Below are 57,671 nucleotides of genomic sequence, written 5' to 3' on the forward strand. Positions count from 1 at the left end.
GCTTTAATTCCTTCTTTAAAATTATTAATTTTAGCCATAATAAAATTCCTCCGTCAATACTTAATGATGCAATATTGATTATAAAGGAATTTTATTTAAAATCTTATTTTCTGAATATTTATTATTTAATTTTCCATTTTATTCAATCTTAAGTTTATGACATTGACCCCAGGGGTATAAAAAAATTACATTCCTGTAAAATTTTTATACCCCAGGGGTGCAAAAAAAGGAAATGATACCATGAGTATACAAAACATTAGGGATACCAAAAACACTATAAGTATATCTGTTAGAAATCTTGTTGAGTTTGTTCTACGAAGTGGAGATTTGGACATGAGATTTATGGGTACAAGTAGGGCTATAGAGGGAACAAGAGCACATCAGAAAGTTCAAAAATCAATGGGTGATGAGTATAATGCTGAGGTGTATCTTTCTCATGTATTTGAAAAAGATGACATAACTATTGAATTAGCAGGGAGAGCTGACGGCATTATTGAATATGATGGTGTTGTTATAGTTGATGAAATCAAGACGACAACAAAGACACTTGAATATATTGAGGAAGATTATAATATAGTACATTGGGCTCAAGCAAAATGCTATGCATATATGTATGCACTTCAGAATGAACTTAAAGAAATTTATGTGCAGCTTACATATTATCAGTTGGATACAAAAAATATAAAAAGGTTTAAAAGAATTTTCACAATAGAAGAGCTTGAAAAATTTTTTGATGACATAATTAATAGATATTTTATATGGGCAAAGTGGACATACAATTGGAGAAATATTAGAGATAAATCTATTGAGGAATTGGGATTCCCATTTAAAAATTATAGAAAAGGTCAAAGAGAATTTGCAGTTGCAGTGTATTCAACTATTAGAGAGGGCGGAAAGTTGTTTGCACAAGCTCCAACAGGTATAGGAAAAACAATAGGAACTGTTTTTCCATCAATCAAAGCGGTGGGAGAAGGATTGAGTTCAAAAATATTTTATTTAACAGCTAAAACAATAACTAGGACAGTTGCTGAAAATGCATTTAATAAATTGAGACAAAATGGATTGAGGTTTAAGACAATAACTCTTTCGGCAAAGGATAAAATATGTCCTAATCCTGGAGTGGGATGCAATCCAGAAAGTTGCGAGTATGCTAGAGGACATTTTGATAGGGTAAATGATGCTATATTTGATATATTAAATAAGGATGAGTTTACTAGAGAAACTATAGAGGAGTATGCGCAAAAATATAGGATTTGTCCATTTGAGTTTTCACTAGATGTAGCATTGTGGTCAGATGGTATTATTTGTGATTACAATTATGCATTTGATCCAAGGGTTTATTTGAGAAGATTTTTTCAAGATAATAGCGGCGATTATATTTTTTTAATTGATGAAGCACATAATTTAGTTGATAGGTCGCGAGAGATGTTTTCAGCGGAAATTTATAAAAAGCCAATTTTAGAGTTAAAAAAGAAAACAAAGGAATTAGCACCTAAGGTTTCAAAGTATTTGAATAAGCTTAATTCATTTATGGTTAAGGGAAGAAAGCTTTGCGAAAAAGAAAATTTTTATCTTCAGAAGGATGCTCCTCAGGATATTTATACTAGTATTAGAAAGTTCATAAGTGAAGCTGAAGAATGGCTTGTTGATAATCCAGAAGCTGATTTTAGAGAAGATCTGTTGCAGTTTTATTTTGATGCGCTTTCGTTCATACGAACTTCGGAAACTTACGATGACAGATATGTTACGTATTATGAAAAAATCAATGATGATGTAAAATTGAAATTGTTCTGTTTAGATCCATCATATCTTCTCAAAGAGGCAATGAAGAGAGGAAAGGCTTCAATTTTGTTTTCTGCTACTTTGACTCCATTGCCTTATTTTATAAAAATACTAGGTGGAGATGAAAATTCATATAGAATGAGATTAAAGTCTCCATTTCCACAGGAAAATTTACATCTCTTTATAAATGATAGAATATCAACAAAATACAGAAATAGAGAATTCACGTATGATAAGGTCACAAATGTTATTGAAAAAACTATACAAAACAATAAAGGAAATTATTTGATATTTTTTCCATCGTATAGGTATATGGAGGAAGTTTATTATAGATTTATTGCCAAAAATGAAGGCTTAGATATAAAAGTTATTATTCAAAAATCCAACATGCTAGAGAATGAAAGAGAAAATTTCTTAAAAGAATTCGAAATTGAAAGAGAAGATACTTTAGTTGCTTTTGCGGTTATGGGAGGTATTTTTGGAGAGGGAATAGATCTTGTTGGAGATAAATTAAGTGGTGCTATTATTGTTGGGGTTGGATTGCCACAAATATGTTTTGAAAGAAACATTATAAGAGATTATTTTGATGAAAAATTAAATTTAGGCTTTGAATATGCATATGTATATCCAGGTATGAACAAGGTAATGCAGGCAGTTGGCAGAGTTATTAGAACTGATGCCGACAAAGGAGTTGTTGTGCTTATTGATGAAAGGTTTGGACACGAAAATTACAGAAAATTATTTCCAGAGGAATGGAGTCATGCTGTGTATGTTAAAAATCTTAAAGATATAGAAAGAAGAGTTTCTAAATTCTGGAAGTAGTACCCCAGGGGTGCAAAAATTTCCATGGTAAATTTTATATATTCAATAGGTTGTGCGAAAATCCATGATACATGGTATAATGTAGTATACAAATATCAAATTTCCACAAAATTTCTACAAAAGAGGTTGCTATAATAAATTGCATTTGTAGTTATTATAAAAAACAAATTGATACAAGCAAAAGCTAATAAGATATGATTTTCAAGTAATATTTTTGCAAAATCTATTTGTGGACAACCTATTGAAATGAAAATTCTACTATGTGAACTACCACCCAGACAAGCAACGGAGGTTTTCTCAAGCCGAATATATAAAAATACAAAAGAAAGGTAGGTGTGATACCTGATTTGTGGTTAATTAACAGAAAAAATATTGATAATAGCAAATTAGAAATAACACTAAATAACCCTTAAGTAATCACATTTAGATACATTGCTATTCTAGTAGTTGAATTCTGATATACCACCATCTTATTAGTGCAGACTTTTTTAATTACGTAAATCAATAAAAAAGAAATATATTTTGTAAATAAGCTATTTCAGCTAGTTTATCAATTTTACAAGATTCCTACTTTTATAAGTGGCAGATTAGAGGCAGATTGAAGATTTTGGCTTCAGGTGGAGTAGAGTTTTCATCTAGTTTTCATCTGAAGTTTCGATGTTTTGCTTTAGCAAAACGAGTTCACTTAATTAGGGGAGTTTGCATTAGTCCAATAAGATGAAGAATTTGGGGAAAAAATTTTGTCCAAATCTTAGAAATCAGGAAGCTATATAACATGGAGATTGCCATTAAAACTAAAAGTAAATTTAATATTACAGTTATACTTATGTGTTTAGGTTTTGTTATATTTGCAGTTGCAGTATTGTTACTTAATAATATTGCACAAAAATTTCCAGGGAATAATCAAAGAAATAATTTTTATATTAATTCAAATTCAAATTTAAATTCAAAGTCAAAGTCAAAGTTTGTAGAGGTTAAGAATGTTATTGCTAAAGAAGAAGGAGTTTATGTCTTTTATAGCCAAAATATTAAAATAAACAGTTCGTATTTTTCACTTGAGTTGTATGACAGGGAAAATAATTTATTAAAAACTTCATTTGGTACATATAGCAATGTGTTATTTGTTAAACCTGACAAAAAATTGAATGTTAGGGAAAAATATAAGATTCATATTAAAGCATTAAGTATACAGGGAAAATATGGTGACTTAATCAGAAAAGATTTTGCTAGAGAATTTACAGTTACAAAAGATGATAATATGTTTACAAGAAAATATAGTCCTTTTGGAGAATTTTTATATTTTACAAAATTACCTCCTATTTGTAGCACTGGATTTAAAGAATTAGATGAAAATGGTGTAGTTAAGATAAAATTATCAAATAGTGATGAGTATATATATAATCCAGTAACTATTGCTCAGGTTGGATTACAAGAATATGGTTTCTATATTCAGGGAAAAGGGAAAGAGCATTATATATTGGCTAAAAATCAGGCAGATTGGCTAGTTAATAACATAGACAACAAAACTAATCAATGGCTTAATTATTATGACTTTACTGTTGGAGGAATGAATGTTACTCTTAAAAAGCCATGGGGTTCGGCTATGGCACAAGGACAAGCTATTTCTCTTTTGGTAAGGATGTATCATCTAACTGGGGATAGAAAATATTTGTATGTTTGTGAGAAGGCATTAAAGCCTCTTACGGTAGATGTTTCTGAAGGTGGGTTAGTACAAGATTTCTATGGTCATCCATATTATGAGGAATATCCTACAGAACCAGCTTCTTATACATTAAATGGATTTATGTTTACGTTGCTAGGCCTCTATGATTTGAGCTGTGTTTCTACAAATTCGCAAGCAAAAGAATTATATGTAGAAGGTATGAGAACATTAAACTACTGTTTACATTTTTATGATTATGATAATATCAGTGCTTACCATTTAGGATTTATGACTACTGATACTAATACTGATGTTAATGCTAATACTAATTTTAATAATGATAATAATAATGATAATACTGATGTTAATACTAATGTTGTTAATACTGTCCACACTTCAAAATTCTATCATGTAGTTCATATATGTGAATTAGAAGCATTATACAGTGTAACAAAGTATCCTTTATACAAAGCATATCATGATTTGTGGAAATCATATGACATAAATTATAAAATTTATTAGAAATATGAGACAAATAATACACAAATAAGCCATTTACTATAATAATATGGCTTATTTGTGTATATTGAATTATTATAGATGAGGGCGGTTTGCTTGGTGAAAATATTAAAACAGGGGGCAAATATATGGTTAAAAAACTAAGCACTATTATGTTGATTGTAAGTATTTTATTTTTAAATACTGCATGCTCAGTAGCAAAATCTCCAGAAGAATTGATTAAGAGACCTCATAAATATTTTAATGGTGAGGATATAAATAAAATAACATCAACATTTTTGACTAATGGTAGAGTTTTGACATTAGCACAGAGTCAAATGGGTGAAAATGCAGTTAGAATGCTAGATATTGATGCCGATGGAATGTACGAAATTATGTTGTTGTATAAGAAAGAAAATGAAGTAAATGAGTATGGTGTAATTATACTAAAAAAAAAGAAAGGTGTTTGGTATGAAATTAATAATATTGCAGTAAAATGTTTTGGATTGGATTTGGTTAAATATGAAGACATAACAGGTGATGGTAAGCTTGATATATTTATAGGTATGCAAAAAAGAGAAGACAAGTATAAAAAATTGAATGTATATTCTTATCATGGTGGATATTTTCATTTTATTGAAAATATTTCATATGAAAAGTTAAATATAAATGATATAGATAATGATGGAATTCCTGAACTAGGTATTTGTCGAAATTTGCAATATAATAATTTGTCAAATGAGTGTTCTAAAAAACAAGAATATTTTTGGTATAGATGGGATAGTGTCAATGAGTTGGAGCCTATTTTAGAAAGGAGATAAAGTATGGCAATTAAAATTCTTGTACTTGAAGATGAAATGTCTATAAGAAGTTTTGTCAAAATTAAGTTAAGAAAATTAGGATACGAAATAATAGAGGCGGAAAGAGGAGAAGAAGCATTTGAAAAAGCAGATGAGAGTATAAGTATAGCACTTCTTGATGTTATGCTTCCAGATATTGATGGGTTTGAGGTGTGTAGAAGACTTAGAATAGAGTATCCTAGAATGGGTATAATAATGCTTACTGCTAAGGGACAAGAAGATGATAAAATAATAGGATTGAGTAGTGGTGCCGATGATTATATAGTAAAGCCGTTCAGTCCAAGAGAGCTTGTTGCTAGGATTGAATCGCTACTTAGAAGGATAGAAATAAGTGCCGTTGATAAAACTAGAAGAGTTATTGATATTGGAATATACGAATTGGACATGGACAGGAGAGTGCTTAAAAAAAATGGTGAAATAATTTCTTTAACACCAACAGAGTACGCTATTGTAGAATTTTTGATAAATAATAGTGAAAAGACATTTAGCAGAAATGAAATATTAGATGAAGTGTGGGGAAAAAGTTTTATAGGGGATATGAAAATTGTAGATGTTAATATTAGAAGAATAAGACAAAAAATAGAAGATGATCCTGCTAACCCTAGATATTTAAAAACAGTTTGGGGACATGGATACATATGGAGTATTGAAAAATGAAAAGTATAAAGTCTAGAATATATATTCAAAACGGAATAATTATAATAATGATTGTTTTGATTTTTGAATGTGTTTTTATATTAGGATTGAGAAATTATTACTATGGAAGTGTGAAGCAAAAGTTGCTGAATAAAGCATATGTTTGTGGTTCATTGTATAATAGTTATCTTTCTGATGTAGGTATATATGAAAAAGCTACATATATACTTGAAAATGAATCTAAGGACAGGTATGTGTACATGCAGGTTTTCGACAAGAATAAGAATTTAGTTATTGATTCAAATGGATTAAAATATCATGAATATTCTGAAAGTAGTAACGATAGGTACAAGAATAATGAATACAAATATAATAAATATATGGATAAATATGATGAATATAAAGATAATGAGTATAAAGATAATGGGTATAAGGGTAATGAGTACCAAGATATTGAATATGCAATAACTGGGAAAAGAAGGGTTGTAAAGGGATATTTCAATGATGAGAGTATAATGAGCATATCAATTCCATTATATCAGAGAGACAATATTGTTGGTGTGTTGAGATATATTATATCGACGCAAAAAATGGGGAAATATGTATTAAAAATTGAGTTGTTTGCATTGTCAATAGGCATATTTGTGATAATTGTATCATTTTTATTAAGTTCAATTTTAGCGAAAAGAATTATTAATCCTGTGAAGGAATTAACATCTACAGCTATTTCTATGGCAAAAGGAGATTTTTCTAAAAGAGTATGTAATACAAGTGAAGATGAAATAGGAAGACTTTCAGATACGTTGAATTATATGGCTAATGAAATAGTAAAAAGCAATGCGGTTAAGAATGAATTCATATCATCGATATCACATGAATTAAGGACACCTTTAACTGCAATAAAAGGGTGGAGTGAAATAATTTTATCTGGAGATGTGGAAAATTTTGATGATGCAAAACAGGGTATACAAATTATATCGGATGAAGCTAGTAGACTTATAGAACTTGTAGAGGAACTTCTTGATTTTTCAAGATTTGAATCAGGAAGAATAAGCTTAACATTTGAAAATATTGATATAAATAGTTTGATTAGAAATGTATGCAACTATTTTAAGAATAGAATTGATAAAAAAAATATTAAATTGGTGATTAATTCGTATAGTGAGAATTGTGTCGTTAAATGTGATAAAAATAGACTGAAGCAAGTATTTATAAATATTATAGATAATGCTGTAAAATTTTCGAATATTGGTGGGAATATAGAAGTAAATATCTACAAAAAGGATAAATATGATGAACATGAAGAAAAACAAATTGTTTTTGTCGAAATAGTAGATAATGGAATTGGAATATCAAAAGATGATATATGCAAAGTTACACAAAAGTTTTACAAGGGAAAGTCAAATAGGTCAGGAAATGGTATAGGGCTTGCGATATGTAGAGAAATAATATCAATGCATGGTGGTGAATTAATTATTGAAAGCGAGGAAAACAAAGGAACAAGGGTTATTGTAAAAATATTAACCAATTTGTAACCAATATAGTTATTAATATGTTTATAATTAAGTTACCAAGCTTGGTAAGACAAAGCAATTAAGGGAAAATTAAAAATTCTATTGAAAGGTGGAATGTTTCTTTATGAAAGGAATTCTTAAGAAAATAGTATGTGTAGCATGTGTAACGGCATTGACAGTTTCAGTTGTAGCATGTGGAAATACTGCAGATGATAAAAATGCAATGAGTAAAGGTAATAATACCAAAGTTGAAGATAATAATAAAAAGTATACTAAGTCTGATAACAATAAAAATATTGATAAAAGTAAAAAAGAACATAAATATAGTGATGAACTTGCGAAATATTTTCCAAATGTTGAGGGGACAGTTTTGAAATATAGTGGTACTGCTGAATATGGACATGTATTAACTTTAAGTAATGTAGATGAAAAAAATGATAAATTGATACTTGATTTTAAAGGTGAAATCGAGGATATGAGTGATGGTGAAGGTCCTTCAAAAGAGGAGCTGATGTTTGAAAAAGAATATGAAATTGGTAGTGATTATGTTAAAGAGAAACAGAAAAATAAAGAGAGACGACATTCACAATCGATAATAAGAGAACAGACAGTGTTAAAGTTACCACTCAAAGAAGGAAATAAATGGGAAGAAAAAGTAACTATTGATGGAAAAGAGTATACTGCTATTGTAAAGATAGTGCAAATATCGAAGGATAAAGATGGTAAGGCTTTAATTAAGACAGAAACAGTAGTAAAGGGGATTGAACATTATCCAGAAAATATGTATAAGGAAAGTAAAACATTTAAAGAAGGAAAAGGAATTATAGAATTTAAAAATGTTATATTGTTCCCAAAAGCGTATAATGGTGATAAAGATGCTCATATGAATTTTGGATATTCTTTATTTGAATAACACCCAGGGGTGCAAAATTTACCATGGTAAATTTTGCACCCCTGGGGTATAATATAATCAAGGAGGGGGTTAAAATGGAAATTAATACTCAATATATACTTGATAATATGGTGAAATATATTAATATTCAAAGTCCATCGGGGAAGACAGCAGAAATAATAGAAGAATTAAAGAAACAGTTTGAGGATATGGGGATAAAGACAATAAAAACTAAAAAAGGAGCTTTAATAGCTACCATAGAAGGTGAAAATGATGATAAGCAGAAAACTATATCTGCACATGTTGATACCTTAGGGGCTATGGTTAAGGCAATAAAACAGAATGGAAGGCTTAAATTTGTTAGAATAGCAGGGGGGACATTTAACACACTTGAAGGTGCTAATGTTTTTGTCGAAACAAGACATGGCAAAAAAGTAAGAGGAACAATATTGCCAGTGAAAGCTTCAACGCATATATTTCCTTCAAATTCTAGAAATGATAGTAGAACTGAAGAAAATATGGAGGTTAGGCTTGATGAAAGAGTAAATAGTAAAGAAGATGTTTTGGATTTAGGAATTAATGTTGGGGATTATATACATATTGATACTCTAACTGAAATAACAGAAAGTGGATTTATAAAATCAAGGTATTTGGATAATAAAGCGGCTGTGGGTATAGTTTTGGGTATATGTAAGTACTTTAAAGATAATAATATTAAACCTAAATATACAGTTAATTTTTTGATGAGTAATTATGAAGAAGTTGGACATGGAATATCATTTGTGCCAGAAAAAACAGAAGAATTTATTGCTATAGATATTGGAACTGTTGGGGGAGAACAGGCATCAGATGAGTTTAGTGTTAGTATTGCAGCTAAGGATGGGGTAACGCCTTATGATTATGAATTAAGAAATAAATTGGTGGATATTGCAGAAAAAAATAATATTAGTTACAATGTTGATGTATATAATAGTTATAGTTCTGATGCTACGCAGGGAATTAAAATGGGACATGATTTCAAATTTGCATGTATTGGACCAGGTGTCGATGCGACACATCATTATGAAAGAACACATATAGAAGCAATAGAAAATACAACTAAGCTTTTGATAAAATACATTTAATATTACCCCTGGGGTGCAAAAATTTCCATGGAAAATTTTGCACCCCAGGGGTAAATTTTTGCTTGACAATGCATAGAATAGTATATATAATATTTGGTAAATTCAATATTTTGAGAGTGTATCTAGGGTTCCGGCTGTGAAGTTTGAAGTTACTAATTTAATTACGAATTATGTATCAAGGTAGCAAGCAATAAACTATATGGGAAATTTGTTTGAATAGTTCAAGTTTTCGCAGTGTCTGGTCCAAGCGGTACAAGACCACATTGTAGTTGGTTACACTTTTAGGATAAAAGCCTAAAGGACGAGTCTCGGTTTTTGCAGATTTGTTCTTTAGGCTTTTTTTTATTTTTAATGCCATTAAGAATTAAAAATAAAAAAATAATTAATTAGTATGCTAGTCTATTTTGTACCATATTGTGTCGCAAGAAAACACTACAACAAAACAGGGGGGTGAACTAGATGGAAAGATTAAAAAGGAACATTAAAGGATATTATTTGTATACTATATTTTCGGATTTATTGATAATTGGGCCTATCATAATGGTATACATGCTTTCAAAAGGACTCAGTTTTACACAGATAATGCTTATAAATTCAATATCATGCATTGCTGTAGTTATTTTTGAGGTACCAACTGGAGCTATTTCAGACAAACTTGGTAGGAAAATAAGCATGATTATTGGACCGGCATTGTGGGGTATTAGTTTAACTATGTATATATTCGGAAAAGGTTTTTATTCTTTAGCATTGGCTGAAATAGTTTTTGCACTTGGAATGACATTCAAGTCAGGCTCAGATATTGCACTTATATATGATTCTTTAAAAGCAATAGGAAGAGAGGATGAATTTCAAAGAATAGAAGGAAAAGCAAAAGCATACTTGCTTTACGCACAGGCAGTTGGCTCATTAGCAGCAGGATTTTTATATAAGTACAATAAAGATTTACCAATAATTGTATCAATTATATTCATGATTATTACAATAGTGATAAGCTTTACTTTGTATGAACCTCCAATTGAAGATAAAAAAGGACAGTATGGCGAAAAGTATTTAAAACAAATTTATGAAAGTGGTAAATATGTTCTAAATCATGAAAAATTAAAGGCTATAATATTATTTTTAATGGTTTTTTATGTGTTTTATAGAGAAGGATTTTTCTTGTTTCAGCCATATTTTGAAGATGTACACATACCAGTTGAGTATTTTGGGATAATTTTCTTTGTGTTTAACATCGTTGCAGGACTAGTATCAAATAGAAGTCATAAAATAATAGCTATTACCAAGAGAAGAAGTCTTATGTTTTTGTCATCACTTATGATTGTATCGTTTACTATTTTAGGATTAACGAAAATTTGGATAGGTGTCTTTGCAATGCTTCTTCAACAAATGGCAAGAGGCTTATATGGACCTACTACAAGAAAATATTTAAATAAATACATTCCATCAAACAAGAGAGCAACGATATTATCATTTGTTAGTCTTTTAACTAATTTAGCAGGAGCTGTTTCATATCCATTATTGGGATTGATTAAGGACAAAACTACTATATTTAATACTCACTTAATACTTGCAGCTATTATGTTCGTTCTCACATTTTTAACATCTATATACATGAACAAGAGAATGGGTCATTTTAATAAAGGAATAATTTCCAAAGATGAAAAAAATTACACCCCAGGGGTGTGAAAAGGGGTTGATTTTTATATTGTATAGTGGTATTATTTATTTGATAATGAAAATCAATATCAAATAGCGAAAAATAATCAATTGCATTTAATTGTATTTATTACATGATAGGAGGGGATTTGATGTTTAAAATTCTTGGGATTATTGCGCAAGAAGGAAAATATTCGGTAGCTACTATATCACAAAAATTAGGTATAAGTGAAGAATTGGTGGCACATATGGTAGATAAGCTTATTGAAATGGGTTATTTGACAAAAGTTAATAAAAATAATTTTTGTAGCAGTTGTAGTTCTTGTGGTGGGTGCAATGGAAGTTGTGGATGCTCTAGTAATACTAAACTAAATATATTAGAGATAACTGAAAAGGGCAAAGTTGTACTTGAAAGGATGTAGGCAGAGTTTTTATGATGTAGGCAGAGTTTTTATATAACTTTTTGACTTTGAATTTATTTTTGAATGACTTTGAATTTATTTTTGAATGATTTTTGTGATATGGGGTGAATTGATTTTATGACGAGCGACGTTTATAAAAAGTTTATTGAACTAGCAAAGTATAGAGAGGATAAGGAATTATTATTTTTATCAATAATTTTTAATGTAGCACCTATTATAGAAGGACATAAACCGGCATCAATAATTAGTTTTTCTAGGAATGATAAGGGATTATATTATGCATGGGACAATTATAAATATGAACTGAAAGATTATTGTAATTTAAGATATTTTGAGTTAAAAAGAACGGATGGCTATATTTTAGTTATGTTTTATGATTCACATAAATTAAGCGAAGCATTAAATGAAGAAAAAAATATTAGGTTTTTAAAAAGATTTGGCTATAAAAATTGGAGTAGAATAGATAAATTTTTAAGTTTATTGAAGAGGAGATTTGAGGTAGCCTGTCCACATGAAGTTGGTATATTTCTTGGATATCCAATAGAGGATGTTGTAGGTTTTATGAATAACTGCGGAGAAAATTGCATATTGTGTGGTTATTGGAAAGTATATCACAATCCCGATAAAGCTATAGAACTTTTCAGAAAATATAATAAATCTAAGGAACATATATTAGAGCTTATTATAAGAGGAACAGAACCTTCTGCATTAATTAAGCAAGTTGCTTGAGCTATTTAACTAAAATATGTTAATTGTCAATGAGTTTTCATGTTAATAATGTACTGATTTATCGATTTTACAAGATTTCTACTTTTATAAGTGGAGATTGAAGCTTTTACTTTAGATGAAGTAGAGTATTTACCAGAAGTTCAATGCTCTACATTCATCAGCAAGTTTTGTATCACTAGCGTTTTGGTAGAGTATCCACCTAAAGTTTTGATGGTCTGCTTTAGCAAAATGAGTTCACTAATATATTTGATTTATATGTAAATTCAAAATATCTATTGACATGATTGGAAAAATGAGTTACTATGTTATTGATAATGAGTTTCATTAACGAATATTAACCATTATCAATAATTTATCATCATTAACTGAAATGTTAGTAATAGCAGTAGTGAGAGGAATAATAATAGCAGTAACATTAATAATAGCAATGGTAAGAGTAGTGCAGATTTACTAAGTGAATAAATGTAATTAAAGTATCTTATTTGCAAATGTATTTTCTTTTTATGATTCATATAATTAGGAATGTCTGTACTAGTTGTACTGGCTATGCTGGTAAGATCATTATTATTATCGATATTAATAAATTTAGAAGGGAGAGTTTGTATGTCAAGTGTATCTTTGGATAAGGTTAAGGTTGGCAGTCAGTGTGTTGTTGAAAAAATTGTTGAAGGAAGTAGCGTGAGAAGAAGAGTTATGGATATGGGTATAGTTAAGGGGACAAGATTAAAGGTGAATGGCAAAGCACCATTAGGCGATCCTATTGAGGTTATTGTCAGGGGATACAAATTAACTTTGAGGAAAAAGGAAGCGAGAGATATAGTTGTACAAGTATAAGTGTAATTTATAATTTTATTGTAGAGACAGATTACACATAGAACATACGAGAATATGCTTAGGTGTGATTTATAATTTTATTGTAGAGTGATAAGTTGAAAATGAAAATGTATGAGCAAAAGTATAGGTTAAAGATTTGTATAAATGCTAAATTAGCTAATTAAAATATAATGTTGTGTTTAATTTAGCTAGTTAAATAATTAGCAAGAAGTAAGTCCAGCTAAGAAATGTCAATAGGAGATAAAAAATAATTATTATTTTTGTGAGCCAAAAAAAGGAGGAATTAGTATGCCTTTGACTTTTGTTAAACCTGGCGATATGGTAAAAGTTAAAGATATTATAGGTGGAGGTGTGGTGTACAAACTACTTATGGAAATGGGACTTAATAAGGGTTCAAAAATAAAGATGATTAAAAATAGTTCAGGACCTCTTATAGTAGCTGTAGGTGAAAGAAGAATTGCAGTTGGGAGAGGTATGGCTATGAAAGTTATGGTAATGTAATTTTTTTTGAGAAATTATTGAGAATGAATATTGATTTCATCTCTTGCTTTAGCAAAAAGAGTATATTAAGTATATTATAAGGGGAGGTTACAAAATATGAATTCTGAGATAATTGTTGCTTTGGTTGGTAACCCCAATTGCGGCAAAACCAGTATATTCAATGCTCTGACAGGATCAAATCAACATGTTGGTAATTGGCCTGGTGTAACTGTTGAAAAAAAAGAAGGTAAATTGACTTTCAGTGGTAGAAAGCTAAAAATAGTGGATTTACCAGGAACTTATAGTTTAGGGGCTTATTCAGAGGACGAGGTGGTTGCTCGTGACTTCATATTAAAGGACAAACCAGATGTGGTAATCAATGTAATTGATTCAACAAATATTGAAAGAAATCTCTATTTAACAGTTCAACTTATGGAAATGAATACAAATGTTGTGTTAGCTTTGAATATGGCAGATGAAGCTGATAAGAAAAATATATTTATTGATCATGAAAAGCTTTCGGAGACGCTTCATATTCCAGCTGTTCCAACAGTTGCGAGCAAAAAAAAAGGTATAGAAGAACTACTTAAAAATGTTATTGAAGTAGTAGATAATAAGGGTAAACATAAATGTAAAATTAAATATGGTAAAGAAATCGAACAGGAAATTAATGAAATTAGTGATTCGTTAAATGAATGTGCTGCAGGATTGGATTATCCAGCAGATTGGACAGCTCTTAAACTTTTGGAAAATGATGAATATGTTTTAAATAACATAAAGGAAAATGATAAATCAGGTAAAATTATAGATAAAGTTAAAAAATCGATTGATAACATAACTTCTTCTATTGGATATGAACCAGATGCAGCAATAGTTGATAAAAGATATGAATTTATTGCTGAATCTACGAGAGGGTGCATAAAAAAGAATGACGAAAATAAAGAAACATGGTCGGATAAGATAGATAAGGTTGTTACTCATAAAGTAGGAGGACTTCTTATATTTGCAGGTATAATGTTTTTTATGTATCAAATTACTATGTCATTTGGTAATGATTTTTTAGGTGGATTAGTTGATGAAGGATTTGGTGTACTAGCTGATTGGGCATCAGAAGCATTAGCAAATTCTCCAGAGTTATTGAGGTCATTTGTTGTTGATGGAATTATAGGTGGATTAGGTTCAGTATTGGTATTTATTCCATTAATTGCAGTTATGTATCTAATAATTTCAATATTAGAGGAAAGTGGTTATATGGCAAGAGCAGCTTATGTTATGGATAGATTTATGCAATCTATAGGACTTCATGGTAAAACAGCTGTTTCAATGATAATAGGAAGTGGATGTAATGTTGCTGGTATCATGTCAACTAGAACGCTAGAAAGTAAAAAGGATAGAATGATTGCCATACTTATAAATCCATTTGTTTCGTGTGCTACTAAGATGGAGATTTACGGTGTGTTTGTGGGTGCTTTCTTTGCGGGTAAAAAGTTTGGAATATTTAATGCTGGTGGTTTTATAGTGTTTAGTTTATATGCTATTGGAATTTTAATTGCAATATTATCAGCAAAATTGTTTAGTAAATATTTATTCAAAGGTGAATCATCATATTTTGTAATGGAATTGCCTCCATATAGAGTACCTACGGTTAAGGGCGTATTGATTCATATGTGGGAGAAAGCTAGTGCTTTTGTTAAAAGAGCTGGTACTGTTATATTTGTTGTTGTAGTATTAATTTGGTTCTTATCTGTTATGCCATTAGGAATTGAGCCAGGTTCAGCAGAAAGTGTGCTAGGAAGAATAGGTTCATTTATTGCTCCAATATTTAAGCCACTTGGATTTGGAACATGGGAATCAGCTGTAGCACTTATAACAGGTGTACTTGCTAAAGAGGCTGTTGTTGGTACTATGGGTACAGTATATTCAGTATCAGGAGGAACACTTCAGACGGCTATACAAAGTAACTTTACAGCATTATCGGCTTATTCATTTATGATATTCTGCTTGTTATATGTTCCGTGTGTAGCAGCAATTGGAGCTATCAGAAGAGAAACAAACTCTCATAAATGGGCTTTATTTTCAGCTTTATATTCAACAACAGTTGCTTGGATTGTAGCTTTCTTGGTTTATAATATTGGTAGAATGATATAATTATGGAATAAATTACACCCCTGGGGTGAAGTTCACCCCAGGGGTGTAATTTATTCCATACTACCAGTTAAGGGTTTTATATCTGAATGTAAAAAAACGGATCTTACTATTGAGTTACTGCCATATTTCAATCTTATGCTATCTATTGTTTTGTCAAGTTTTCTTATTTTTTCTACATTACCATTTTCAAATATAGAAGTTTGATAAAAATCATTGCTGCAAAGTTCAGAAACAGAAACTCCTATAAGTCTTATGGGTTCACCCTTCCATATTTCATCAAAAAGCTTGCATGCAGTTTCTGCAATTTTTTGTGTGGAATCTGTTGCACTAAACAGCTTTCTTTGATGTGAATAGCTTATAAAATCACTATTTTTTATTGAAATAGAAACTAGTGAACAACAATTTTCGGAATTTCTAAGTCTCATACCAACAGTTTCTGAAAGGGATAAAATAACCATATGTGCATCATTCTTATTTTCTATGTTAAAAGGAGTTGTTGTAGAATTACCAACACTTTTCATGTTGATATGGTTACTTTTTATAACTTCAGATTCATCAATTCCATTAGCATAGTTCCACATAAGTATACCATTGCTTTTAAATTTTATTTTTAAAAGATTTATATCATAATTTGCAAGATCGCCTATGGTATTAATATTAATTTTTCTTAATTTAGGTGCTGTGGCTCTTCCAACCATGAACAGATCTTCTATTGGAAGTTGCCACATTTTTTTCTTTATTTCATTAGGGAAAAGTGTGTGTACATTATCAGGTTTTTTGAAATCTGAAGCCATTTTTGCTAAGAGTTTATTAGATGATATACCTATATTTACTGTAAATCCTAATTCATTCTTTATTCTTTCTTTTATGCTATGAGCAAGTTTTACATAGTCAGGGTATAGATTATCCATATTCGTAAAATCTAAGAAACATTCATCAATAGAATATTTTTGTATTATTGGAGTATATTCTTTAAGAAGTTCTAACATGGCATTACTGTTCTTTAAATACAAGCTATAATTTGGAGGTTCAACTATAAGCTTAGGATATTTTTGCATTGCACTAAATAAACTTTCTCCTGTTTGAATTTTGTATTTTTTGGCAGGAATAGATTTTGCTAAAACTATGCCGTGTCTACTTTTAGGGTTTCCTCCTATGATTGATGGAATTTCCCTTAAGTCCAATTTTGAGCCGTGCTGAAGTTTATATATTGCTGTCCAAGATAGATATGCTGAATTTACATCTATATGGAATATAATCTTATTTTTATTTGTATGATTGTTTTTCATACTTATTTTTGTAATGTTACTTGTACTGCTCATGTTTTACAACCTCTTTCCAAAAATTGTTCTATAATTAATTATAGCGAACATATGTTTAATTGTAAAGAAATTTATGGAAAATGGAAAAAATTACACCCCTGGGGTGAATTTTTTGTGTGTTTTTCAAATATATTCTAGAGAGGGGGGAGTACTATGAATGAGGAAATGGAAATTGATTTACTAGAGATGGGACATATTATTCTTAAAAGAAAGTGGATTATAATTTATGTAACACTGTTTTCAACAATGATTTCTGCATTAATCAGTTTTTTTGTAATTAAACCTGTATATGAGTCAAAAGTCAGCATAGTAATAGGTAAAGAGGAAGCAAGAATTTTTTATGAAGATAAGTATACTAATGGTGATGTTACAATGTATCAAAAGCTTGTTAAAACTTATGCTGAAATAGCGCAGTCAAATACAGTATTACAAAAGACGGCTGATAATTTAGATGGGTATACTATGAAAGACATTAGAAGTTTTATAACTGTATCGCCTAAGGCTAACACAGAAATATTGGAAATTAAAGTGAAAAATAACAATAGAACAGATGCAATGCTTATTGCGAATGAACTTACTAGAAACTTTACAGTAGAGGCAAATAGAGTATTGCCTGCTGGTGAACTTAATATTCTAGATAAAGCAGCAATTCCAGATGTGCCTGTATCTCCAAATAGAAAATTAAATATTGCTATTGCTTTTTTATTGGGAGCTATGATTTCAATTGGAATAGTGTTTTTACTTGAATACATGGATACAAAAGTTAGAACGGAAGAAGAAATAGAAAAATATTTAGATATTCCAGTGCTAGTTTCAATTCCAAATCAAAATGGTATGGTGGTGTGGGAAAAATGAAAAATGAAGCTGAAGTATACAAATTATTAAGAAATAGTATTGAATTTTCAAGTGTTAATTCAAATATTAAAAGTATACTTATTACAAGCTCAAAGAGAGGAGAAGGTAAAACGACGATTGCAGCAAATTTAGCAATAATAATGGCTAAAAGTGGTAAAAAAACATTGCTTATTGATTGTGATTTTACTAATCCCAATATTCATGATGTGTTTAATTTAGATAATAGTACTGGATTAATTACAATACTTCATAGTCAAAATAATAGTGGGCAATTATATATAAATACAATGAATGAAGCAAATAATAAAGTAGTGACATGCAATGAAGTAGCAACATTGGCATGCAATGAAGTTTCAGCATTAGTATGTAATAAAGTAGCGACATATAATGAAGTAGCTTGTAGTAATGCATTATACGATACTACAATAGAATGTAGTAAATCAATATGTAATGAGGCAATTCTAAATGATAAAGCAATTGCTAAAAGCAAAATCAATAATCTCTATATTTTACCATCAGGTTTGAACAAAAATGGTACAAGCCGAGTGTCAAAGGACAGGACAGACAGGACAAATATAAAAGACATAAAAGACATAAAAGGAATAGAAAATATAGAAAACATACAACATATACAAGACACACAAGACACAGAAGGTACATCTGAATTAATAATGTCTAACAATATGAAACAACTATTTGAGAGAATCACCAAAGAATATGATTTTATAATAGTAGATACACCAGCTATTCAATATTCTAGTGATGTTCAGGTAATATCGCAGTACGTAGATGGTTGCATATTAGTTATCAGGGCAGGAATGAACACTAGGAATGAAATTGAAACAAGCAAAAGGTTATTGCAGAAGGTAAATGCAAGAATTATTGGAGCAATATTGAATAAGGCAGATATTAGTCCTAAAAGTAAGAAAAAATCAATTAGTTGTAAAAGCAAAAAACATTAGTGAACTCTTTTGGCTAAAGTAAAACATCGAAACTTCAAGTGAAACTCTACTCCACTTGAGTCAAAAGCTTCAATTTCTCATTTATAGAAGAGGTGTTTTGTAAAATCGATGAAAATTAAAAAGGTAAGAACATATGATGAAAATCAAAAAAGGCAAGAGCATATAATCAGGCGAATATAATCAAGAACATATAATAATGATAGCAAAGAACTGAAATTAGTTTTATGAAAGTATTGGGGAGTGGGGGATAGAATATGCGAAAAAAAAGTATAGTTACAGGATATTTTATAGTGTGTATAATTTTTGCAATAATAATCTTTAATGTATCGGATTGCTTGAGTGTAAAGGCAGTAACGACTTCGGAAGAAAAAAAAGTAGAGTGTATAGGGAATGTGAATTGTTTTTTTATAGATAGTTCTTTTATAAATATTTTAGCGAAAGGTAATGAAATAATAGTAGAGGTGAAATACAATGGTAACCAAAATATAGAAAAATGCATTCAGATATGGGGTAATTCAGGAAATGGATGGGTTCTTGTGAAGGATTTTGATTCAACATTAAATAGAACAAACCATGCTGTGAATAAAACCAAGAATAGTACAAATAACAATGATATAAATAAGACAAGCAAGACAAGCAAGACAGGTAAGACAAGCAATGCCATAAATTTAAGTTATGGAAATAAAAAATATGTTTATACATGGAATTTGAGGAATATTGATAAATATAATGAATCATATTACAAACCCTATTTAAAGAAAAATGAAGGTATATATAAAGTTTATGTAAGGTATAAAAAAGGCAGAACATACAGAGAATTTTACAAAACTTTTTATTTAAAGGCTGATAATACTTTAGAAGAAACCAAAATAATAACTTCTTTTGATTTATGGAATAACGCTATGTATGCAAATTATATTCCATTAATTATGAATGCAGACATAAATGATACAAAAATAAATGGCAGATACAGAAATAATATAGACACAAATAGTACAAACAAGAGTGGTGCAGATACAAGTACAAGCACAAGTAGTACAGATATAAGTAGTGCAAGTAAAAATAGCACAGACAGAAGTAGTATAAGCCAAAGTAGTACGAACAGAAGTAATGCAGATACAAGTACAAGCAAAAATGGTATAAATAGAAATAATGCATACACAAATAGTACAAGTAGTAAAAACAGGGATAGTACAAACAAAAGTAATACAAGCGGTAATACAACCAAAAATAGTACAAGTGCAACCAAAAGTAGTATAAGTAAAAATACTATAAATAGAAACAGTATGAATATAAATAATGTGCTAAACAGTATGTTTGATGATATAGAGAATTTTCCTATGGAAACATTTGAAGTAACAGATTCACCAGTTGTGGCGTATCAGAATGTTCCTTTCCTTATATTCACTATTAAAAATGATTCTAGTTTAATTCATGCAATAAGAATAGTGGGTTACAATGATACGGCTTTAAATGAGAACATTGATAGGCTTGATTTGTGTTTATTGGATAGAAATGTATGGATATGGACACCTAAAAGAAGTGGCATTTTTAATATAGTTGCATACGATTCTTATGATAAACCTATTGCAAAGAGAAAAGTATATGTAAATTCAGAGAACAATAAATATTTGCAGCTTGATGCTTTAAAAATATGGAATGATGATAATAACACACATGTTGCTGCAAAGATAGCTAAAAGTAAACCTTGTGGATTTGATGAAAATGAAAATAAAATAATGAAATTCACGATAAGTGAACCACATGTTTGGTCAAAAACAATAAAAAATTATGGAGATGTTGTTAGAAAGTCTACCAACAATAAATATAAAAATTATTATGAAATAAATGAGAAAAATGATAATTTTAAATTTAATTATGGAAACTATTTGGTGGGTGTTACGATTAAAAGCAAGTACTCAATAGAATATGAAGATGCGAAATGTCTACATTACAATAAATCATCATATAGTAATTTGAAATTAAATATTATAATGGATACTACTAATACTAAAGAAGATAGTAAAGGTAAATATCCAACTAATTCAAAATTTACTTTTACTGCTAATATTGGTGAAAAAAATATTACAGATAAAAACGATATTGAATATGCTTTTTTATTATGGGATGCTAGAGGGAAAAAATTAATTAAACAGTATAGAAGTTTGGCTAAAGATAATGAAGCTAATAAATTAAATTGGACACCAGCAGACCCAGGGAAATATATAATTTATGCAAGAGTTAGAAGAAGAAGTATTAACAATAATTTACCTAATTCGTATGAGGCTGAAGTGGCTTATCCAATAGAGATTTTTGATAGCAGAGTGGGAAAAATAAATATAGAAAAGATAAGCATAGATAATATGAATGTCCAGGATATTATCAACAATAAAGAAGCAATTACTTCCCATGAAATGCACTATTTAAAAATCAAAGCTGATTATGTTAATACAAAATGTAATAATAATGGAATTAAAGCTAATCAAAGATTGATGTATAAGGTATATGCAATTCATGATGGCTACTGGCAAATGTTGAGTTCTTACAGTAAAATAAATAAAATTCCATTTTACCCTAAGAGCTATGGTGAATATAAAATAATTGTATTAGTAAAGGATTCATTATCAGGAGCTGGAGAGGTAAGAAAGGAATTTAATATAAATGTTAAAAAGAATTGTGTAGATTGGAATTGGTGCTGGAATTGCGGGAATAATTAAATAATTAAATGGGGTACAGCATATGGAATGTAATAAAAAAACAAATCATTCTCTCTTATTAAAAGTATTATTTATGATTACTATAGTATCAATTACGATTAATATAATTTTGTGTGGCACTATAAATATTAATAAAAAAAGATATGAGACATCAATTAAGGAATGTATATCTAAAAGAAAGTCTCTTGATGGAATTTTGAATGTAAGAAAAAAAGAACTTGATGAAATGTTTGATAAATATTATTCTGATAAATTAAGAGAACTTATGGGTAAAGATGATTTAGTAATACTTGCACAAAAGCAGTGGAATTATGTATTAACAGTGAACGGAAAAAAACTTAGAGGAAACACCATCTATATAACCGATAATCATATCAAAATCGTGTTGGCCGAATTTACCAACAAAGAAAGGGTGTTGCCTAAAGAAATACTTATGAAAGGTACATTAACTGGTGGGGATCCAAATGACAGTTTGGATTCTCATTTAAAGATTATTTCACAGGAGAAATACAATAAACATCAAGAAGAGAAAGAAGGAAACAAGAGAATAATTTATGAATTTAATAATATACCTCGAGGTACAATAATCACGCTAAAATTAAGTGAAATACTTAAAAGCAGATTAAACTTAGATAAAAATAAATATCCTTCTAGCAATGAATATGAAATTGTAATTAGGTAACTGATATTGAACAATAGTTCTTATTCTTTAATGATATAGTTTTTTAGATTATTTACGATCTGTTATCCTGAAATTGTAATCATATTAATATTTTGTAAAAAACAAGTTAATCTATAATTTTTAATATAAATCTAAAAACTATATTTTGTTCTATATTTTTTTAATTACAAAATATTTCTTTATATCTCTTTTTATTTTTTTGAATAAAAAGAGATATTTCTATTATTTATATATTTTCTGTTTAGAAGTATTCCATATTATTATACTTCTTACGATATGATTGCGATATTCCTTAATATAAAATGACCTAATATTAAGAATTTGAGTTCGTAAATATGGAAATAGTTACAATGAAGGTAATATATATAATATGAGAACTCCAGAATCTATCAGAGATATTAAAACAATTAAAGGTATGAGGGTGATTTAAAAATATCAATTGATAAATTATAAGTAAAATGGTATAATCTAAAAAAATGATAACAATTTAAAATTGACTCGTTATTTTAAACTGCATAATTCAATTGAATATTTTGTTTGTGACGAAAATACAATTCTATCTGAAATAGTACGTCAATAATAATAATATAAATGAATTGAGCGGTAATTCGTAATAAGTACAAATTTCTTAATAGGGGGATATGCAAAAATACCTATATATCAACTGCGCTAAAATATGATTATGTTAAAATATGGCAAAGAAGGGAGTAAATATTCATGTAAAAAAAGATACCAATTATAATATTAATGTTACTTTTAGTTGGATGTACTGGTAATGATAATATTGTTACAAATAAAAATAAAGAAATAAATTCTACTAAAAGTATTAGTACTATTGAAAATAAAAAAGATGACTTTAGTGAGAAAGATGACTCTAATAAGAAAGATGAAATAATAACTTTCAAAGATAAAAATTTAGAAAAAAAATAAGAGAGGCTATAAATAAATCTACTGGAGATATTTTCAAAAGTGATGTTAATGTAGTAACTGAGTTAAATTTAGATAACAGTCAAATAACAGATATAAGGCATTTGAAAGAAAATAACAAGTCAAAGATGCGACGTATATTTTGTGAAATACAAAGAGTTGGGTTCCGCTGATAGTAGGTTCTATCAACGGGTTCCAACGATGAAGTAGTTCGCAAAATAGACTAGCATACTGACTAGTTATTTTTTTGAAAATGCCTAACATCATTAAAAAAATTAACTAGTTTAAATTTAAATAGTAATCTAATAACAGATATAACACCATTAAAAAATTTAACTAATTTAAAAAAATTAATATTATATAATAATCAAATAAAAGATATATCTTTATTGAAAAATTTTAATAATTTAACTGATTTAATGCTGCAAAATAATCAAATAACCGATATATCTCCATTGAAAAATTTAACAAATTTGACTATTCTAGAATTGCAGAATAATGAAATAAAAGATATAACTCCATCGAAGAATTTAACCAATTTGACTAACTTAATGTTGAAAAATAATTAAATATTAGATTATTTTTCAACTAAATCATATAATTGAGAAGTAAAAGAATTGCTATAGATAATAATTCTACAGCACTTGATATTAAGGAATTTATCACCAGACAATAAAAAAGTTTCAAAAAATAATGTATTCAAAAGTTAATTTAAATAATGCATTAGAACTAAATAAAGCATTTAACAGATAAAATGGAAAAAATTACACCCCTGGGGTGTGTATTACAAAGAAGAGAGATATATAATAGAAAATTTTTATATTCTAATTTAATGCACCCCAGGGGTGCATTTTGTGGTATAATTAGGCATATATTGTAGAAGAGGGAGTGAAATTAATGAATGTATTGGTTTGTGGCGGAGCTGGATATATAGGAAGTCACATGGTTGCTGAACTTATAGAAAATGGACATGATGTTGTTGTTTTCGACAATCTCCAAAAGGGGCATAAAGAGGCTCTTTTAGGCGGAAAATTTTACAAAGGTGATTTAAGAGATAGACAAGCACTACATAGGGTTTTTAATGAAAATAAAATAGATGCAGTAATTGATTTTGCAGCTGATTCATTAGTTGGTGAAAGCGTACAAGAACCTGTAAAATATTTTGAAAACAATATTGGCTCAACAGTGAATTTATTGGGTGCAATGAAAGAACATGGAGTAAAGTACATAGTATTTTCTTCGACAGCAGCGGTGTATGGTGAACCCGAAAATATACCTATTGTTGAAGAGGACAAGACATTTCCAACGAATCCATATGGAGAGTCAAAGTTGGCGGTGGAAAAGATATTAAAGTGGTGTGACAATGCTTATGGCATAAAGTATACTGCACTTAGGTATTTTAATGCTGCAGGTGCACATATAAGTGGGAAAATAGGAGAGCATCACAATCCGGAAACTCATTTAATACCAATAATTTTGCAAGTTGCTCTTAAAAAGAGGGAAAAAATAATGGTATTTGGTGATGATTATGATACAAAAGATGGCACATGTATTAGAGATTATATACATGTTTCAGATTTAGCTAATGCACATCTATTGGCACTTGAGAGATTGATGAGCGGTAATGATAGCAAAATTTATAATTTAGGCAATGGAAAAGGATTTTCGGTTAAAGAGGTTATAGAAACAGCAAGAAATGTTACAGGAAAAGAAATCAAAGCTGAAATTGCAGCTAGAAGAGCTGGAGATCCAGCAGTTTTGGTAGCTTCAAGTGATAAAGCAAAATCAGAATTGGGATGGAAACCTAAATATGATTCATTGGAAACTATTATAGAGACAGCTTGGATATGGCATAAAAATCATCCATATGGATATTGTTAAGACAGATATACTGATTAAGTTGTATATTTAAAATTAAGTGCTAATTTTATATTGGATAATGTTAAAATAGCTATACTAATTAAGAAAACACAAATACTTACGATAACTTATGTGTAAGTGTGTATAAATAAATGTATATACAATATATGTATAAAACTTCAATAAAGCATTTAGAAGAAAATAACAAGTCATATTTACTATAAAATTCTGAATTACTTATTGAAGGTACAAAAGTATAGGAGGTTATACTGAATGAAGAAAAAACTATTATCTGCAGCAATAATTACAGCTATTATGTTCGGTTCGACAGCAAATGCGGAAGTTCCACCACATTCTGTTATAATAGGTGATAAAGCATATTCGATTGATTATATTGTTAAACCGGCAAATTTTGCTGAAATAGATTCACAACTTAACAAAAGTGCTAGCGTTTATTATGTTAGTTCAACTAGAATTATAAATTTATTTACAGGAAGACCTATAAGCTATTCATTGATTTCGTCATTTCCTCAACTTTCATACAAGGATGGGGATGGTGAGAAGTATACAGTATTAGCTGGAAATGGTAAACTAATACATGAAACAAATCCTTTTATGGCTTCTGCAAATGTAAGCATTGGAAATGGTATGACTTTATTTAAAAATATTAAGATTACTACGACGGTTCCGGATGTATGTTATTATACTATTGAAAATGGTACATCAATTCAAAAAATAGGACAAACTGTAAAATGTGCGACTGATGGAAATTATGTTAAAGTGAAGTTTTTGGCTTATGATAAGAGAACACTAATTGCGGAGGGTCAATTAGATGTTTCATCTTCTGGCAATAGAGTTGTTAGTAATTTGAATTTTGTTTTAGGAAATACACCTGGAAATATTTCTAATTTAGGACTTGTTGCTAAGGATAAAAATTGGATTTATTACAGAAATCCAAAGAAAAGAGGGAGAATATATAGGATCAAAACGGATGGGGTTGGAGAAGAAGAAATATCATCTAAGGAGAATATAGAGTACATAAATATTGTTGGTGAAGATCTGTATTTTGTTTCAGTTGGTGATGAAAAAAATCCTACAAACATATATAGGATGGATAAAAGAGGACTAGGTGTAAAAAGTGCAATTTATCAGTATTCTAGTGATAAAAAACCTATAAATTTTGGAGATATAAAGGATGTTATGGTTGCGGGTAACTATGTATATTATATAGACGCTAAAACAGGATTCCTTTCTAGATTTAAAACAAAGTATGCAGGAGGAAAATATGTTTTAGATGGCAAAATTAAGAAAGTTACCAAAGACATGGTTGAAGATGTTAATATGTACAAAAACTATATATACTATGTGAATGTCTCAGACTATAACAGGATTTATAGATTGAATATTATGACTGGTGAAAATACAAGATTAACTAATTTTGAAGCTAAGCATATAAATATTCAAGGGGATTGGATTTACTTTAGAAACTATTCTGATGATGAAAAACTTTATAAAATCAAAACAGATGGTACTCAATATACAAAACTATCAGATGATATGGCATTTAATATAAATGTATATGGAGAATGGATTTATTATAAAAATGCTTCTGATAATAATTTTCTTTACAAAATAAGAACAGATGGTTCTGGTGGAAAAGAAGAATATATAACTGGTCAAATTATTTCTAAGAGTGGGTATAAGATTTCAGCTGATAGGGTAGGAAATATAAATGTTATAGGAGATTGGATTTATTTTACTAAAGATAAAGAAAGCAGAAGTATTACAATAAACAAAATAAGAGCTGACGGAAAGAATAGGAAGCAAGTAGATTAAACTTGTTTTGCTGATGTAGAACTTTGCGATTTCATATGAATATTCTACTTTACTTGAGGCAAAAAGCTTTAATATAGTCTTATGGAAATGGGAGTATTAAGGAATTGATAAATAAGTGAAAGATGGTGATTATTTGAAATATATAAAATTCAGCAAACTACTTTTAATGATAGTATTGTTATTTAATTTTTTGGATTTTACTTATGTTTTTGGTGATGAATACTGCATTAAAAATACTAAATTAGATGTAAAACCTAATAAGATTTGGAGTATAAAATTTAATAAAGATATAGATACCAATTCAATCAAAGATGATTCAGTTAAAGTTGTTGACAGTAATGGAAATAAGATGGATATAAAACTGAAAACGAAGCTTGATGATTCCACGGTTTTAGAAGTTATTCCTCCAGATGAAGGATATGTTTTTGGAGAAACTTATACTTTATATGTTTCTGATGATATAAAGGATGTATCTGGCAATAAGCTCTCAAAACCGGTAAGAATGAAATTTACTATTAAGTCTACTGAATATGATTATGCTACTGCAAAGGTTGAGGTGGGAAATGAACATTTATCTAACATCAAGGTTATTAAGGTGAAGAATACTTCTTTGAAAAGTGCAGTTAAGTATTGGGTTGAGAATCAATTCAGTGAATATGATAATGAAAAGGTGTACATAGGTGCTAAAGCAGAAGTTATTATTTTGACAGATAATGCAATTGTTCATTTTTATGATGCCGAAGATAATGAGGTTGCAAGTGGTGTGTTGAATGTTGGAAGTAGTGCTGATAATATACAATTCAATATATCAAAGTAGGGAGAGTGATTCGAATTGAGAAGGAAAGTTGGCTTACTCATATTAATATTGTTTTTTATCATGAAACCTGTCATGTGTTTCGCTGATGATGAGGATAAATATAAAATATATAATTCTGTAGATAATGTTCCTGTAAATAAAGTATGGAAAATAAATTTTAGTAAGAATTTAGATAAGTATTCAGTAAAAAATTATAATATTGAGGTTTTGAATAGTAGGAAGATGACAGTACCTATAAATGTTATTCTTGATAAAAACAAAAAGACAGTATTAGTATCACCTAAAAGTTACTATAAATTCAATGAGAAATATACTTTAATTGTAACTAAAAAAGTAAAGTCTGATAAAGGTGAGTATATTAAGATACCTGTAAAAATGGAGTTTACTACTGAAAGCGGTACTGAATCTAAAGATATTTATTCTGAATTTCCGGATGATGAAAGTGCATTTATTATAGTAGATAATATGGTCTATGCGATAGATTATTTTAATAAGGAGAAGAATGAATATTTTAGTGATAAGGTTTATGATGATGTCAGAGAAAAACTAATGAGTGAAAAATATTTAATATATCATAGAGATAAGTATAGTAGGGAATCGATAGAAGATAAAATATCGTTATATTTTAAATTCACAACATCCATAAGAGAACAGGATAATAAAAAGGTTCATTTATACGATAAATTAAATTATTTAGATAAAGATGGAAAGGTTTTTACTTATGAATGGGATGAGGTTAATAATGTATATAAATTTATAGTTCCCAATGTTTATATAGATGTTTTTAAGAAAAACGAAGATACAATGGTAAAGATATCTGATGTTAAAGGAGTATATGGTGCAGAAAAATTTAAATTTGAAGATGATAACAATATATACAAAATAGGGGATTCGGTTGTTAATAATTTTAACAATGAAGATGAGAAATTGTATATTTTGTCGAAAGATAATTATATTTTAGCGACTACAATTTTGGATACAGTATATTCAACTAGAGGACATAATAAATTGAAGTTAGAACATTATGATTATTATAGGAAACCTGATGAAAATATAGATACTGGTGATATTGGCAAAAATGTGGATTATAATAAATATGGGAATTCATCTGGCAATATAATCAATAATGGGTATGTTGCATCAGATAAGAAAAATTATATATTCTATGTAAATACAGGTGATAATAATAGGCTATATAAGCTTAAAACCGATGGCCGATTTGATAATGCAATGAGCAATGATTATGCACAGTATATAAATTCATACAGTGGATATATTTACTACAGTAATTATGCTGATGATGGTAAGCTATATAGAGTGAAAGCAGATGGATCTGCAAGGGAAAAGTTAGTCGATGACATGGCGGCATATGTTACTGTTTATAATGGATGGGTGTATTATAGTAATCACTCTGATGGAGGAAGAATATATAGGATAAAGATTAATCCAGATGGTAAAGTAGATAACAATTTTATTACCAAGGAAATAGATGGCAGAAAGCATGGAAAGCCTATTACAGATGTTTATGAAGATGAAGCTGCTTATATAAATGTAATTGGAGATAAAATAATATATACAAATGTATCAGATGAAAACAAGCCATACATGATTAAGGATTTGTATAAGTCTACTCCGCTTTCAGAAAGTAAGTTAATGAGATGCAAGTTGAATAATGAATGGATGGAAGCTATCCAAGTAGTTGGAGATTGGATATATTATACTACGAGTGAGGGAGATTTGAATAAAGCGAAATTAGATGATGATAGAATAGTCCCTCTTAGAGGTGTTGTTAGAAAATTTGATAAAGGATATCATCTTAATGCATATGGAGATTGGATATATTACAGCAACGCACTTGATGATGGTAAACTTTACAAAATAAATATAGATGGTAGTGGAGAAAAAGTAAAATTATCAGATGACACAGTGACATATATAAATATAGTTGATAATTACCTATACTATGTAAGTGATAATAAGCTATATAGATTGATGATAGATAGAATAGGTGTTGTAGAACCTGAAATAATAACAAAAGAACCTCCTAAAAGAAATATAGAACAGATTAAAGATATAAAGAAGATAGTTTCTTATGATGAGGTAAATGAAGAATTGGAAATATTAGAAAAAAAATATTTACCAGAAAAAGTTCCGGCAATAATGGATGACAACACAATGCAGGAGCTTGCAGTTGATTGGGACAAGAAAAACGTTGAAAAAAGCAAAGGTTCATATTTCTATGAAGGAGAAGTAATGGGATATGATAAAAAAATCAAATTAGAACTTGTAATACCTTCAGAGATGTTAAATGAGAACAATGATGTTATTGTATACAACAATCCAGATAATAAAGCTGATATTGTTGTTGTTAGAAGTGAATATGAGAACAGTTTGTATGCAAAACCACCTAAGCTAGTTGTAGGCGATGTTGTAAAAATTTATGAGGATAAGTATTTAGAAAAGCCTCTTGCAACTGCAGAAGTTGTCAAAGATGGTAGATATAATGAGGCTATTTTAAAAGGACTTGATATTGATACATTAGGAAAGCAGAATTACTATTTAACTATTACAAGAGGTGAAAAAGGTGAAAGTTTACCTACTGAAATTAAGATACCAGATGCACCAACTATTCTTAAAGCTGGTGATGAGGATTATACGAATATAGGAGTTAATCTAAAGGATTGTTATGTAGATGAATTTTTACATTCAGAGATAAGTGGTAATAATAGTGAATTTGAGTTGAATATAAATGGATATAGATTATATCTTATTAATTCAAATGATAAACTTAATATGATTCAAGATTCAATTGTTCCTGTTGATGATGATATTGATATTAACGATAATAATTGGTCATTTAGTGAACTTGAGGATAAATTAATAAGCTCAGGTATGAGCAGTAATGATATTAAAAAAATTCTTATAAAAGATAGTTTAGGGAAATTGATTAAGCAGGCTAAATATAATGTTTATGTGGCTACTAAATTTAGTGGATATGCATCACCGGATGGAAGAGGAGAAAGACCGAACGTAATAGGTTATATTTCAAGTGATGGTTATGCTATTGATATGATAAGTGATGGATTGCCAAATAAACCAGTTATTACAGAAACTAAAGTTAAACCAGGCGATAAGATTGAATTGAATAAGCCTATTCCTAAAGGAGAAATAGCTTATGTTGTTCCAGAGGGAGAAATATTTGATAATAGTATTACTAATTTAAATGGTTGGCTCGCAGAGAGTGGAGAAGAGTGGTACTATGATACGGAAGAAGGACAGGCTGAATTGGATTCTCATCATGTAACTTATTTGGTGGGTAATGGAAAGAATAAGACTATAGATGTTCCTATTGTTGATGATATTATTGCAGATGAAGCAGAAAGATATAGAATAGTTATAAAAAATGGTGTTGGTGTTTCTGAACCATCAGATGAAGCTGTTATACTTGACAATAAATATCCAGAATGGGCGATTTTTAACAAAAAAATATTTGATGAAAATATTGATAATGGAAATGCTGGTAAAGATATAAAAGTGTATTCAAATAATGAGGATTGTTATGCTTATTTAGTTCCTAAAAATGAAGAAATTGAAGATTATAGTTCAATAACTGTTGAAATGCTTGAAGAGGCGATCAGTAAGTCAAGGTATTCAAAAAAGATTCGTGTTAACAAAAAAGAATGGTTTAATACTTCTAATAACTATACTAGAATACCAACTGACAAGCTATACTCAAATTTCATTGCTACGGATTATGATACGCTTCCTAAATATAATTATGTATTGATTTTTGTCGATGATGTAGGAAATGTTGCAAAGCCTATAGATGAAAAAAATTATATAAATGTATTGATAGATGCAAGAAAATTACATGAATTATTGATAGATGCTGAAACAGGCTTGGAACAATTAGAACCTGATGATCCGGCATATGAGAAAAAATATGATATATTAAATTCAGAATATAATAAAGCGAGAACGTTTTTTAATAATGCTGAGCAGTATAGGAACTGTTCTCAAAGAGATGTTGATAATCAGTTTGAATCATTGAAAAAAGCTTTAATAGAAGCTGGAATTGTAAATTGTAGATTTTACGATAAAGGAAATCGTAACGGACAAGAGCAACTTAGAGCTGCTGCAAATAGTTTATATTTAAGATATAAAAATGGTGATGCTGTATCATTTAAGAATGGAAATTCAGGAAATGAGATTTATGTGGCTTATGGTGATTTAGATTTACCAACTGATATACCTGGTACAAATATTGAAATAAAATGGGATTCAAATTCAAGTGATATTGAATCAAATGGTACGGTACGCAGAGAAACAACATCTGATGTAAATGTTAAATTGAAGGTTACTTTAAAATTAGGAGGCAGAAGTATAGTAAAGAAATTAAATGTTTTAGTGCCTCATAGAAGTGGTAATGAAGTTGTTACTATAACAAAACCTGATGGACAGGAAAGAATATTACATGTAAAATTAAATACAATAGAGGGAACGTATACTAAGAGTGATGGAGAATATGATAATGACGGGGAGTTTTATGTATATGTGAGGATAAAGAATTCAGAAGGTAGATATTTGAATGACAAAGGTGAATTTGCAGATTTAATTACACTTACAGCTAAACTTAATGATGACAATACATGGAGCTTGCCAATAAAAGATTATACTATACCAGATGGTCAATATACAATTGAGGCATGGGTATATGATGGAGCTGATGGTGAAAAAGTACGCAGAAATGTAGAGGTTAGTTGGAACTTAAATAAAGAATAGAAAGTTTGATATTAGGAGGAGTTATTCCTCCTAATATTTCTATATCAATAAAAATATATTTAATTTGTAATATGCAGTGTAAATATTTAATATCATATATTTTGTATTAATATTCACTATAAAAATCTCTACATACTGCATTTTTTCGTTGTAATATATATGATAAAAATCTAAATTAGGAATTGAAGAAAAATATATACATTGAAAAATAAAGCAAACTTGTATAAACTATAATGTATGTAGTAGAATTAGAGAGTATAGATTGTATATATTATGTATGCATATATTAGATATGGAGGGAAAAATATGAATAATGATAAAAAAGTTGACAACAAAGGTAAAGAGGTTGATATAGAACTTTCACTTAACAATGTTGATGATACTGTTATGTCCGATTTACATAAGGAGATGCTTAAAGATGAATTATCAAACTTGCCACCTTTAAAGATTGGAGAGGTATCTATAAATGGCGTATATACTTATGATATGGGAGATAAATTAGAGGTAAGTGTATATGTTAGAAATGGTTTTTCAAAGCAAATATCACTAGATATTATGCCATTGGTAATTACAAACAAAAAAGGAGATGTCCTCGCTAAGCAAACTATCGATATGAAGGAATTGGGCATTATTCCATCTATGGGAGGAAGACCTTATAAAGTGTATTTTGACAAGAAAAATGTATTTGTAGAAAAAATACAAGAGGATGATTGGAACATTAAGTTTGAAAAAGAAATTAAAGCATTGAAAACAGTAAATGTTGAACTAGAAGAACTTCCCAAGAATTTATCATTTGAGATGCGAGAGTATATAATGAATCACATTAAGAGTCTTTCTTTAGTAAAAAAAGGTGATGTTAGTTTGAGCACTATAACATTTTCAAAGAAACGAAATGGCTCAATATCTATTGTTTTGATGGTAAGAAACGGAACAGATAAAAAAATTAAAATTGAAAAACTTCCTATAAGCATAAAAGATAATGAGAATAATTTTGTTGGGGGAGGATTATTCGAAATAGATAATATTGAGGTTAATCCTGGTAAAGCAAAAGTATATGATTTTGTATTAAAGCCTGAAAAGATTGTTAATAAGGATGCTGATTTAAGCAAATGCAAGGTGTACTTTACAAGGTAAGAGTTTGTTTAAGGAGAAAACTTAAGAAATATTTGAAGCTTTAACATATATAAGCATTGTATTGAAGCTTTTTGCTTTAGCAAAACGAGTTCATTTAACTTAGCAGAATGAGTTCATTTAGGAGGAGTATATGTGAAATCAAGGTATATTGGTGGTAAAAAATTAGGGGGTATAATAGCTTTTTTTACATTTATTATTATAAACTTAAATTTTACAAATATATTTGCTATAGAGGGTAGTACAACTAAAGAAATTGTACTAAATCAGGTTAGAAGTAGTATAGAGTATTACTATTACAAAGATGTACCAGATAAAATTTTAAATCTAAATACTCCAGAAGAGATAGTTAATGCGTTGAATGAACCATATACAAAATACATGTCAAAAGAAGAGTATGATGATTTTATTAATTCGATAGATATGAATATATGTGGTATTGGTGTATATGTTGGTGTTGATGAAAAAGGTGTGCTTGTAAAAGAGACAATAAAGGGTTCACCGGCTGAAGAAGCTGGTATTAAATCAGGAGATATTATTTTAAAAGCTAATGATAATTTGCTTACTGGTATGAAATTAGATGATGCGGTAAAATATATAAAAGGTAAAGAGGGTACAAATGTTAAATTGCTTGTAAAAAGAGAAAATGAAAACTTATATTTTAATGTAGAAAGAAGAAAAATAAAGATTCCTAGTGCTGAAGGAAAGGTTATTGATAAGCATATAGGATATATTGTTATTCATTCTTTCAGCACAGATACTAATAAGTATTTTAGTGATATTTTAAAAAAATTTAGAACTCAAAATATTGATAGTTATATTATCGATTTAAGAAATAATGGTGGAGGATATATGTCAACTGCAAGGCGAATTGCGGGACATTTTATAGGTAATAATACTTGCTTAATTGTTAAGGATAGAAAAGGAAAAGAGCAAAAGCTTACTGCTATTGCCCAAAACGAGATTATAGATAAGCCTACAATATTTCTAATAAATCAGTATTCAGCAAGTGCCTCTGAAATATTATCTTCAGCAGTTAAAGATTATGAAAAGGCATATTTTATTGGCACTAAAACATTTGGAAAGGGCGTTGCACAGATAATGTTTGGACTTTACGATGGAAGTGCAATCAAGATCACTACTGAAGAATTTTTTTCGCCTTTGGGAAATAAAATTAATAATATAGGTGTTAAACCTGATTTAATGATTGATGGTGCTGATTCACTGAAAGCGGCAAAAACATTACTTAATTCTTTGTGCATTTATGATTACAAAAAAATTAAAACTTTTTATGATGTTCCACTAAATAAAAAATTCACTATTGTATTTTCAAAGTCAATTGATTGTAATAACATTATTGATGATAGCATAGAACTTATAGAGGCTTCTTCTGGTAAAAAAGTAGCTTTTGATATTAAGAAATCAGGAAAATATAATATAATGCTTATTCCAAAGCATGAACTTTTAAAAAATAGTTGTTACATTTTAATAATAAATGACAGTATAGAAGAGGGAAATGGTGAAAAACTAAAAGAAGGAATTATTAGCGTTATAAATACAAAAACTAACTGATGTATATTGATATAAACAGCAAATGTACTTATATGTAGCTTGCTATTTATCTTTGATATACTTGATTTGGAGGAGAATTATGTCTTTTTATTCATTGCTTATAATTTCTCTTGCATTAGCGCTTGATGCCTTTGGTGTAGCTATTAGCTTGGGACTTTTGGAGAATATTACATTTAAAAATAAAGTTTTGTTTACTATATCATTTGGATTTTTTCAATTTTTATTAGCATTTGTTGGTGCGTATTTTGGTTATTTATTTAACACATATATTGTTTCAGTGCCTAAGGTGATAGGAGGAGTAATAATTGCAACAGTAGGAATACTGATGATTAAGGAAGGTATGGAAAAAAAAGAAGATAAAATGTTGCTAAAAACGAAAATGTATTTTATACTAGGAGTGTCAGTAAGTATAGATGCAGCGGTAATTGGATTTACGGCTCTTAATAATATACAAGGGTTCACTATGTTATTAATGTATACGCTATTTATAGGAGTTACAACATTAGCGGTGTCGGCTACTGCATTTATTATTTCAAAATCCTTGAAGAAAATCGATATGATCAGCAGATATGCTGATTATATTGGTGGTGTTACGCTGATTTTTTTTGGATTAAAAATGATGTTTTTTTAGAAAGGATGATGTAAAATGTTAGAAAGCTTAAAAAATCTTAATTCCTATGAAGCATTTAAGTATTTCAAGGAAATGAACCAAATTCCTAGAGGGTCAGGAAACGAAAAAGCGGTTTCAGATTGGCTTGTAGCTTTTGCTAAAAAGCATAATTTAGAGGTGATTCAAGATGAAGCACTAAATGTTATAATTAAGAAACCAGGAACAAAAGGATATGAAAATGCACCAACAGTTATTTTACAAGGTCATATGGACATGGTATGTGAAAAGAATTTAGATACTGTTCATGATTTTGAAAAAGATCCAATTAAGTTCATTGTTGATGGAGATTTTTTAAGAGCTGATGGAACTACATTGGGTGCTGACGATGGAATAGCAGTTGCATTCTGCTTAGCAATTTTAGCATCAGATGATATACCACATCCACCACTTGAAGTTTTGATAACAACAGAAGAAGAAACAGGAATGGGTGGAGCTATTGCAGTAGATCCGAAGAATTTGAGTGGCAGATATTTGATAAATATAGATTCAGAAGAAGAAGGAAAGCTTCTAGTAAGCTGTGCAGGTGGTGTTAGGGAATTAATTAAGCTTCCTATAAAGTGGGAGGATGCCCCTTACGATTATGTTACTTATTTAGTTAAGATAAGAGGTCTAAAAGGTGGACACTCTGGCATGGAAATAAATAAGTATAGAGGAAATTCAAATAAATTAATGGCAAGATTTTTGAATGATTTAGAATCTGCTATTGATTTTAAAGTGGCTTCATTAAATGGTGGAGCTAAAATGAATGCAATTCCTCGTGAATTTGATGCTGTAATATTAGTTAAGGATGAAAACAAAGTAGCTTTAGAAGAAAAGGTAAAAGAATGGAATGCAATATTTAAGAATGAATTACAAGCTCAAGATCCAGATGTGAGCTTAACATTTGAAGAGCATGAGAGAGTAACTAAAGTATTTTCTGATGAAACTGCTTCTAAAGCAATAATGACATTACTAATAATACCAAATGGTATTCAAACAATGAGCATGGCTATAGAGGGATTAGTTGAAAGTTCAACAAACATAGGTGTTGTTACAACAGAAGAGGACAAGATAGTGTTTGAAAGTGCTCTAAGAAGTTCTGTTAAAACGTTAAAATATGAAATAGCTGAAAGAGGAAAAGCTATTGCAAAATTAGTTGGAGCAGAAATCGAATTTTTATCTGACTATCCAGAATGGCAGTACAATCCAGATTCAAAGTTGAGAGAAATATGCCTTAAAGTTTATAAGGATATGTATGGAAAAGATGCTCAAATAGATGCAATACATGCAGGCCTTGAATGTGGATTATTAGGAGATAAATTCAATGGTCAATTAGATATGATTTCTATGGGACCAAATTTATATGATGTTCATACACCAGATGAACACTTAAGTATTTCTTCTGCTGAGAGAATGTGGAATTATCTTATTGAGGTATTAAAAGAAATAAAATAATATTTACATTAATGAAGTGTCTAGGAAATAGGTAATAGGTAATAGGTGCTAGGAGAAGAAAGAAGGTACTAGGATAAAACAAGTGTGCTAGTACAGAGATTTTCAATTATATTTTAGAGAAAGCTATCAGAGTGAAATCTGATAGCTTTCTCGTTATAAGGAATTTAAAAAAAATAACTAGTCTGTTTATTTATTATTTATTATTTGTTATTTATTATTTGTTATTTATTATTTGATAGCTATATATTTTTCAGGTATAGTCGATAACTAAAATCAAATGATTAACAATATTAAGAAAAATATGATATAATAAAACAAATAATTGAAATAAGAAAAATTGTAATATTGCTAGGAGGAATTAAGATGGGTTATAGACAAAATTATGAACAATGGTTAAACTCTGAATTCATTGATTCAGAATTAAAAGAAGAGATTAAAAATATTAAAGATGAGAAGGAAATTGAAGATAGATTTTATAAGAATTTAGAGTTTGGTACAGGCGGACTCAGAGGAATTATGGGTGCTGGAAGCAATAGAATGAATATACATACAGTTGGAAAAGCAACACAAGGACTTTCCGATTATCTTTTAGATAAGTATAAAGGGGAGAGAATCTCTGTAAGCATAGCATATGATTCAAGAAATAATTCTGAAAAATTTGCAAAAGAAGCAGCTAGAATTTTTTGTGCAAATGGAATTACTGTAAATTTATTTGACTCTCTTAGACCAACACCTATGCTTTCATTTACAATAAGGCATTTAAATTGTAAAGCAGGAGTTGTTGTAACTGCATCACATAATCCAAAAGAGTATAATGGATATAAGGTTTATGGAGAAGATGGTGGGCAAATTACTGATAATAGTGCTGAAAAAATAATTTCTTATATAAATAAAATTAAGGATTTCTCTGTAATAAAGATAATGGACTACAATGAAGCAATAGAAAAAGGTTTATTAAATATTATTGGAGAAGATGTTGATAAAGCGTATTTTTCCAATGTAAAGAGTTTAACAATAAGAAAAGAATTGGTAGAAGAACATGCTAAGGACTTGAAAATTATTTATACACCTCTTCATGGAAGTGGTAATATACCTGTTAGACGAGTTTTGAGGGAATTAGGTTATGAAAATTTATCAGTAGTTAAAGAACAAGAATTGCCTGATGGTAATTTTCCAACGGTTTCTTACCCTAATCCAGAAGAAAAAGAAGTATTTAATTATGCACTTAATATGGCAAAATCACTTAAGCCAGATATAATATTTGGAACTGATCCTGATTGCGATAGGATAGGAGTTGTAATAAAGGACAGCACAGGTGAATATAAAACGTTAACTGGTAACCAAACAGGAATACTTCTTACGAATTACATTGTAAAATCAATGAAAGAAATGGGGAAACTTAGCGATAAAGATGTAGTTGTTAAGACAATAGTGTCAACTGATATGGTAAGAAAAATTTTAAATGAATATGGTGTTGAACTTATTGAAGTACTTACTGGTTTCAAATATATAGGTGAAAAAATAAAAGAATTTAATGAAAGTGGAAATAAGTCATTCTTATTTGGTTTTGAAGAAAGCTATGGATATCTTGCAGGTGATTTTGTAAGAGATAAAGATGCTGTAATAGCTGCTATGCTTATATGTGAAATGACACTTTATTATAAGAATAAGGGTATGTCTTTGTATGATGCACTTGTTGAATTGTATGAAAAGTATGGATATTACAAAGAAGAACTTGTTTCTATAAAGCTTGAAGGAAAAGAAGGAAGAGAGAAAATTGCTAAAGTGTTGGATTTCTTTAGAAACAATATTGGTGATGAAATTAATGGTGTTAATATAATTGATAAAAAAGACTATATTACTGGTATTGATAATCTTCCGAAGTCAAATGTATTAAAGTTTACATTAGAAGACAATTCATGGTTTGTTGTAAGACCTTCAGGCACAGAGCCTAAAATGAAAATCTATTTCTCTGTTACGGGAGAAAGCAGCAACGATGCCGAAATGAGGCTTGAAAAATTCAAGAACAATATAATAAACATTGTTGAAGATATAATTAAGTAAATATGAAATTAAATAAAATCCAGTAGAATAATAAAGATTCTGCTGGATTTTATTTTTGATGATTTTTTTTCTCTTCTGTTGTAAAATGTAATAGAATTATTAAATGAGGAGAGAGTACATTGGATACTGTAGCATATTTGAAAAATAAAAATATAAAAATAACAAAGGCAAGGGTAAGTATATTGGAAATATTAATTGAAAATGATTTTCCTATTAATGCTGAAAGTATATTTGAATTATGCAGAAAAAGATATTCAAATATAAACATTTCAACTGTGTATAGAACTCTTGATATATTTGTAAAGAATGGAATTGTGAACAAATTTGATTTGGGCAGGGGTAAGTATAGCTATATATTAAAAAATAGGGGGCATAAACATGTAGTGCAATGTCAGATTTGCAATAAAAAAGTTGAATATGATTGTGTAATGCCTCAGATAAAGGAGATACTAAAGAAAGAAACAGGATTTACACTTTTGAGTGGTGAGCTCGTGTTGAATGCTATATGTGATGAGTGCAAAAACAAGAAGGATTGTAATAAGGACAATTAATATAATATATTTTGATATTCTTTGTCGAAATATTGGAAATTGTTAAATAAAATAGTATAATATATAATGATGAACAAATAGAAGAATATAAATTTTAGGAGGCCACATGAGACTTGAGTTTATAGAAAAAGTTAAAGAAGATGAAATATTGGGGAAGAATATTTATACAGATGATGGAAGTATTCTATTGAGAGCAGGTGTAAAGCTTACAGCCAATTACATAAAAAAGTTAAAACAGCTTGGAGTACTGTATATATATGTAGATGATTATAGACTTGATGATGTTTATGTTGAAGACAGTAGATTAGAAGAAATAAAAATAAATGCTATGAAAAATATATCGAATGTTGTAAAGAATATAAATAATGGGGATAGGAAAGGTACAAGGGAGTCTATTAGTTTTGTTGAAGATATGGTAGAGCATATAATTGAGGAAGGGGATATTACCAAAAGTCTCTATGATATAAAGACATATGATAATTATACTTATATGCATAGTATTGATACATCTATTATGGCAACATTTTTAGGGCTATCTATGGAGTTTAATGAATTAGAATTAAAGGATTTAGCTGTTGGAGCAATTCTTCATGATATTGGGAAAACAAGAGTACCTAGAAGAATAATATGTAAGAAGGGTAAGCTTACAGAAGATGAATTTGACGAGGTAAAGAAGCATCCTGTTTATGGTAAAGAAATGCTTGAAAAACAATTTTCAATTTCAAATAAAGCTTTAAGTGCTATAGAACAACATCATGAAAGAATTGATGGTAAAGGATATCCTTATGGACTTAAAGATGAACAAATATCAAAATTTGGTAAAGTTGTAGCTATCTGTGATGTATATGATGCAATAAGCAATGATAGGACTTATAGAAAAAAGTTTAGTCCAAATGAAGCATATGAACTTATTATGGCTGGAACGGGAACAATGTTTGATCAAAAAATAGTAAATAATTTTAGAAATACTTTTGCTGTTTATCCTTTGGGATGCTGTGTTAGATTATCAAGTGGTATTGAAGGATATGTAATAAGGCAAAATTCTAAATATCCTGATAGACCTATAATAAGAATATTGTATGATAGTGAGACTAGAAAACCTACTCCTTTTTACGAAATAGATCTTCTTCAAAATCCTAGCTTGGTAATAGAAGCAATCGTTTGATAATAATTTTTAGGAGAGAAATATATGAAATATGAAAGCATATTGATTCAAAATATATTGTTAGATAATAGATATAAGGTTATTGAATTAGATAGCAATGGAGAAATTCCAACTGTATGGGCAGTGCAGAGAATAGAGTATGACAGGGAAATATATTTAATATTTTTAAATAAAGAAAACATTTACTACAGAAATGCATATAAGGATATGATATTAAATAACACTATGTACAATGGTACAGGAGTCGAAATAATATATGTTGTTGTAGCGTATAAGGGTGAGGAATATTGGAGAAATATTCTTGCTGATGATTATGAGCTTATTACTAATGTTGCTGTTATAGATTCTCAGGCAAATGATATTGTTCTCAATAGATTAGAAAATATTGATGTGCTGAATGATTTGAAGTTGTCAATGAGAAGAATTGACATAAATAATGGGAAAGGTAAAGAAATATATAAAAGCAGTAAGAGCACCATGTTTTTAATTTTTGTTAATATTTTAGTGTACTTTGTTTTGATGTTTGTTAATGTCAAGAATGGTGGAAATCCATTGAGTATGAGTCCAAAAATTTTGTATATGATGGGTGCTAACGTTAACATTAATATTCTGTTATTAAATGGTCAATTTTATAGATGGTTGTTTGCTATGTTTTTACATGGCGGTATTTTACACATATCGCTTAATATGTTGGCCCTCTACTATGTAGGACCACTAGTTGAGAAGGTTTACGGTAAAGGCAAATTTTTGATAATATATTTTGTTTCGGGTATTTGTTCTTCTATTTTGAGTTCTATGTTTCTGACAACTGTTTCAATAGGAGCTTCTGGAGCAATTTTTGGGCTTTTAGGGGCAGTTTTGGTTTTTGCGTTTAATATGAGAAAGTTTATTGGAAAAGAACTTTTGAAAAATATATTATTTGTTATAGGAATAAATGCTGTAATTGGTTTAACTGTGAGCAGTATAGATAAATTTGGCCATTTAGGAGGACTGATTGGAGGAGTTGTTGTATCGTCACTATTTATTAAGAAAGTAAAGCAAGAACAAATCAAGAGCCAGGACTAGGGGCAGGAGAAAAGGTACTATGTTTTAATCTCTAACTAAGTTACGATTTTGTTTGGCGATTGGTGATTTTGTTTTAGTCTCCAATCTCCAGTCTCCAGTCTCTAATATAAATTTGCAATTTGAAAACTAGTATCTTATTAGGGTAAGTTTGCCAGTTTGCCAGTTTGCCAGGGTACTAGTCTGCTAGTACAGATTTATAACTTGATTGATATATACTTATAATCAGCAGATTCTTTTTATATTGAATTTAAGAAATTGCGTAGCAATTTTATCATTAGCTGGTAACTAGCCCACTGATAACTAGAAATCTTGTTTTAAAAGGGTACTAGAAATGAAGCAGGTTTGCTAGACTGCTAGAGGGCCAGAGGGCTAGTGCAGATTTGCAACTTGAAAACTAGCATATATTTAAGAACAAAGTTCTAGGTATTAGTTTTCATCAAAGTCACAATATGCTTTGGCGACTAGTGATTGGTGATTTTGTTTTAGTCTCCAATCTCCAGTCTCTAGTCTCCAGTACAAATTTGTAACTTGATTACTTTTTTATATATATTTCTTTTCCATAAGTATCAATATGTTTTTTCAAATTTTCATTTGATATATTTTCATAATGTATTATATCAAAATAATATGGTAATGGATAAACCTCATTCAAGTAATCGCTTAATTTTAAAATTGTATTTATCGTTACTTTTTTTCCTGAAACGGCTATATCAATGTCAGAGCCTTTTTTATAATTTCCCATCGCTCTACTACCAAATAAAATTACTTTTTCAATTTCTTCAAATTTACCTATAGCTTCTAAAATATATTTAATATCCCTATCTAATAATCCATACATAGCTATAATTCCTTTGACAATTTTTCATATAATTTTTTTAATTCTATAAAATACACTTCTATTATTTTTTTAAACATTTCATCAGATAAATCTTCATCATAAGTATGGACTGTTAAATTTCTATTAGAAAGAGCATCTATCCAAATATGACCATTATCAATTAAACCTATTTGAAAAGCTTTTTTTATCGCTTCTCTAGGACTCTTAACTATAAATTCTTCGGCTTCCAAATAATCTTTTAAAACTTTCCAAGCCAATTCGAAAGTCATTTCAAAAAACTGAATTATTCCTGCCTTTTCTAACTCAGTTTTAATCTCTTGTTTTGAATATTTTTCTAAAAGCTTATAGGATTTCTCAAAATTTTCAAATCTTTGTCTCCATCTAATATCTTTTAAATTATCCAAATTAAATCACCTCTATACTGCAAAAATGTATTACATGTTTACTTTTGTAAAGAATATATAATTTATACTTTTCAATGTATCTTTATTATATTGTATATTAAAGTTACATATTATACAATTAGAAAATATGAGATATACATAATAATTACTATTCTCTATTCTTTATATTATCGTAGTTTAATCAGGTCTTCATAATATAATGTTTCTTTTTCGATAAGTTTGTTTGCTAATTTTTCTAATGTTTCTTTATTTTTTACTAATATTGATTTTACATCTTCATATAAATTTTCGATTAGTTCTTTGCATTCTTTTAATGCTTCACCTTCACTTGAAATTCCATGTTTTTTAAGCTCAGATATGTTCAAAAGTCCTAAAGATTTTCCCATACCGTATTGTGTTACCATTGATGATGCTAATTCAGTACTCCTTTGAAGGTCATTGTAAGCTCCTGTTGTGATTTTGTCTTTGCCTAGCATTATTTCTTCGGCAGCTCGTCCGCCTAATAGAACCATTAATCTTTTTAATAGATAAGATTTATTTTGATGCATTTGATCTTCAGGAATGCTTAGAGTGTAGCCGCCTGCTCCATTTGTGCTTGGTATAATTGTAACTTTTGAAATCTTTTCGTTTGGAAGCACATTAAGTGTTATTAAAGCATGTCCAGCTTCGTGTATTGCTGTTATTTTTTTATCCTTTTCCTTTATATGATCTCTATTTATTTTTTCATAACCTGCTAATACTATTGAAAAGGCTTTATCCATATCTGAATCGTCTATGAATTCTTTATTGCTTTTGCATGCTAATATAGCTGCTTCGTTTACTAAGTTTTCCAATTTTGCACCTGAAAAATAAGAAGTTTTTTGGGCCCATTCTTTAATATTAATTTCTTTAGTCGGTTTATTTTTAAGATGCAGATTTAGTATTTTTTCTCTAGCAGCTACGTCAGGCAATGTGACTTCAATGTGTCTATCGAATCTACCGGGTCTTAATAATGCATTATCAAGCATGTCCAATCTATTTGTTGCTGCAATAACAATTATACCTTCTGTTTCATTAAAACCAGACATTTCAGTTAATAAAGCATTTAGTGTTTGATCTTTTTCATCAGAACCACCACTTGATCTTCCATTATCCCTTTTTTTACCTATTGCATCTATTTCATCTATAAATATAACAGCTTTTCCATGACTTCTTGCTTTTTTGAATAGATTTCTTATTCTACCTGCACCAACCCCTACGTAAATTTGAACGAAATCCGAACCAGATACCGCATAAAATGGAACTCCTGCTTCTCCTGCGACTGCTTTTGCAAGAAGTGTTTTTCCTGTTCCTGGTTCGCCATAAAGTATTATTCCTTTTGGCATTCTAGCACCGTATTTTAAATATTTTTCAGGTGACTTAAGAAAATCAACAACATCCTTAACGCTTTCTTTTGCTTCTTCGTTGCCTGCAACATCTTCAAATGTAAAACCTATATCTGAAACGGCTTCAGCATCTATTGATGAGGCCGCAAATAAACCTTTTGCTTTTACTTTTGAGTTTTTAATCATTAATACAATCATGAAAACAATTGAAATTACAAATATTGCGAGTGGTAATGATTCATTTAAAGAATTAAATGAGCTTTCATATACTTTTACGCCTTGTTTTAATAGAATTTCTTTAAAATTATTGGTTCTAGGATTATCAGTTTCGTAAATAGTTCCATTGGTTAATTTAACTTTAATTTTAGGTGAATCGGTTACATAAACAGTTGATACTTTTTTGTTTGATAAATCTGATATAAAGTTAATGTATAGCTTGTCTTTATTATTGATGAAACCAAAATTTAATATGGCAAACATGACTAGAGAAATAGCAGCTGTAACTAATGGAAAAATAAATAGTTTGTTTTTATTTTTATTCATATTATCACTCCCCATAATTTTTTAGTATGTTTATATATGAGTAGCAAATTACTGTTTTGTGAGATATTATAGTATTTTTGTGCTTCTTTTAGTGCTGCTAATAAGTAATAAACTACTGTTTTATAAAATAAGCTGAAATGCTGTAATATGAATTTTCCAACTTAATAAGTGTAGAAAAAACTTACGAGTGGTATTATTATATATTAAATATTGTATGTAAGTCCAACGAAAATCCTAAATGTTGGTTATGTAATTTTTGCAAAATTAGCTATTTCCTTAATTGGATAATTAATGTATACTAAAGGTGGTACAAATTTTATTTTGGGGGAATTTCAATGAATATTTCATCTGTTAATGTGGAAATAACTGAAAGAGATTTGCTTACTATAGTTGATGACGTTTTTAATGAATATATAGATTTAAAAGAATTATCGATAGATAATATTAATATAGGTGATAGCTTAAGTGTGCAGGGAAGATACAAAAAAGGAATTACAGTTTCTTTTTCGGCAGAGTTGATCATAAATGGTGTTGATGACAATATTATCAGTATAAATATTAAGACTATAAAAGTAGCTAAGCTTTATATATTGAATTCGCTTAAGAATTTAATATTAAAGATTGCTTTAAAGGATCTTAATGTTATAGGTATTTCATTTAAAGAAGGAAATTTGTATATTGATTTAAATAAGTTATCAAAAATTATTCCGTATGTAAACTTTGAAATCAAAAAGCTCGATACAGAAGCACATAAATTAAAAGCTCAAGTTGAAAATATAAATTATTTTAAGGACAAGCAAGTTGATACATTAGAGAGTTTGAAAAAGAGCAGTAAGTGTGGCACTGTTAAGGAAAATAATATTGAGAATAAGTATAATAAGTACAATAATGTTGATGAAGAGAATCTTAAAGATAAAATTTCGACAATAAATAATGAAAAGGAACAAGAATATAAAGAAGAATGTATAGATAATATTGATGAAAATATAAACAAAAAAGAGGATATATATAGTTGTTTAAAAAATAAGATAGAGGAAAGTATACCCGAGAAACATAAAAAAATAGCAGAGTATGCATTGATTTTACCAGATTTAATAGCATTGTTGATTAGATTGTTTAAGGATAAAAGGGTTAATATTAAGACAAAGGTTATAGTTGGAGGTATATTGACTTATTTGATTTCACCAATAGATATATTGCCTGACAATATTCCTATTATAGGAAGTATAGATGATATAGCAATTGCCTTTTTTGCACTCGATATGATTATCAATCAAGTGCCAGAGCAAATTATTCTAGAAAATTGGCAAGGTGAAGATGACATAATAAGAATAATAAAGGAAGGTATTGGGTATATTTCTGAATTGGTGGGTAAGAGGAGGATTATAAAGCTAATTAGATTTATAAATTTCTAAGACTCCTTTTTATGTTTAATAATTCAAAAAATACATATCCTAATAAATAAGAAGATTTAGAAAGGATGTGTAAAGTATGAGGGCAAGATATTTAAAAGGAGTTACTACTGGCATAATGATAGGTTTTACAGCTGGTATGATGCTTATACCACAGGCTGATAGATCTACAAGAAGAAAGATGAAAAAATCCGCTAGGGTGGTTAGAAATACTGCTGAAGATGTATATGATTATATGAAACACATAGTTAGATAGCTTTTGCTTGGTTCTCCAATATTCCCGCTTCTATAAGTGGGATATTGAAGCTTTTTGCTTCAGGTGGAGTGTTGAAGTTTTATATTACCAAAACGAGTTCACTTTTGAATAATGACTTCTTGTAGCTTATTATTGTTGCGAGGAGTCGTTTTGTGGTATTAAAAACAAGTACATATATAAGAAAATTAAAATTCTTAATATTTTATGGGATTTTTTGCAGTCAAAGCATAAATTGTGGTATAATAAAGGAAAATATTCTTTGCTTTGTTTAATATAATTAAATTTAGTTTATGAGAAGGAAGATTAATTATGGAAATATTGTCTTTAGGGGAAAAAATCAAAAGGAAAAGAAAAAGTCTTAATATGACTTTGAAGGACTTGGCAGGGGATAGGATTACACCAGGTCAAATTAGCTTAGTGGAGACAGGTAAATCAAATCCAAGCATGGATTTATTAGAGTATTTAGCAGAAGCATTGAATACTTCTGTCGAATATTTAATGGAATCAGAGGAAAGTCAAGCAGAAAATATTTGTATTTACTATGAGAACATTGCAGAGACATATTTGCTTGATGCTTCTTTGAGTCTAGCAGAGGAATATGTTGAAAAGTCCTTGTATTATGCAGAAAAGTATCATTTAGAGTATAGGAAAGCTAAGAATCTTTTTTTAAGGGGAAAGATTTGTATTAAGAAAGATGAATTAGGCATTGCACAACAATATTTATTATCTGCAAATGCAATTTTCATAAAAAATAATAAATATGAGGAAACTATAAATACATTTTTGAATTTAGGGATAATAACACTAAAGCTTAAGGCATATCATTCTTCGAGTAGTTATTTTAAGCAAGCTGAAAAGATATTTATAGATAATGATATAGGAAATGATTTTTTATTAGGAGAGATTTATTATTACATAGCATATACATTTTTCAAACTTGAGGATATGGATAATTCTATAACATACTCTTTTTTAGCTCAAGAAAAATTTAAAAAGATTAACAATAAAAGAGAATATGCAAAATCACTTATTTTGCTTTCGAAGGAATATGTCGAAAAAGGGGATATTAAAAATGCAATAACTTTTTCTCAAAAAGCTTTAAGAACATATAAGGAGTTGAATAATTCTTATTATATTTCTGAAATTGAAAATGATTTGGGTAAATTATTTTACGAATTTGATAATATTGAACAGTCTATGCTTCATTTGCAAAATGCTAAGAGCATAAGAATTAAGAATAATGATAATAAATTAGTTGATACTTTGGTGAATATTTGTAATAATTATATTAAACTCAAAGACATAGATGAAAGCAAAAAAGTGCTAAAAGAGATAATGAATCAAGTTGAAAATGGGAACAACAAAGCACTTATTAGATATTATTTGTTGAAGTACAGGATTGATTTATTGGAGAGTAAACATTTAGAAGCAGAAAATACATTGGCTATGGCACTTGAATTTGCGAAAAGTATGGAATACTTAGAAGAAGCTTCAGAGATTGCAATAACACTTGGAAAATATTACATTGATCACGGTAATGATAAAAAGGCAGCAAAATATTTGAATGAGGGTGTTGAAATGTTTAGAAAGCAGGGGATTATTAAGGATAGTTAAAGTTATGAATGGGTGATGGAATATGGAGATATTGTCAACGGGAGAAAAAATTAAAAGAGCTAGGGTGTTTAAAGGATATACGCTTAAACAGCTTTGTGGTGATAAGGTATCAGTTTCTAAAATGAGTTGTATAGAAAACAACAAAATTCAACCTGAAGATTGGATTATAAGATTTGTATGTGAGAAATTGGATTTGGATTATGATTATTTAAATGAATCTATAGAAGAACAATTAAATAATAATCTTAAGTATTTGAAGGATAACAAGGATATTCCTGAATACAAAGAAGAGATTAGTAAGAATTTGGATTATTGTGAAAAGTATGAACTCTTTGATATGGCTATTGAATTTATGCATATATTGTTTGACTATTGTTTGGATAAGGATAAAGTGGAAATACAAAGTTTATGCATTAAGTATTATGATTTATATCAAAAGGCATATAGTGAAAAAAATAGACTTGTTTTTTATATTGATATGGCAGCTTATTTTTATGAAAATAATGAGTATCAGCAAGCTATCAATTATTATAAAGATATTGAAAAATCTTTGTATGATAAACCAAATAAGAGCGATAAGGAATATCAAATATTGATAGTTGCATTGTACAATTCAGCAGCATCATATGTTATGACTAAAAATCACAAAAAAGCATATAATACTGCTATGAAGATTGAGGAGTTTATAGAGTTTGTTAATAAAGATTGGAAAAAAGCAGATATATATCATATGCTTGCAATGCTTTCTTTGAGATTAGATAATACTAAATTTGATTTTTATGAAAAGAAGTCATATGAATACTATAAGGATAATGATAAGCTTAAGGCACAGGCTATCTACAATTATGCGGTTGTTATGCTTGATATAGGATTGTTAGATAGAGGTGTTAGTTATATAAAAAAATGTCTTGAATATTTTCCGAAAGATGATATTATTTGTTTTGTAGATTATATGCTTATGTCTGTTGAGGAATTATTAGAAAGAGATTTTATTGATGAAGCTAGAGAGATTTGTGATAATGCATTGAATTATTCAATTAAAATGGATAATATTAAGCATATTGAGAAGGCATATTATTTTAAGGCTATTGTTTCGTATAAAAAAGGAGAATTTTCAATAGCAGAGATGTATATAAATTTAGCATTAGATGCTCTTTTGAAGTTCGGTACTAAGGAAGAAATTTATAAAAGATATATTTATATGGGAAATATGTATTATAAGTTAAATAATATTGCAGATTCATTAAAATATTTTGATTTGGCAGTTAGATTGCAGAAAAAGATGTGAGTTGTTTTTGGCTTACATCTTTTTGGCAATATAAAATTAGAAATAAAAATGGAAGGAGTTGATTTTATGGATATTGAAAAATTAACTGTAAAGGTTCAAATGGCTATTAATGATGCACATATGGTAGCTGTCAGATTTAATCATCAACAAATGGATAGTATTCACCTTTTTATGGCATTGATTTCTCAAGAAGATGGATTAGTGCCTAATATTTTATCAAAGATGGATATAAACGTTAAAAATATTGTTAAGGATACAGAAGAAGAATTGAATAGAATGCCTAAAGTATTAGGTGAGAGTGCACAAGCATCTAGTGTTTATCCTACAAGAAGATTTGAAGAGATTTTTATTAAAGCAGAGAAAATATCTAAGAGGTTTAAAGATTCATATATTAGTGTAGAACATGTTATGCTTGCAATAATGGATATAGATAAAAATAGTTCAGTTGGAAAGATATTAAATAGATATGATATTACTGAAAAGAGATTTTTAGAAGTATTATCAAGCATAAGGGGAAATCAAAGAGTTGAAACAAATGATCCAGAAGGAACTTATGAAGCTTTAGTTAAATACGGAAGAAACTTGGTTGAGGAGGCAAAGAAGCATAAGCTCGATCCTGTAATAGGGAGAGAGGATGAAATAAGAAGGGTAATAAGAATATTATCTAGAAGAACTAAAAATAATCCTGTTTTGATTGGAGAGCCTGGAGTTGGTAAGACAGCAATTGTAGAAGGTCTTGCTGAGAGGATTGTTAGAGGAGATGTTCCTGATGGATTAAGAGACAAAATTATTTTTTCTTTAGATATGGGATCATTAATAGCTGGAGCAAAGTTTAGGGGAGAATTTGAAGAAAGACTTAAGGCTGTTTTAAAGGAAGTTGAAAAGAGTGAAGGTAAAATAATTTTATTTATAGATGAGATTCATACAATAGTTGGTGCAGGTAAAACTGAAGGTGCTATGGATGCAGGAAATTTAATCAAACCAATGCTTGCTAGAGGGGAATTGCATTGTATTGGAGCTACAACTTTTGATGAGTATAGAAAGTATATAGAAAAGGATAAGGCGCTTGAAAGAAGATTTCAACAGGTAATTGTTGATGAGCCTACTGTTGAAGAAACTATTTCTATACTGAGAGGGCTTAAGGAAAAATTTGAAATTCACCACGGTATTAGAATTCACGACAATGCTATAGTAGCAGCAGGAAAGCTATCTCATAGATACATTACAGATAGATTTTTGCCTGATAAGGCAATAGATTTGATTGATGAAGCATGTGCAATGATAAGAACAGAAATAGATAGCTTACCAACAGAAATGGATGATGTTAGAAGAAAGATATTCCAGCTTGAAATAGAAAAGGAGGCATTATCAAAGGAAAAAGATAAACCTTCTCAAGAAAGATTGAAAGCAATAGAAAAAGAGCTTAGCAATTTGAGAGAAAAGGATGATGAATATACTGCTAAATATGAAAAGGAAAAAGCAAAAATTCAAGAACTTAGGGCTTTGAAAGAGAAGATTGATGAAGCAAAAGGCACTCTTGAAAAGGCTGAAAGGGAATATGATTTAAATAAGGTTGCTGAGATTAAGTATGGTGTTATTCCTGATTTAGAAAGGCAAATAGCAGAAAAAGAAGAACAATTAAAGGAATTTAGTGGTAATGCATTATTAAAACAAGAGGTTACAGAAAATGAGATATCTGAGATAGTTTCAAAATGGACCGGTATTCCTGTGAACAAATTGGTTGAAGGAGATAGAAAGAAGCTTTTAAGACTTGAAGATGAGCTTTCAAAAAGAGTTATTGGACAGGATGAAGCTGTAAAAGCTGTTTCAAATGCAGTTATTAGAGCTAGAGCAGGATTGAAAGATTCTAGAAGGCCTATTGGTTCATTTATATTCTTAGGACCAACTGGAGTAGGTAAGACACAACTTGCTAAGACACTTGCGAATACTCTTTTTGATAGTGAGGAAAATATTATAAGGATTGATATGTCAGAATACATGGAAAAATATTCGGTGTCAAGGCTTATAGGTGCTCCTCCAGGATATGTTGGTTATGAAGAAGGAGGGCAGTTGACTGAAGCTGTTAGAAGGAAACCTTATAGTGTAATATTATTTGATGAGATAGAGAAAGCTCATGATGATGTGTTTAATATATTCCTTCAGATACTGGATGATGGAAGATTAACCGATAATAAGGGGCAAGTTGTTGACTTTAAAAACTGTATAATAATAATGACATCGAATATAGGTAGTGGGTATTTGCTTGAAAATCTAAAGGGAGATAAAATTGATGATAATACAAAGGCTAAAGTTATGAATGAAATGAAGGCAAGATTTAAGCCGGAGTTTTTAAATAGACTTGATGATATTATCATGTTTAAGACGCTTAATATCAATGAAATCGAAAGAATTATTGATATATTTATTGATGATATAAGAGCTAGACTAAAGGATAAGAATATTACTCTTAAAATTACTGATAGGGCTAAGGAATTAATGGCAAAAGAAGGATATGACCCTATTTATGGAGCTAGACCACTCAAGAGATATATTGAGAATACGTTAGAAACAGCACTTGCTAGAAAAATAATAAAAGGTGAAATATATGAAGGTTCAGCTGTTGGAGTAGATGTTGTAAATGATAATATTGTTATTGAAAAGATATAAAAGTGGGAGTATTATAGGCTCGATAAAGATATGTGGCTAAAAGTGAAAGCTGTTTTAACAGTTTAATGAACAGAATCAATTAGTAAAATTGTCTAAAAGCAAAAGCTGTCCTTGCAAAGGGCAGCTTTTAAGCATACAATGGTTTATACTATTTTTAAATAGTATATTAATTATTTCCATTGGTTTCTCTTGTAATAATAAATTCTTTTGCCATCAGTTCTAGAGAATCATCAAGCATAGAGAGGGCAACCTCATCATATTTATTTTGTAGAGCTAATTTGAGGAGTCTATCGGCAAGTTCAGGATTTTTAGATAGAAGTGAACCGTGAAAATAGGTGCAAAATGTGTTTTTGTATATGCAACCTTCATAGCCATCTTCACCATTGTTACCGTACCCAATTATAACCCTACCAAGTGGTTTGAGGTTACCTATATAGGTTTTACCTGAATGATTTTCAAATCCAACATAGGTTTCATCGAATTCTTTATTGTATATTATTGTATTTCCTATAAATCTTTTTTTACCAGCTTCTGTATATATATCTAAAATTCCAAGACCTTTTAATTTCTCGCCAGATGGAGTTGTATAGTACTTGCCTAATAATTGGTATCCTCCACAAATACATAGAAAAACCTTTCCGCTTTCGATATATTCTTTAATAGCTGAGGCTTTGTTTTTTAATAAATCATCAGATACTATTGATTGTTCAAAATCTTGCCCTCCTCCGAAAAATACTATATCGTATTTTTCGGGTTCAAAAGCATCATTGATTGATATATTGATAATATTCACTTTTATATTTCTTTTTTCTGCTCTATGCTTTAATATCAAAATATTACCCATATCACCATAAACATTTAGTAGGTCAGGATACAGGTGACATATATTTAATTCCATATTGATCATCCTTTTTTAAAATTTGATTTCAATATTTTTTACCATAATTTTTTAATATATTTTCTATTGTATAAGAATTTTCTAAAATCAATCATTGCAGTGTACGTAGCAAGCAAATAAACTGTTTTTTCATCACATTTGATTATTTCACTTAACAGTGCTTCAAAGTCTTTGCACATATGAAATTTATCACTATTAAAACCTGCAATTTTTAATCTTACGGCTAAATCATATAATCTTATTCCTGATATCATTATTTTGTCTACGTTTAAAGAGGTTAATTTTTCAAAGTTTACATCCCATATCCAAGAAACATCTCTTCCATCAGCATAGTTATCATTTAGCATGAATGCTAAATTTATTTTGCTTTCATCAAGAGAAATGGCATTTATTGCTTGATCATATCCAGCAGGATTTTTTACTAAAATAATTTTCAACTCTTTATCTTCTATATTTATTGTTTCTTGTCTTCCAAAGCTGCTATTTTGTTTTTGAAGTGAATGCTTAATTACATTATTTTCAATATTAAGCACTCTTGATACAGTATATGCACAGAGTGCATTATATATATTATATGTTCCGGGTTGATTTATGGATATTTCATTATTGTTTATTTCAACTATTGAACCAGACTTTGATTGTTCAACTATTTTGTCTATATGATAATCTAATTCAGGTCGTTTATATCCGCAATTGGTGCAGTAATAATCACCAAGATGGTTATAGGTAACGAAGTTATATTTATAGTTACATTTGCAGAATTTACAAAATTTTGCATCAGCATTCAAATCCACAGATATTGTATCATCTATAGCACAGTTGAATCCATAATATATTTTTTTGTTTGGAACATCTATATTTCCTAAAAGAGATTCATCACCGTTTAATACTAAAAGGGATTTTGGTGACTTTTTAATGCCACACAGTATTTTTTCAAGTGTTGTATATACTTCACCATATCTATCTAATTGATCTCTAAAAAGATTGGTTATACATATTATTTCTGGTGAAATGTATTCTGTTATGTATTTTACATTTGCTTCATCAACTTCTATTACGGCATATTTAACGTTATTGTTTGTAAATTTATAATTATCTACAAAACAAGCGGTTATACCTGAAAACATATTAGCACCAGAGCTATTGGTAATTACTTCTTGATTGGTGCTTGAAATAATATTGTAAATCATATTTGTTGTAGTTGTTTTACCATTAGTTCCTGTAATCAATATTACTTTGTAATTTTTTGATATTGTATTTAGAATATTTTTATCGATTTTAAGTGCAACTTTTCCTGGGAAATTTGTACCTCCTTTTAAAAATGTTTTTGACATCTTTAAAATTAATTTTGATGTTATAATGCTAATAAATGATTTCGCTTGTATTTTAAACACCACCTTGCTTATTTTAAATCGCTTATGTTTATTATGTGATAATCATCATTGTCTACTTTAAAACCATAACTGGGTGTGATAGAAGTAAGTTTCTTAAAGAATCTTTTCTTTTCATCACCATATAATGGAGTTGGACAGTAATCATTTATATTTTTAACCGAAGAAACACTGCATGGAATAACTCTAATTCCTAGTCTTATAAGTTTAGAGTTTTTAAATACATATTTATGTTGAAGAATAAAGGTATCCTTGTCCTTAGGATTATTATTCCCTCCAAAACAGAAATTACCTAAACTATAGCAAATAAATCTGTTCTTGTATTTTTCTATGCACTGTATAACATGAGGATGATGGCCTATTATAATATCGGCACCATAATCAATTGCTAAATGCGCTATTTGCCTTTGATATGATTCTGGTGCATAATGATTTTCCTTTCCCCAGTGTATGTTGATTATTACAATGCAATTCTGCTCTTTTAGATATTCAATGTCTTTTTTTAATTTGTTTTTGAATTGAGGGGTAATACCCCATGCCTTATATCCTAAAAATCCAAATTTTTCACCTTTAATATTTTTGATAAGTTTATTGTCCATTCCAAAATATTCAATGTTTTCATTTTTAAGAGCTTCTAGTGTATCATCAAATCCTTTTTGTTTATAATCAAATGTGTGATTGTTTGAAACATTTACTGATTCAATTGATCCCTCTTTTAGTATTTTAGCATAGCTAGGAGGAGCTTTAAAGGTAAAAAGTTTATTGGCTTTATCATTTGAATTTGTAAATGTGGTTTCTAAATTTGCAGTTGTGTAGTCATCGTTGCTCAAATAATTAACTACATTTTTGAAAAAGTATGAATAATCGCCTTTTTGCTTATTAAAAACATCTGTGAAAGTATGCCAAGAGAACTTTTCATCAGTTCCTATGGTGCAATCTCCAACTGAAGATATAACAACTTCAGTAGTATTGTCTTCTTTTTTATTATCTATGTTATTTTCATATTCACCTTTATTTGTTGTTTTATTGTTTTTAATATCTGATTCATTATCATTATTTGTTATTTTATCTGTTGTGTCGCTTGGTGTGTTTTTAGGTATAACAATATTACCTAGTTCGTTTTTGTTATTAGTGCTTCTAGACTTATTTGATACAAAATAAATTCCAAATAGAGCAATTATAATAATTACAGATGTAATGAAAGCTATATTACGTCGTCTTTTTTTTCTTTCATTAATTAATCTCTTTCTTCTAGAATTTCGCATTATTTCACCTCACAAACTTTTTACAGGAGCTAGTATAAATTTCCAATATATAATCGCTAGTTGCTAGTACAGATTTACAACTTGATTACTATATACTTAAAATTACCTACTAGCAACTGGTCAACTAGCATTCTAGCCCTGAAGAAATTACACAGTAATATTGTATATCAATAATAGTGTGTTGTCTAACATTTTACATAAATAATTATTTTTTTCAAGTTTAACCTGTGGAAATTTTTATATTAATTTGTTAGAATATTATTATATAACTGAAACGAGGTGAAATATGTGAAATTGTATGGAAAAGATAAAAAAGAAATGTTTTTATCGGTTATAGGGATTGTTTCAGCATTGTTGATTTCATTTAGTCTTATTCAATATAGAGAAAGAGTATTAGGAAATGGTAATATAAATTTAGTTATGAGTAGGGAAGCTAGATTGAATGCATTGAGTGAACAGGCGAGTAGTTACTACTACAATGAAAACTACGATGATGCAATAAAAGTGTATAATGATTTGCATGAAAAAGATAATGAAAATCCATTGTGGTTTGCTAAAATTGCTGAAATTTATTCGGTTAAAGGTGAAATTGAAAAGTCGGAGGAATACATTACTAAAGCTAAAGAACTCAAAAATATGAATGAGAATACTTTGAATTATATAATTTTCACTGAATACATGAATGGCAAGTATGCGGAGGCTTTAGTTGATGGCGAGAAGGCACTTAAGAAGTATCCTGATAATAAAAAACTGCGAGAAATAATGTATGTAGTATATATGAATAACAATAAAGTCGATAAAGCATATGAATTAATAAAGAGTTATCCTGTAGATTTAAATTCTTCTTATGATACTGCAACTTATGCAAGAATGCTTTTGTTGATTGGTGAAAAAAGCAAAGGTTATCAAATGCTCAAAAAGGCATGGGATATTGATAAGGATGAATATAAAATTTACGATGTATTGGCTCAGATAGCAGTTTATAATCAGGATTCATTACTGAAAGATATTACTGAATTAAGCGAGAAGAATAGTTCTGATGATGCATATAAAGTTTGGCTTGCTAAAATTTATTCAAAAGCAAAGGGTACATCTGATATGGCTATTAAACTATTGAATGAAGTTAAGGGCGATGATGTGGGTGAAATAGAGGTCAAATTAATTGAGGCATATGCTCTTCAAAATGTTGGTCAGAATGATAAAGCAGATATCATAATTGATAACATTATTAGTAGTAACAAAGAGGATTTTAGAGTTTA

Annotated in this window: 44 protein-coding genes (1 of these 44 running past the window's edge); 37 read left to right on the plus strand and 7 right to left on the minus strand. The window is 29.1% G+C overall.

Annotation, left to right across the window (positions count from 1 at the left end; translation table 11 throughout):
- Positions 1-240: 240 nt before the first annotated feature.
- The 13 genes from CLTEP_RS06340 to feoB all read left to right on the plus strand — a co-directional run bounded on the left by CLTEP_RS06340 (position 241) and on the right by feoB (position 16,060).
- Complete coding sequence (locus CLTEP_RS06340) at positions 241-2,604, plus strand: ATP-dependent DNA helicase (RefSeq protein ID WP_066824251.1); 2,364 nt, start codon at positions 241-243, stop codon at positions 2,602-2,604.
- A 775-nt stretch (positions 2,605-3,379) separates the two neighbouring features.
- Complete coding sequence (locus CLTEP_RS06345; protein WP_066824254.1) at positions 3,380-4,789, plus strand: D-glucuronyl C5-epimerase family protein; 1,410 nt, start codon at positions 3,380-3,382, stop codon at positions 4,787-4,789.
- 125 nt (positions 4,790-4,914) lie between these two features.
- On the plus strand, positions 4,915-5,586 hold the full coding sequence (locus tag CLTEP_RS06350) for an FG-GAP repeat domain-containing protein (RefSeq protein WP_066824256.1): 672 nt from the start codon (positions 4,915-4,917) through the stop codon (positions 5,584-5,586).
- Between the two features lie 3 nt (positions 5,587-5,589).
- Positions 5,590-6,282 (plus strand): response regulator transcription factor, encoded by a 693-nt coding sequence (locus CLTEP_RS06355; RefSeq protein WP_201786598.1) that lies wholly within the window; start codon positions 5,590-5,592, stop codon positions 6,280-6,282.
- Entirely contained in the window at positions 6,279-7,796 is a 1,518-nt protein-coding gene (locus tag CLTEP_RS06360; protein WP_066824258.1) for a HAMP domain-containing sensor histidine kinase, read from the plus strand. Before CLTEP_RS06355 ends, CLTEP_RS06360 begins: the two co-directional genes overlap by 4 nt.
- Before the next feature lie 103 nt (positions 7,797-7,899).
- On the plus strand, positions 7,900-8,688 hold the full coding sequence (locus CLTEP_RS06365; protein ID WP_066824268.1) for a hypothetical protein: 789 nt from the start codon (positions 7,900-7,902) through the stop codon (positions 8,686-8,688).
- A 74-nt stretch (positions 8,689-8,762) separates the two neighbouring features.
- Positions 8,763-9,791: a M42 family metallopeptidase gene (locus CLTEP_RS06370; RefSeq protein ID WP_066824270.1), complete on the plus strand. Its 1,029-nt coding sequence runs from the start codon at positions 8,763-8,765 to the stop codon at positions 9,789-9,791.
- 459 nt (positions 9,792-10,250) lie between these two features.
- Positions 10,251-11,477, plus strand: coding sequence for an MFS transporter (locus CLTEP_RS06375; protein ID WP_066824273.1), 1,227 nt, complete (start codon positions 10,251-10,253; stop codon positions 11,475-11,477).
- A 122-nt stretch (positions 11,478-11,599) separates the two neighbouring features.
- Entirely contained in the window at positions 11,600-11,869 is a 270-nt protein-coding gene (locus tag CLTEP_RS06380; protein WP_161938354.1) for a winged helix-turn-helix domain-containing protein, read from the plus strand.
- Positions 11,870-11,986: 117 nt separating this feature from the next.
- Positions 11,987-12,598, plus strand: coding sequence for a DUF3793 family protein (locus CLTEP_RS06385; RefSeq protein ID WP_066824278.1), 612 nt, complete (start codon positions 11,987-11,989; stop codon positions 12,596-12,598).
- 603 nt (positions 12,599-13,201) lie between these two features.
- Positions 13,202-13,432: a FeoA family protein gene (locus CLTEP_RS06390; protein ID WP_066824280.1), complete on the plus strand. Its 231-nt coding sequence runs from the start codon at positions 13,202-13,204 to the stop codon at positions 13,430-13,432.
- Between the two features lie 288 nt (positions 13,433-13,720).
- Complete coding sequence (locus tag CLTEP_RS06395) at positions 13,721-13,933, plus strand: FeoA family protein (RefSeq protein WP_066824282.1); 213 nt, start codon at positions 13,721-13,723, stop codon at positions 13,931-13,933.
- Between the two features lie 96 nt (positions 13,934-14,029).
- Positions 14,030-16,060, plus strand: coding sequence for a ferrous iron transport protein B (gene feoB / locus CLTEP_RS06400; RefSeq protein ID WP_066824284.1), 2,031 nt, complete (start codon positions 14,030-14,032; stop codon positions 16,058-16,060).
- Between the two features lie 50 nt (positions 16,061-16,110).
- Here feoB and CLTEP_RS06405 read toward each other — a convergent pair whose 3' ends face one another.
- Complete coding sequence (locus CLTEP_RS06405) at positions 16,111-17,349, minus strand: Y-family DNA polymerase (RefSeq protein WP_066824392.1); 1,239 nt, start codon at positions 17,347-17,349, stop codon at positions 16,111-16,113.
- A 186-nt stretch (positions 17,350-17,535) separates the two neighbouring features.
- Between CLTEP_RS06405 and CLTEP_RS06410 the strand changes: the two genes are divergently transcribed.
- From CLTEP_RS06410 to CLTEP_RS06490, 18 genes are all read left to right on the plus strand, one after another.
- Entirely contained in the window at positions 17,536-18,237 is a 702-nt protein-coding gene (locus CLTEP_RS06410; protein ID WP_066824287.1) for a YveK family protein, read from the plus strand.
- A complete protein-coding gene (locus CLTEP_RS06415; RefSeq protein WP_066824290.1) occupies positions 18,234-19,199 on the plus strand; it encodes a CpsD/CapB family tyrosine-protein kinase in 966 nt (321 codons plus the stop codon). Before CLTEP_RS06410 ends, CLTEP_RS06415 begins: the two co-directional genes overlap by 4 nt.
- A 254-nt stretch (positions 19,200-19,453) precedes the next feature.
- Positions 19,454-21,916, plus strand: coding sequence for a hypothetical protein (locus CLTEP_RS06420; RefSeq protein WP_066824293.1), 2,463 nt, complete (start codon positions 19,454-19,456; stop codon positions 21,914-21,916).
- 22 nt (positions 21,917-21,938) lie between these two features.
- A complete protein-coding gene (locus tag CLTEP_RS06425) occupies positions 21,939-22,598 on the plus strand; it encodes a hypothetical protein (RefSeq protein ID WP_066824295.1) in 660 nt (219 codons plus the stop codon).
- A 747-nt stretch (positions 22,599-23,345) separates the two neighbouring features.
- Entirely contained in the window at positions 23,346-23,528 is a 183-nt protein-coding gene (locus CLTEP_RS06430) for a hypothetical protein (RefSeq protein WP_066824298.1), read from the plus strand.
- Between the two features lie 311 nt (positions 23,529-23,839).
- Positions 23,840-24,094, plus strand: coding sequence for a leucine-rich repeat domain-containing protein (locus tag CLTEP_RS15580; RefSeq protein WP_423230730.1), 255 nt, complete (start codon positions 23,840-23,842; stop codon positions 24,092-24,094).
- Between the two features lie 328 nt (positions 24,095-24,422).
- A complete protein-coding gene (galE, locus tag CLTEP_RS06435) occupies positions 24,423-25,406 on the plus strand; it encodes a UDP-glucose 4-epimerase GalE (RefSeq protein ID WP_066824301.1) in 984 nt (327 codons plus the stop codon).
- Positions 25,407-25,658: 252 nt separating this feature from the next.
- On the plus strand, positions 25,659-27,221 hold the full coding sequence (locus tag CLTEP_RS06440; RefSeq protein WP_066824304.1) for a DUF5050 domain-containing protein: 1,563 nt from the start codon (positions 25,659-25,661) through the stop codon (positions 27,219-27,221).
- A gap of 115 nt (positions 27,222-27,336) precedes the next feature.
- Positions 27,337-28,038 (plus strand): Ig-like domain-containing domain, encoded by a 702-nt coding sequence (locus CLTEP_RS06445; RefSeq protein WP_066824306.1) that lies wholly within the window; start codon positions 27,337-27,339, stop codon positions 28,036-28,038.
- A 15-nt stretch (positions 28,039-28,053) separates the two neighbouring features.
- Positions 28,054-32,820, plus strand: a complete 4,767-nt coding sequence (locus CLTEP_RS06450; RefSeq protein ID WP_066824308.1) for a DUF5050 domain-containing protein — start codon at positions 28,054-28,056, stop codon at positions 32,818-32,820.
- Positions 32,821-33,126: 306 nt separating this feature from the next.
- Positions 33,127-33,954 (plus strand): SLAP domain-containing protein, encoded by an 828-nt coding sequence (locus tag CLTEP_RS06455; protein ID WP_066824310.1) that lies wholly within the window; start codon positions 33,127-33,129, stop codon positions 33,952-33,954.
- 132 nt (positions 33,955-34,086) lie between these two features.
- Positions 34,087-35,523, plus strand: coding sequence for a S41 family peptidase (locus tag CLTEP_RS06460; RefSeq protein ID WP_066824312.1), 1,437 nt, complete (start codon positions 34,087-34,089; stop codon positions 35,521-35,523).
- Between the two features lie 79 nt (positions 35,524-35,602).
- The gene (locus CLTEP_RS06465; protein ID WP_066824315.1) at positions 35,603-36,154 is read left to right on the plus strand and encodes a manganese efflux pump; all 552 of its coding nucleotides are present in this window, start codon (positions 35,603-35,605) and stop codon (positions 36,152-36,154) included.
- Between the two features lie 15 nt (positions 36,155-36,169).
- Positions 36,170-37,627 (plus strand): aminoacyl-histidine dipeptidase, encoded by a 1,458-nt coding sequence (locus CLTEP_RS06470; RefSeq protein ID WP_066824318.1) that lies wholly within the window; start codon positions 36,170-36,172, stop codon positions 37,625-37,627.
- 363 nt (positions 37,628-37,990) lie between these two features.
- The gene (locus CLTEP_RS06475) at positions 37,991-39,691 is read left to right on the plus strand and encodes a phospho-sugar mutase (protein WP_066824321.1); all 1,701 of its coding nucleotides are present in this window, start codon (positions 37,991-37,993) and stop codon (positions 39,689-39,691) included.
- A 119-nt stretch (positions 39,692-39,810) separates the two neighbouring features.
- Entirely contained in the window at positions 39,811-40,242 is a 432-nt protein-coding gene (locus tag CLTEP_RS06480) for a Fur family transcriptional regulator (RefSeq protein WP_066824324.1), read from the plus strand.
- Between the two features lie 106 nt (positions 40,243-40,348).
- Entirely contained in the window at positions 40,349-41,407 is a 1,059-nt protein-coding gene (locus CLTEP_RS06485) for an HD-GYP domain-containing protein (protein WP_066824328.1), read from the plus strand.
- Between the two features lie 24 nt (positions 41,408-41,431).
- Positions 41,432-42,472: a rhomboid family intramembrane serine protease gene (locus tag CLTEP_RS06490; protein WP_066824331.1), complete on the plus strand. Its 1,041-nt coding sequence runs from the start codon at positions 41,432-41,434 to the stop codon at positions 42,470-42,472.
- A gap of 532 nt (positions 42,473-43,004) precedes the next feature.
- Here CLTEP_RS06490 and CLTEP_RS06495 read toward each other — a convergent pair.
- The 3 genes from CLTEP_RS06495 to CLTEP_RS06505 form a co-directional block, all read right to left on the minus strand.
- Entirely contained in the window at positions 43,005-43,310 is a 306-nt protein-coding gene (locus tag CLTEP_RS06495) for a nucleotidyltransferase family protein (protein ID WP_066824334.1), read from the minus strand.
- A gap of 2 nt (positions 43,311-43,312) precedes the next feature.
- A complete protein-coding gene (locus CLTEP_RS06500) occupies positions 43,313-43,714 on the minus strand; it encodes a nucleotidyltransferase substrate binding protein (RefSeq protein WP_066824336.1) in 402 nt (133 codons plus the stop codon).
- Between the two features lie 167 nt (positions 43,715-43,881).
- On the minus strand, positions 43,882-45,621 hold the full coding sequence (locus tag CLTEP_RS06505) for an ATP-dependent metallopeptidase FtsH/Yme1/Tma family protein (RefSeq protein ID WP_066824338.1): 1,740 nt from the start codon (positions 45,619-45,621) through the stop codon (positions 43,882-43,884).
- 335 nt (positions 45,622-45,956) lie between these two features.
- On the opposite strand from CLTEP_RS06505, the gene CLTEP_RS06510 reads away from it, so the two are divergent.
- The 5 genes from CLTEP_RS06510 (at position 45,957) to clpB (ending at position 52,858) form a co-directional block, all read left to right on the plus strand.
- Positions 45,957-47,036, plus strand: coding sequence for a YkvA family protein (locus CLTEP_RS06510; protein WP_066824340.1), 1,080 nt, complete (start codon positions 45,957-45,959; stop codon positions 47,034-47,036).
- A 76-nt stretch (positions 47,037-47,112) separates the two neighbouring features.
- Complete coding sequence (locus CLTEP_RS14380; RefSeq protein ID WP_084364719.1) at positions 47,113-47,289, plus strand: YtxH domain-containing protein; 177 nt, start codon at positions 47,113-47,115, stop codon at positions 47,287-47,289.
- Between the two features lie 309 nt (positions 47,290-47,598).
- Entirely contained in the window at positions 47,599-48,903 is a 1,305-nt protein-coding gene (locus tag CLTEP_RS06515; RefSeq protein WP_066824343.1) for a helix-turn-helix transcriptional regulator, read from the plus strand.
- 22 nt (positions 48,904-48,925) lie between these two features.
- On the plus strand, positions 48,926-50,191 hold the full coding sequence (locus CLTEP_RS06520) for a helix-turn-helix domain-containing protein (RefSeq protein ID WP_066824345.1): 1,266 nt from the start codon (positions 48,926-48,928) through the stop codon (positions 50,189-50,191).
- Between the two features lie 66 nt (positions 50,192-50,257).
- Positions 50,258-52,858: an ATP-dependent chaperone ClpB gene (gene clpB / locus CLTEP_RS06525; protein ID WP_066824347.1), complete on the plus strand. Its 2,601-nt coding sequence runs from the start codon at positions 50,258-50,260 to the stop codon at positions 52,856-52,858.
- A 166-nt stretch (positions 52,859-53,024) separates the two neighbouring features.
- Here clpB and CLTEP_RS06530 read toward each other — a convergent pair whose 3' ends face one another.
- Genes CLTEP_RS06530 through CLTEP_RS06540 form a run of 3 tightly spaced genes read right to left on the minus strand, consistent with a single transcriptional unit; the run spans position 53,025 to position 56,412 of the window.
- Entirely contained in the window at positions 53,025-53,756 is a 732-nt protein-coding gene (locus CLTEP_RS06530) for a type 1 glutamine amidotransferase (protein ID WP_066824349.1), read from the minus strand.
- Positions 53,757-53,794: 38 nt separating this feature from the next.
- Positions 53,795-55,150 carry a Mur ligase family protein gene (locus tag CLTEP_RS06535; protein WP_066824351.1) on the minus strand — a complete coding sequence of 452 codons (1,356 nt, stop codon included), beginning with the start codon at positions 55,148-55,150 and terminating at the stop codon, positions 53,795-53,797.
- Between the two features lie 8 nt (positions 55,151-55,158).
- On the minus strand, positions 55,159-56,412 hold the full coding sequence (locus CLTEP_RS06540; RefSeq protein ID WP_066824354.1) for a CapA family protein: 1,254 nt from the start codon (positions 56,410-56,412) through the stop codon (positions 55,159-55,161).
- Positions 56,413-56,700: 288 nt separating this feature from the next.
- On the opposite strand from CLTEP_RS06540, the gene CLTEP_RS06545 reads away from it, so the two are divergent.
- Positions 56,701-57,671: the 5' portion of a tetratricopeptide repeat protein gene (locus CLTEP_RS06545; RefSeq protein ID WP_066824357.1), read on the plus strand. The gene runs 856 nt beyond the window's last position; 971 of the gene's 1,827 nt are visible here — the first part of the coding sequence; it begins with the start codon at positions 56,701-56,703; its stop codon lies off the right edge, out of view.

It is taken from the genome of Clostridium tepidiprofundi DSM 19306, from assembly GCF_001594005.1.
GTDB classification, from domain to species: domain Bacteria; phylum Bacillota; class Clostridia; order Clostridiales; family Clostridiaceae; genus Clostridium_AC; species Clostridium_AC tepidiprofundi.

Excerpts from the sequence above, each read along its gene's own strand:
- CLTEP_RS06340 (WP_066824251.1), top strand. The coding sequence starts at position 241 with ATGAGTATACAAAACATTAGGGATACCAAAAACACTATAAGTATATCT.
- CLTEP_RS06345 (WP_066824254.1), top strand. The coding sequence starts at position 3,380 with ATGGAGATTGCCATTAAAACTAAAAGTAAATTTAATATTACAGTTATA.
- CLTEP_RS06350 (WP_066824256.1), top strand. The coding sequence starts at position 4,915 with ATGGTTAAAAAACTAAGCACTATTATGTTGATTGTAAGTATTTTATTT.
- CLTEP_RS06355 (WP_201786598.1), top strand. The coding sequence starts at position 5,590 with ATGGCAATTAAAATTCTTGTACTTGAAGATGAAATGTCTATAAGAAGT.
- CLTEP_RS06360 (WP_066824258.1), top strand. The coding sequence starts at position 6,279 with ATGAAAAGTATAAAGTCTAGAATATATATTCAAAACGGAATAATTATA.
- CLTEP_RS06365 (WP_066824268.1), top strand. The coding sequence starts at position 7,900 with ATGAAAGGAATTCTTAAGAAAATAGTATGTGTAGCATGTGTAACGGCA.
- CLTEP_RS06370 (WP_066824270.1), top strand. The coding sequence starts at position 8,763 with ATGGAAATTAATACTCAATATATACTTGATAATATGGTGAAATATATT.
- CLTEP_RS06375 (WP_066824273.1), top strand. The coding sequence starts at position 10,251 with ATGGAAAGATTAAAAAGGAACATTAAAGGATATTATTTGTATACTATA.
- CLTEP_RS06380 (WP_161938354.1), top strand. The coding sequence starts at position 11,600 with ATGTTTAAAATTCTTGGGATTATTGCGCAAGAAGGAAAATATTCGGTA.
- CLTEP_RS06385 (WP_066824278.1), top strand. The coding sequence starts at position 11,987 with ATGACGAGCGACGTTTATAAAAAGTTTATTGAACTAGCAAAGTATAGA.
- CLTEP_RS06390 (WP_066824280.1), top strand. The coding sequence starts at position 13,202 with ATGTCAAGTGTATCTTTGGATAAGGTTAAGGTTGGCAGTCAGTGTGTT.
- CLTEP_RS06395 (WP_066824282.1), top strand. The coding sequence starts at position 13,721 with ATGCCTTTGACTTTTGTTAAACCTGGCGATATGGTAAAAGTTAAAGAT.
- feoB (WP_066824284.1), top strand. The coding sequence starts at position 14,030 with ATGAATTCTGAGATAATTGTTGCTTTGGTTGGTAACCCCAATTGCGGC.
- CLTEP_RS06405 (WP_066824392.1), bottom strand. The coding sequence starts at position 17,349 with ATGAAAAACAATCATACAAATAAAAATAAGATTATATTCCATATAGAT.
- CLTEP_RS06410 (WP_066824287.1), top strand. The coding sequence starts at position 17,536 with ATGAATGAGGAAATGGAAATTGATTTACTAGAGATGGGACATATTATT.
- CLTEP_RS06415 (WP_066824290.1), top strand. The coding sequence starts at position 18,234 with ATGAAAAATGAAGCTGAAGTATACAAATTATTAAGAAATAGTATTGAA.
- CLTEP_RS06420 (WP_066824293.1), top strand. The coding sequence starts at position 19,454 with ATGCGAAAAAAAAGTATAGTTACAGGATATTTTATAGTGTGTATAATT.
- CLTEP_RS06425 (WP_066824295.1), top strand. The coding sequence starts at position 21,939 with ATGGAATGTAATAAAAAAACAAATCATTCTCTCTTATTAAAAGTATTA.
- CLTEP_RS06430 (WP_066824298.1), top strand. The coding sequence starts at position 23,346 with ATGTTACTTTTAGTTGGATGTACTGGTAATGATAATATTGTTACAAAT.
- galE (WP_066824301.1), top strand. The coding sequence starts at position 24,423 with ATGAATGTATTGGTTTGTGGCGGAGCTGGATATATAGGAAGTCACATG.
- CLTEP_RS06440 (WP_066824304.1), top strand. The coding sequence starts at position 25,659 with ATGAAGAAAAAACTATTATCTGCAGCAATAATTACAGCTATTATGTTC.
- CLTEP_RS06455 (WP_066824310.1), top strand. The coding sequence starts at position 33,127 with ATGAATAATGATAAAAAAGTTGACAACAAAGGTAAAGAGGTTGATATA.
- CLTEP_RS06465 (WP_066824315.1), top strand. The coding sequence starts at position 35,603 with ATGTCTTTTTATTCATTGCTTATAATTTCTCTTGCATTAGCGCTTGAT.
- CLTEP_RS06470 (WP_066824318.1), top strand. The coding sequence starts at position 36,170 with ATGTTAGAAAGCTTAAAAAATCTTAATTCCTATGAAGCATTTAAGTAT.
- CLTEP_RS06475 (WP_066824321.1), top strand. The coding sequence starts at position 37,991 with ATGGGTTATAGACAAAATTATGAACAATGGTTAAACTCTGAATTCATT.
- CLTEP_RS06485 (WP_066824328.1), top strand. The coding sequence starts at position 40,349 with ATGAGACTTGAGTTTATAGAAAAAGTTAAAGAAGATGAAATATTGGGG.
- CLTEP_RS06490 (WP_066824331.1), top strand. The coding sequence starts at position 41,432 with ATGAAATATGAAAGCATATTGATTCAAAATATATTGTTAGATAATAGA.
- CLTEP_RS06495 (WP_066824334.1), bottom strand. The coding sequence starts at position 43,310 with ATGTATGGATTATTAGATAGGGATATTAAATATATTTTAGAAGCTATA.
- CLTEP_RS06505 (WP_066824338.1), bottom strand. The coding sequence starts at position 45,621 with ATGAATAAAAATAAAAACAAACTATTTATTTTTCCATTAGTTACAGCT.
- CLTEP_RS06510 (WP_066824340.1), top strand. The coding sequence starts at position 45,957 with ATGAATATTTCATCTGTTAATGTGGAAATAACTGAAAGAGATTTGCTT.
- CLTEP_RS14380 (WP_084364719.1), top strand. The coding sequence starts at position 47,113 with ATGAGGGCAAGATATTTAAAAGGAGTTACTACTGGCATAATGATAGGT.
- CLTEP_RS06515 (WP_066824343.1), top strand. The coding sequence starts at position 47,599 with ATGGAAATATTGTCTTTAGGGGAAAAAATCAAAAGGAAAAGAAAAAGT.
- CLTEP_RS06520 (WP_066824345.1), top strand. The coding sequence starts at position 48,926 with ATGGAGATATTGTCAACGGGAGAAAAAATTAAAAGAGCTAGGGTGTTT.
- clpB (WP_066824347.1), top strand. The coding sequence starts at position 50,258 with ATGGATATTGAAAAATTAACTGTAAAGGTTCAAATGGCTATTAATGAT.
- CLTEP_RS06530 (WP_066824349.1), bottom strand. The coding sequence starts at position 53,756 with ATGGAATTAAATATATGTCACCTGTATCCTGACCTACTAAATGTTTAT.
- CLTEP_RS06540 (WP_066824354.1), bottom strand. The coding sequence starts at position 56,412 with ATGCGAAATTCTAGAAGAAAGAGATTAATTAATGAAAGAAAAAAAAGA.